47 protein-coding genes, 1 tRNA gene and 3 rRNA genes (1 of these 51 cut by a window edge) are annotated in these 52,228 nt (G+C 47.4%); 27 read left to right on the top strand and 24 right to left on the bottom strand.

The annotated features are described in order from the left end of the window. Nucleotides 1-9: 9 nt before the first annotated feature. The 6 genes from L1D44_RS04565 to L1D44_RS04540 all read left to right on the top strand — a co-directional run bounded on the left by L1D44_RS04565 (nucleotide 10) and on the right by L1D44_RS04540 (nucleotide 7,101). Nucleotides 10-1,552, top strand: a 16S ribosomal RNA gene (locus L1D44_RS04565). Nucleotides 1,553-2,087: 535 nt separating this feature from the next. After that, nucleotides 2,088-4,876: ribosomal RNA gene (locus L1D44_RS04560) — 23S ribosomal RNA — on the top strand. A gap of 375 nt (nucleotides 4,877-5,251) precedes the next feature. After that, nucleotides 5,252-5,367, top strand: a 5S ribosomal RNA gene (gene rrf, locus L1D44_RS04555). The 16S, 23S and 5S rRNA genes sit together here with 1 tRNA gene alongside, the layout of an rRNA operon. 294 nt (nucleotides 5,368-5,661) lie before the next feature. Then, a tRNA-Asp gene (locus L1D44_RS04550) sits at nucleotides 5,662-5,738 on the top strand. Between the two features lie 608 nt (nucleotides 5,739-6,346). After that, the gene (locus L1D44_RS04545; RefSeq protein ID WP_220768029.1) at nucleotides 6,347-6,601 is read left to right on the top strand and encodes a YkgJ family cysteine cluster protein; all 255 of its coding nucleotides are present in this window, start codon (nucleotides 6,347-6,349) and stop codon (nucleotides 6,599-6,601) included. Between the two features lie 50 nt (nucleotides 6,602-6,651). Then, on the top strand, nucleotides 6,652-7,101 hold the full coding sequence (locus L1D44_RS04540; protein ID WP_239889002.1) for an Rrf2 family transcriptional regulator: 450 nt from the start codon (nucleotides 6,652-6,654) through the stop codon (nucleotides 7,099-7,101). On the opposite strand, the gene L1D44_RS04535 is transcribed toward L1D44_RS04540, so the two are convergent. From L1D44_RS04535 to gpmM, 4 genes are read right to left on the bottom strand one after another with little or no spacing between them, the layout of a single operon-like run. Continuing rightward, complete coding sequence (locus L1D44_RS04535; protein ID WP_239889001.1) at nucleotides 7,087-7,842, bottom strand: divergent polysaccharide deacetylase family protein; 756 nt, start codon at nucleotides 7,840-7,842, stop codon at nucleotides 7,087-7,089. The genes L1D44_RS04540 and L1D44_RS04535 overlap by 15 nt on opposite strands. Before the next feature lie 6 nt (nucleotides 7,843-7,848). Then, nucleotides 7,849-9,054 carry a S41 family peptidase gene (locus tag L1D44_RS04530; protein ID WP_239889000.1) on the bottom strand — a complete coding sequence of 402 codons (1,206 nt, stop codon included), beginning with the start codon at nucleotides 9,052-9,054 and terminating at the stop codon, nucleotides 7,849-7,851. Nucleotides 9,055-9,088: 34 nt separating this feature from the next. Continuing rightward, on the bottom strand, nucleotides 9,089-10,222 hold the full coding sequence (locus tag L1D44_RS04525) for a peptidoglycan DD-metalloendopeptidase family protein (protein ID WP_239888999.1): 1,134 nt from the start codon (nucleotides 10,220-10,222) through the stop codon (nucleotides 9,089-9,091). A gap of 10 nt (nucleotides 10,223-10,232) precedes the next feature. Next, the gene (gpmM, locus tag L1D44_RS04520; RefSeq protein WP_239888998.1) at nucleotides 10,233-11,777 is read right to left on the bottom strand and encodes a 2,3-bisphosphoglycerate-independent phosphoglycerate mutase; all 1,545 of its coding nucleotides are present in this window, start codon (nucleotides 11,775-11,777) and stop codon (nucleotides 10,233-10,235) included. 238 nt (nucleotides 11,778-12,015) lie between these two features. On the opposite strand from gpmM, the gene L1D44_RS04515 reads away from it, so the two are divergent. The 3 genes from L1D44_RS04515 (at nucleotide 12,016) to gpsA (ending at nucleotide 14,205) form a co-directional block, all read left to right on the top strand. Next, nucleotides 12,016-12,450 (top strand): rhodanese-like domain-containing protein, encoded by a 435-nt coding sequence (locus tag L1D44_RS04515; RefSeq protein ID WP_239888997.1) that lies wholly within the window; start codon nucleotides 12,016-12,018, stop codon nucleotides 12,448-12,450. Between the two features lie 245 nt (nucleotides 12,451-12,695). Further along, nucleotides 12,696-13,181: a protein-export chaperone SecB gene (gene secB, locus L1D44_RS04510; protein ID WP_202723677.1), complete on the top strand. Its 486-nt coding sequence runs from the start codon at nucleotides 12,696-12,698 to the stop codon at nucleotides 13,179-13,181. A 4-nt stretch (nucleotides 13,182-13,185) separates the two neighbouring features. Continuing rightward, nucleotides 13,186-14,205 carry an NAD(P)H-dependent glycerol-3-phosphate dehydrogenase gene (gpsA, locus tag L1D44_RS04505; protein ID WP_239888996.1) on the top strand — a complete coding sequence of 340 codons (1,020 nt, stop codon included), beginning with the start codon at nucleotides 13,186-13,188 and terminating at the stop codon, nucleotides 14,203-14,205. 92 nt (nucleotides 14,206-14,297) lie between these two features. On the opposite strand, the gene L1D44_RS04500 is transcribed toward gpsA, so the two are convergent. Continuing rightward, complete coding sequence (locus L1D44_RS04500; RefSeq protein ID WP_239888995.1) at nucleotides 14,298-14,483, bottom strand: hypothetical protein; 186 nt, start codon at nucleotides 14,481-14,483, stop codon at nucleotides 14,298-14,300. Nucleotides 14,484-14,805: 322 nt separating this feature from the next. Between L1D44_RS04500 and L1D44_RS04495 the strand changes: the two genes are divergently transcribed. Beyond that, nucleotides 14,806-15,990 (top strand): NAD(P)/FAD-dependent oxidoreductase, encoded by a 1,185-nt coding sequence (locus L1D44_RS04495; RefSeq protein WP_239888994.1) that lies wholly within the window; start codon nucleotides 14,806-14,808, stop codon nucleotides 15,988-15,990. Between the two features lie 349 nt (nucleotides 15,991-16,339). Here the strand turns inward: L1D44_RS04495 and L1D44_RS04490 are convergent, their stop codons facing one another. Next, on the bottom strand, nucleotides 16,340-17,659 hold the full coding sequence (locus tag L1D44_RS04490) for a hypothetical protein (RefSeq protein ID WP_239888993.1): 1,320 nt from the start codon (nucleotides 17,657-17,659) through the stop codon (nucleotides 16,340-16,342). 372 nt (nucleotides 17,660-18,031) lie between these two features. Here L1D44_RS04490 and L1D44_RS04485 point away from each other — a divergent pair, with 372 nt between their 5' ends. The 3 genes from L1D44_RS04485 to L1D44_RS04475 are packed head-to-tail and all read left to right on the top strand — an operon-like array spanning nucleotide 18,032 to nucleotide 21,086. Next, nucleotides 18,032-18,982, top strand: a complete 951-nt coding sequence (locus L1D44_RS04485; RefSeq protein WP_239888992.1) for an HlyD family efflux transporter periplasmic adaptor subunit — start codon at nucleotides 18,032-18,034, stop codon at nucleotides 18,980-18,982. After that, nucleotides 18,979-19,944 carry an ABC transporter ATP-binding protein gene (locus L1D44_RS04480; RefSeq protein WP_239888991.1) on the top strand — a complete coding sequence of 322 codons (966 nt, stop codon included), beginning with the start codon at nucleotides 18,979-18,981 and terminating at the stop codon, nucleotides 19,942-19,944. The genes L1D44_RS04485 and L1D44_RS04480 overlap by 4 nt, the downstream gene beginning before the upstream one ends. Next, nucleotides 19,941-21,086, top strand: coding sequence for an ABC transporter permease (locus L1D44_RS04475; RefSeq protein ID WP_239888990.1), 1,146 nt, complete (start codon nucleotides 19,941-19,943; stop codon nucleotides 21,084-21,086). The genes L1D44_RS04480 and L1D44_RS04475 overlap by 4 nt, the downstream gene beginning before the upstream one ends. A gap of 254 nt (nucleotides 21,087-21,340) precedes the next feature. Here the strand turns inward: L1D44_RS04475 and L1D44_RS04470 are convergent, their stop codons facing one another. Then, complete coding sequence (locus L1D44_RS04470; RefSeq protein ID WP_239888989.1) at nucleotides 21,341-21,487, bottom strand: hypothetical protein; 147 nt, start codon at nucleotides 21,485-21,487, stop codon at nucleotides 21,341-21,343. A 161-nt stretch (nucleotides 21,488-21,648) separates the two neighbouring features. On the opposite strand from L1D44_RS04470, the gene L1D44_RS04465 reads away from it, so the two are divergent. Continuing rightward, a complete protein-coding gene (locus L1D44_RS04465; RefSeq protein WP_239888988.1) occupies nucleotides 21,649-22,119 on the top strand; it encodes an NlpC/P60 family protein in 471 nt (156 codons plus the stop codon). A 69-nt stretch (nucleotides 22,120-22,188) separates the two neighbouring features. Here the strand turns inward: L1D44_RS04465 and L1D44_RS04460 are convergent, their stop codons facing one another. Both L1D44_RS04460 and L1D44_RS04455 read right to left on the bottom strand, forming a co-directional pair. Beyond that, nucleotides 22,189-23,118 carry a hypothetical protein gene (locus tag L1D44_RS04460; RefSeq protein ID WP_239888987.1) on the bottom strand — a complete coding sequence of 310 codons (930 nt, stop codon included), beginning with the start codon at nucleotides 23,116-23,118 and terminating at the stop codon, nucleotides 22,189-22,191. Between the two features lie 23 nt (nucleotides 23,119-23,141). Next, on the bottom strand, nucleotides 23,142-24,419 hold the full coding sequence (locus tag L1D44_RS04455; protein ID WP_239889008.1) for a BamA/TamA family outer membrane protein: 1,278 nt from the start codon (nucleotides 24,417-24,419) through the stop codon (nucleotides 23,142-23,144). Between the two features lie 398 nt (nucleotides 24,420-24,817). On the opposite strand from L1D44_RS04455, the gene mog reads away from it, so the two are divergent. Continuing rightward, nucleotides 24,818-25,351, top strand: coding sequence for a molybdopterin adenylyltransferase (gene mog, locus L1D44_RS04450; protein WP_220768013.1), 534 nt, complete (start codon nucleotides 24,818-24,820; stop codon nucleotides 25,349-25,351). A 132-nt stretch (nucleotides 25,352-25,483) separates the two neighbouring features. Here the strand turns inward: mog and L1D44_RS04445 are convergent, their stop codons facing one another. Then, a complete protein-coding gene (locus L1D44_RS04445) occupies nucleotides 25,484-25,735 on the bottom strand; it encodes a hypothetical protein (protein ID WP_345773624.1) in 252 nt (83 codons plus the stop codon). Between the two features lie 122 nt (nucleotides 25,736-25,857). On the opposite strand from L1D44_RS04445, the gene L1D44_RS04440 reads away from it, so the two are divergent. Beyond that, on the top strand, nucleotides 25,858-26,865 hold the full coding sequence (locus tag L1D44_RS04440) for a helix-turn-helix domain-containing protein (protein WP_239888986.1): 1,008 nt from the start codon (nucleotides 25,858-25,860) through the stop codon (nucleotides 26,863-26,865). A 63-nt stretch (nucleotides 26,866-26,928) separates the two neighbouring features. Here L1D44_RS04440 and L1D44_RS04435 read toward each other — a convergent pair whose 3' ends face one another. The 5 genes from L1D44_RS04435 to L1D44_RS04415 form a co-directional block, all read right to left on the bottom strand. Further along, nucleotides 26,929-27,159: a hypothetical protein gene (locus L1D44_RS04435; RefSeq protein WP_220768011.1), complete on the bottom strand. Its 231-nt coding sequence runs from the start codon at nucleotides 27,157-27,159 to the stop codon at nucleotides 26,929-26,931. A 32-nt stretch (nucleotides 27,160-27,191) separates the two neighbouring features. Next, on the bottom strand, nucleotides 27,192-27,449 hold the full coding sequence (locus L1D44_RS04430) for a superinfection immunity protein (RefSeq protein WP_239888985.1): 258 nt from the start codon (nucleotides 27,447-27,449) through the stop codon (nucleotides 27,192-27,194). Nucleotides 27,450-27,527: 78 nt separating this feature from the next. Then, on the bottom strand, nucleotides 27,528-28,664 hold the full coding sequence (locus tag L1D44_RS04425) for an ABC transporter permease subunit (protein WP_239888984.1): 1,137 nt from the start codon (nucleotides 28,662-28,664) through the stop codon (nucleotides 27,528-27,530). A gap of 25 nt (nucleotides 28,665-28,689) precedes the next feature. Continuing rightward, nucleotides 28,690-29,424: an ATP-binding cassette domain-containing protein gene (locus L1D44_RS04420; RefSeq protein ID WP_220768009.1), complete on the bottom strand. Its 735-nt coding sequence runs from the start codon at nucleotides 29,422-29,424 to the stop codon at nucleotides 28,690-28,692. Nucleotides 29,425-29,434: 10 nt separating this feature from the next. Then, entirely contained in the window at nucleotides 29,435-31,006 is a 1,572-nt protein-coding gene (locus L1D44_RS04415; RefSeq protein ID WP_239888983.1) for an alpha/beta hydrolase, read from the bottom strand. A gap of 90 nt (nucleotides 31,007-31,096) precedes the next feature. Between L1D44_RS04415 and L1D44_RS04410 the strand changes: the two genes are divergently transcribed. The 5 genes from L1D44_RS04410 (at nucleotide 31,097) to L1D44_RS04390 (ending at nucleotide 36,401) form a co-directional block, all read left to right on the top strand. Continuing rightward, entirely contained in the window at nucleotides 31,097-31,471 is a 375-nt protein-coding gene (locus L1D44_RS04410; RefSeq protein ID WP_220768007.1) for a GntR family transcriptional regulator, read from the top strand. 46 nt (nucleotides 31,472-31,517) lie between these two features. Beyond that, nucleotides 31,518-32,360: an ABC transporter ATP-binding protein gene (locus L1D44_RS04405; protein ID WP_239888982.1), complete on the top strand. Its 843-nt coding sequence runs from the start codon at nucleotides 31,518-31,520 to the stop codon at nucleotides 32,358-32,360. After that, nucleotides 32,357-33,661, top strand: coding sequence for a hypothetical protein (locus L1D44_RS04400; RefSeq protein WP_239888981.1), 1,305 nt, complete (start codon nucleotides 32,357-32,359; stop codon nucleotides 33,659-33,661). Before L1D44_RS04405 ends, L1D44_RS04400 begins: the two co-directional genes overlap by 4 nt. A 290-nt stretch (nucleotides 33,662-33,951) precedes the next feature. After that, nucleotides 33,952-35,748: a long-chain fatty acid--CoA ligase gene (locus tag L1D44_RS04395; RefSeq protein ID WP_239888980.1), complete on the top strand. Its 1,797-nt coding sequence runs from the start codon at nucleotides 33,952-33,954 to the stop codon at nucleotides 35,746-35,748. 248 nt (nucleotides 35,749-35,996) lie between these two features. Then, nucleotides 35,997-36,401: a thioesterase family protein gene (locus L1D44_RS04390; RefSeq protein WP_239888979.1), complete on the top strand. Its 405-nt coding sequence runs from the start codon at nucleotides 35,997-35,999 to the stop codon at nucleotides 36,399-36,401. Nucleotides 36,402-36,430: 29 nt separating this feature from the next. Here L1D44_RS04390 and L1D44_RS04385 read toward each other — a convergent pair whose 3' ends face one another. The 3 genes from L1D44_RS04385 to mtnC all read right to left on the bottom strand — a co-directional run bounded on the left by L1D44_RS04385 (nucleotide 36,431) and on the right by mtnC (nucleotide 38,011). Further along, nucleotides 36,431-36,700: a GNAT family N-acetyltransferase gene (locus tag L1D44_RS04385; RefSeq protein WP_239888978.1), complete on the bottom strand. Its 270-nt coding sequence runs from the start codon at nucleotides 36,698-36,700 to the stop codon at nucleotides 36,431-36,433. A 21-nt stretch (nucleotides 36,701-36,721) separates the two neighbouring features. Continuing rightward, nucleotides 36,722-37,150: a thioesterase family protein gene (locus L1D44_RS04380; protein WP_239888977.1), complete on the bottom strand. Its 429-nt coding sequence runs from the start codon at nucleotides 37,148-37,150 to the stop codon at nucleotides 36,722-36,724. Between the two features lie 183 nt (nucleotides 37,151-37,333). After that, the gene (gene mtnC / locus L1D44_RS04375; RefSeq protein ID WP_239888976.1) at nucleotides 37,334-38,011 is read right to left on the bottom strand and encodes an acireductone synthase; all 678 of its coding nucleotides are present in this window, start codon (nucleotides 38,009-38,011) and stop codon (nucleotides 37,334-37,336) included. A 338-nt stretch (nucleotides 38,012-38,349) separates the two neighbouring features. Here mtnC and L1D44_RS04370 point away from each other — a divergent pair, with 338 nt between their 5' ends. After that, nucleotides 38,350-39,558, top strand: a complete 1,209-nt coding sequence (locus tag L1D44_RS04370; protein ID WP_239888975.1) for an alpha/beta hydrolase-fold protein — start codon at nucleotides 38,350-38,352, stop codon at nucleotides 39,556-39,558. Nucleotides 39,559-39,638: 80 nt separating this feature from the next. On the opposite strand, the gene L1D44_RS04365 is transcribed toward L1D44_RS04370, so the two are convergent. Together L1D44_RS04365 and hutI are read right to left on the bottom strand one after the other, a co-directional pair. Next, complete coding sequence (locus L1D44_RS04365; RefSeq protein WP_239888974.1) at nucleotides 39,639-40,685, bottom strand: murein transglycosylase domain-containing protein; 1,047 nt, start codon at nucleotides 40,683-40,685, stop codon at nucleotides 39,639-39,641. Between the two features lie 953 nt (nucleotides 40,686-41,638). Next, on the bottom strand, nucleotides 41,639-42,883 hold the full coding sequence (gene hutI, locus L1D44_RS04360) for an imidazolonepropionase (protein ID WP_239888973.1): 1,245 nt from the start codon (nucleotides 42,881-42,883) through the stop codon (nucleotides 41,639-41,641). A gap of 162 nt (nucleotides 42,884-43,045) precedes the next feature. Between hutI and hutC the strand changes: the two genes are divergently transcribed. From hutC to L1D44_RS04335, 5 genes are all read left to right on the top strand, one after another. Then, nucleotides 43,046-43,750: a histidine utilization repressor gene (hutC, locus tag L1D44_RS04355; RefSeq protein ID WP_239888972.1), complete on the top strand. Its 705-nt coding sequence runs from the start codon at nucleotides 43,046-43,048 to the stop codon at nucleotides 43,748-43,750. A 145-nt stretch (nucleotides 43,751-43,895) separates the two neighbouring features. Further along, nucleotides 43,896-45,560 (top strand): urocanate hydratase, encoded by a 1,665-nt coding sequence (gene hutU / locus L1D44_RS04350; RefSeq protein WP_239888971.1) that lies wholly within the window; start codon nucleotides 43,896-43,898, stop codon nucleotides 45,558-45,560. 40 nt (nucleotides 45,561-45,600) lie between these two features. Beyond that, on the top strand, nucleotides 45,601-47,133 hold the full coding sequence (gene hutH, locus L1D44_RS04345; protein ID WP_239888970.1) for a histidine ammonia-lyase: 1,533 nt from the start codon (nucleotides 45,601-45,603) through the stop codon (nucleotides 47,131-47,133). Nucleotides 47,134-47,298: 165 nt separating this feature from the next. Continuing rightward, nucleotides 47,299-47,763: a PaaI family thioesterase gene (locus L1D44_RS04340; RefSeq protein ID WP_275660392.1), complete on the top strand. Its 465-nt coding sequence runs from the start codon at nucleotides 47,299-47,301 to the stop codon at nucleotides 47,761-47,763. A 133-nt stretch (nucleotides 47,764-47,896) separates the two neighbouring features. Then, nucleotides 47,897-48,823: a LysR substrate-binding domain-containing protein gene (locus tag L1D44_RS04335; protein ID WP_239888968.1), complete on the top strand. Its 927-nt coding sequence runs from the start codon at nucleotides 47,897-47,899 to the stop codon at nucleotides 48,821-48,823. A 78-nt stretch (nucleotides 48,824-48,901) separates the two neighbouring features. On the opposite strand, the gene L1D44_RS04330 is transcribed toward L1D44_RS04335, so the two are convergent. From L1D44_RS04330 to L1D44_RS04315, 4 genes are all read right to left on the bottom strand, one after another. After that, a complete protein-coding gene (locus L1D44_RS04330) occupies nucleotides 48,902-49,288 on the bottom strand; it encodes a RidA family protein (RefSeq protein ID WP_012157354.1) in 387 nt (128 codons plus the stop codon). 72 nt (nucleotides 49,289-49,360) lie between these two features. After that, on the bottom strand, nucleotides 49,361-50,767 hold the full coding sequence (locus L1D44_RS04325; protein ID WP_239888967.1) for a Na+/H+ antiporter NhaC family protein: 1,407 nt from the start codon (nucleotides 50,765-50,767) through the stop codon (nucleotides 49,361-49,363). 115 nt (nucleotides 50,768-50,882) lie between these two features. Further along, nucleotides 50,883-51,902: a D-cysteine desulfhydrase family protein gene (locus L1D44_RS04320; RefSeq protein ID WP_239888966.1), complete on the bottom strand. Its 1,020-nt coding sequence runs from the start codon at nucleotides 51,900-51,902 to the stop codon at nucleotides 50,883-50,885. Between the two features lie 100 nt (nucleotides 51,903-52,002). Next, on the bottom strand, nucleotides 52,003-52,228 hold the 3' end of the coding sequence (locus L1D44_RS04315; protein WP_239888965.1) for a sulfite exporter TauE/SafE family protein. Its footprint extends 515 nt past the window's final position; 226 of the gene's 741 nt are visible here — the last part of the coding sequence; its start codon lies off the right edge, out of view — the gene reads right to left on this strand; its stop codon occupies nucleotides 52,003-52,005.

Raw genomic sequence — 52,228 nt, 5'->3', positions numbered from 1 at the left:
AAAAAACTTTAATTGAAGAGTTTGATCATGGCTCAGATTGAACGCTGGCGGCAGGCCTAACACATGCAAGTCGAGCGGTAACACAAGGGAGCTTGCTCCTGAGGTGACGAGCGGCGGACGGGTGAGTAATGCCTAGGTATCTGCCCAGTCGAGGGGGATAACAGTTGGAAACGACTGCTAATACCGCATACGCCCTACGGGGGAAAGGAGGGGACCTTCGGGCCTTCCGCGATTGGATGAACCTAGGTGGGATTAGCTAGTTGGTGAGGTAATGGCTCACCAAGGCGACGATCCCTAGCTGGTCTGAGAGGATGATCAGCCACACTGGAACTGAGACACGGTCCAGACTCCTACGGGAGGCAGCAGTGGGGAATATTGCACAATGGGCGAAAGCCTGATGCAGCCATGCCGCGTGTGTGAAGAAGGCCTTCGGGTTGTAAAGCACTTTCAGCGAGGAGGAAAGGTTAAGTCTTAATACGGCTTAGCTGTGACGTTACTCGCAGAAGAAGCACCGGCTAACTTCGTGCCAGCAGCCGCGGTAATACGAGGGGTGCAAGCGTTAATCGGAATTACTGGGCGTAAAGCGTACGCAGGCGGTTTGTTAAGCGAGATGTGAAAGCCCCGGGCTCAACCTGGGAACTGCATTTCGAACTGGCAAACTAGAGTCTTGTAGAGGGGGGTAGAATTTCAGGTGTAGCGGTGAAATGCGTAGAGATCTGAAGGAATACCGGTGGCGAAGGCGGCCCCCTGGACAAAGACTGACGCTCAGGTACGAAAGCGTGGGGAGCAAACAGGATTAGATACCCTGGTAGTCCACGCCGTAAACGATGTCTACTCGGAATTTGGTGTCTTGAACACTGGGTTCTCAAGCTAACGCATTAAGTAGACCGCCTGGGGAGTACGGCCGCAAGGTTAAAACTCAAATGAATTGACGGGGGCCCGCACAAGCGGTGGAGCATGTGGTTTAATTCGATGCAACGCGAAGAACCTTACCTACTCTTGACATCCTCAGAACTTTCCAGAGATGGATTGGTGCCTTCGGGAACTGAGAGACAGGTGCTGCATGGCTGTCGTCAGCTCGTGTTGTGAAATGTTGGGTTAAGTCCCGCAACGAGCGCAACCCTTATCCTTATTTGCCAGCACGTAATGGTGGGAACTTTAGGGAGACTGCCGGTGATAAACCGGAGGAAGGTGGGGACGACGTCAAGTCATCATGGCCCTTACGAGTAGGGCTACACACGTGCTACAATGGTCGGTACAGAGGGTTGCGAAGCCGCGAGGTGGAGCTAATCTCACAAAGCCGGTCGTAGTCCGGATTGGAGTCTGCAACTCGACTCCATGAAGTCGGAATCGCTAGTAATCGTAGATCAGAATGCTACGGTGAATACGTTCCCGGGCCTTGTACACACCGCCCGTCACACCATGGGAGTGGGCTGCACCAGAAGTAGATAGCTTAACCTTCGGGAGGGCGTTTACCACGGTGTGGTTCATGACTGGGGTGAAGTCGTAACAAGGTAGCCCTAGGGGAACCTGGGGCTGGATCACCTCCTTACCTATACGACTAACTTAMTAGTAATCGTAGATCAGAATGCTACGGTGAATACGTTCCCGGGCCTTGTACACACCGCCCGTCACACCATGGGAGTGGGCTGCACCAGAAGTAGATAGCTTAACCTTCGGGAGGGCGTTTACCACGGTGTGGTTCATGACTGGGGTGAAGTCGTAACAAGGTAGCCCTAGGGGAACCTGGGGCTGGATCACCTCCTTACCTATACGACTAACTTRATAGTTGTTGAGTGTTCACACAGATTGCTTGTTTGTCTCGAAAGAGGCGAGCGACACTTGTTCTGCCTTGTTGCAGTAACAATGCTCTTTAAAAATTTGGAAAGCTGATAGTAATAATCGAAAGATTATTGCGAAATTAAAAATTGAGTTCTCAAAACACTTAACATTAAGTGTCTTGGCTTACGAAAGTAAGTGAAAATTCTAATTTTGGCGAAAGTAGAAACCATTAGTTGCGATACGACTGTTTTGTCTACCCTGATAAAACAAACGGATAATCTCATAGAGACTTATTTGGGTTGTATGGTTAAGTGACTAAGCGTATATGGTGGATGCCTTGGCAGTCAGAGGCGATGAAGGACGTAGTAACTTGCGAAAAGCGTTGGCGAGCTAGTAACAAGCATTTGAGCTAACGATGTCCGAATGGGGAAACCCACTAGCATAAGCTAGTATCATTAACTGAATACATAGGTTAATGAGGCGAACCCGGGGAACTGAAACAAGCGCAGCGGCACAGGGTGATAGCCCCGTACATGAAAACTAACTTTATGTGAAAACGAGTAGGACGGGACACGTGACATCTTGTCTGAATATGGGGGGACCATCCTCCAAGGCTAAATACTCCTGACTGACCGATAGTGAACCAGTACCGTGAGGGAAAGGCGAAAAGAACCCCTGTGAGGGGAGTGAAATAGAACCTGAAACCGTATACGTACAAGCAGTGGGAGCGGTTCTTGAGACCGTGACTGCGTACCTTTTGTATAATGGGTCAGCGACTTACATTTTGTAGCGAGGTTAAGCGAATAGCGGAGCCGTAGGGAAACCGAGTGTTAACTGCGCGTTTAGTTGCAAGGTGTAGACCCGAAACCCGGTGATCTAGCCATGGGCAGGTTGAAGATTGAGTAACATCAATTGGAGGACCGAACACACGTATGTTGAAAAATGCGGTGATGACTTGTGGCTGGGGGTGAAAGGCCAATCAAACCGGGAGATATCTGGTTCTCCTCGAAAGCTATTTAGGTAGCGCCTCGAGCGAATACCATTGGGGGTAGAGCACTGTTAAGGCTAGGGGGTCATCCCGACTTACCAACCCTTTGCAAACTCCGAATACCAATGAGTACTACTCGGGAGACACACGGCGGGTGCTAACGTCCGTCGTGAAAAGGGAAACAACCCAGACCATCAGCTAAGGTCCCAAAGTTATTGCTAAGTGGGAAACGATGTGGGAAGGCTTAGACAGCTAGGATGTTGGCTTAGAAGCAGCCATCATTTAAAGAAAGCGTAATAGCTCACTAGTCGAGTCGGCCTGCGCGGAAGATTTAACGGGGCTAAGCAATACACCGAAGCTATGGGTACTAGACTTTGTCTAGTGCGGTAGAGGAGCGTTCTGTAAGCCGTTGAAGGTGAAGGGGTAACCCACACTGGAGGTATCAGAAGTGCGAATGCTGACATGAGTAACGATAAAGGGGGTGAAAAACCTCCTCGCCGAAAGACCAAGGGTTCCTGTCCAACGTTAATCGGGGCAGGGTGAGTCGACCCCTAAGGCGAGGCCGAAAGGCGTAGTCGATGGGAAACGGGTTAATATTCCCGTACTTCTGCTAACTGCGATGGAGAGACGGAGAAGGCTAGGCTAGCGCGGCGTTGGTTGTCCGCGTTTAAGGTTGTAGGCTGTACACTTAGGCAAATCCGGGTGTACTTAAGGCTGAGAGCTGATGACGAGGTCCTAAGGGACTGAAGTAGTTGATGCCATGCTTCCAGGAAAATCTTCTAAGCTTCAGGTTAGCAGGAATCGTACCCCAAACCGACACAGGTGGTCGGGTAGAGAATACCAAGGCGCTTGAGAGAACTCGGCTGAAGGAACTAGGCAAAATGGTACCGTAACTTCGGGAGAAGGTACGCTGCTGTTGGTGATGGGACTTGCTCCCTAAGCTGACGGCAGTCGCAGATACCAGGTGGCTGCAACTGTTTATCAAAAACACAGTACTGTGCAAACTCGCAAGAGGAAGTATACGGTATGACGCCTGCCCGGTGCCGGAAGGTTAATTGATTGGGTTATCTTCGGAGAAGCTCATGATCGAAGCCCCGGTAAACGGCGGCCGTAACTATAACGGTCCTAAGGTAGCGAAATTCCTTGTCGGGTAAGTTCCGACCTGCACGAATGGCGTAATGATGGCCACGCTGTCTCCAGCCGAGACTCAGTGAAGTTGAAATTGCGGTGAAGATGCCGTATACCCGCGGCTAGACGGAAAGACCCCGTGAACCTTTACTATAGCTTGGCACTGAACATTGAACCTACATGTGTAGGATAGGTGGGAGACTTTGAAGCATCGTCGCTAGATGGTGTGGAGTCGTCCTTGAAATACCACCCTTGTAGTTTTGATGTTCTAACCGCGGCCCCTGAATCGGGGTTCGGGACAGTGCCTGGTGGGTAGTTTGACTGGGGCGGTCTCCTCCCAAAGAGTAACGGAGGAGCACGAAGGTTGGCTAAGTACGGTCGGACATCGTACGGTTAGTGCAATGGCATAAGCCAGCTTAACTGCGAGACATACACGTCGAGCAGGTACGAAAGTAGGTCATAGTGATCCGGTGGTTCTGTATGGAAGGGCCATCGCTCAACGGATAAAAGGTACTCCGGGGATAACAGGCTGATACCGCCCAAGAGTTCATATCGACGGCGGTGTTTGGCACCTCGATGTCGGCTCATCACATCCTGGGGCTGAAGTCGGTCCCAAGGGTATGGCTGTTCGCCATTTAAAGTGGTACGCGAGCTGGGTTCAGAACGTCGTGAGACAGTTCGGTCCCTATCTGCCGTGGGCGTTGGATGATTGAAGGAAGCTGCTCCTAGTACGAGAGGACCGGAGTGGACGAACCGCTGGTGTTCGGGTTGTTATGCCAATAGCATTGCCCGGTAGCTACGTTCGGAATCGATAACCGCTGAAAGCATCTAAGCGGGAAGCGAGTCCTAAGATGAGTCATCCCTAGGAATTTAATTCCTCTAAAGAGCCGTTCGAGACTAGGACGTTGATAGGTCAGGTGTGTAAGCGTTGTGAGGCGTTGAGCTAACTGATACTAATGACTCGTGAGGCTTAACCATACAACCCTGATGGGTTTTGTATGAGAGACTAATGTTTCTAACGGGAAGCGAGTCCTAAGATGAGTCATCCCTAGGAATTTAATTCCTCTAAAGAGCCGTTCGAGACTAGGACGTTGATAGGTCAGGTGTGTAAGCGTTGTGAGGCGTTGAGCTAACTGATACTAATGACTCGTGAGGCTTAACCATACAACCCTGATGGGTTTTGTATGAGAGACTAATGTTTCTACTTAAAATGCTCCATGCATTTTTAAGTATTTCCTCCATCCATGGAGGTCATCCAAAATTAGAATRAAGCACTTAATGTAGTGTGAACTCAAAACTTAATTTCAATTACTTGCCAAGGCGAGTAACAGCTTTTCAAATTTACCAAATTTGTCTGGAAACCATAGAGCTGTGGTCCCACCTGAATCCATTCCGAACTCAGAAGTGAAACACAGTATCGCCGATGGTAGTGTGGGGTCTCCCCATGTGAGAGTAGGTCATTTCCAGGCGCTAAACATTGCTTTCCTCATAGAGAAAAGCGAGTCTCCTAGCCCTGACAAGCTAGCGACTTAAAAAGAATTTAGCATCATGCGTAAGCACTTTGCTAAAGGAGCGGTAGTTCAGTTGGTTAGAATACAGTGAAACACAGTATCGCCGATGGTAGTGTGGGGTCTCCCCATGTGAGAGTAGGTCATTTCCAGGCGCTAAACATTGCTTTCCTCATAGAGAAAAGCGAGTCTCCTAGCCCTGACAAGCTAGCGACTTAAAAAGAATTTAGCATCATGCGTAAGCACTTTGCTAAAGGAGCGGTAGTTCAGTTGGTTAGAATACCGGCCTGTCACGCCGGGGGTCGCGGGTTCGAGTCCCGTCCGCTCCGCCAACATTAAGATGAAAGCCTCTGCAGCAATGCAGAGGCTTTTTTCGTTTTGTAATATTTATTAATCTAGTCGTGACGTCGCGGATGAATCCGCCCCAGCTACGCTTCGCTTCGCGTTGGTAAGCTCACAGCTATCGCTGTACTCACCCACAAACATTACGATAAGCCCTGCTAGAAATAGCAGGGCTTTTTCGTATGCGTGTTTCAAAGGGAAAATCAAATCGAAATGCGTAAGCAGTTTGCTAAAGGAGCGATAGCTCAGTTGGACCGAAATTGTTCCAGACAATCTCTAGCATTTGCTCCATCCATGGAGCTTTTAGACTCTTTTAAAAAGAAAGCGGCCTGTTACGCCGGGGGCGCGGGTTCGTAAGCTTACAGCTATCGTTGTACTCACCCACAAACATTAAGAAGAAAGCCTCATCGAAAGATGAGGCTTTTTTTCGTTTTGATGGACGTTAGGTCTAGTTTTTGTAAAAAGTTCAATAGAAAGTGTATACACTGATCACGGATCAACAAACTAACTACCAGCTTGCTGTATAGTATGTGATGTTGCACAACCCTCTATGAGCTGATAGAGATATAATGTGCGTTGTACAAGTTAAGGTAAGAACATGAATTGTCGTTTAGGCTGCGGTGCTTGTTGTATTGCGCCATCTATTACCACTAGCATCCCTGGGATGCCCGATGGAAAGCCTGCTGGGGTTAGATGTATACAGCTAGATGATAACAACTTGTGTAAACTGTTCGGGCAAGCAGAACGCCCAGCTGTATGCGGTTTATTTGCGGCTACAGAGGATGTTTGTGGTAAGACTGATACTGAGGCTTTGTGGTTAATTAGCTCTCTAGAAACGGCTACCAGCGCTTGATAATACCTTTAGAGATCTCTTTATATACTTATTTTACGGATTGTTAATCAATGCAGTTAACTCGTTATACAGATTATGGTTTAAGAACGCTAATGTATTTGGCATTGCATTCTGAGCGTGAGTCGCTTTTCCGTATTTCAGAGATCACGGAAGTGTTTGATCTGTCGGCAAACCATATCTCTAAGGTTGTTCATCACTTAGGTAAACTTGGGTATTTGCAAACGATTCGTGGCAAGAGCGGCGGCTTTAGACTCGCAAAGCCTGCAGCTGAAATAAACATTGGCCAAGTCGTGCGTGCTCTAGAAAACTCTTTAGCGCCAATCGATTGTAGTAAGCCTTACTGTTTATTTACACCTGCTTGTAAGCTTAAAGGCGTATTAGGTGATGCCGTTGATGCCTATTTAGCGGTATTAGATGGTTACACCTTAGATATGATCGTGACCAACAAACAGGAGCTTAAGTCGCTGTTGCCTGATCTGTCTATCTCAATCCTGCAGTAACACCCGCTTAGCCGATATTTTTGCGTTCACGCGTTGCGGTAGCAATTGCGACGTGTGCACCAGCTCAATCTCCTCGTTTGCCAACCTGTGTAAGTTTGCTATCAGAAAGCTAATTGTTTCAGGGTAGGGGTGGGCGATCACCACGATATTACTTTTTTCATGTGCTAATGAAATGGCATGTTGAAACTGTTTCTCTAATCCAGCTTGTGAGCGGTCATTATCTAAAAATATCTCTCTTCTGAGTAACGGTATCCCGATAGTTTCAGCCATGGCGCCCGCTCGGGTGTATTTGGTGGTCATACTATCGATAAAGTAAATATTGTGTTGCTGCAGCGATTCCATTACCCAACGCATCGGATCATCTAACTGCGTAAGTAAACTGCCCATATGATTATTAGCCCCGCTGGCATAGGGCACACTGGTAATAGAGTCCTTTAGCTGTGACTTGAACTCCGCTTCTTCCATTGCATTTGTTAAGGCGCCAGGACCAATCGCTTTACCATTTAGCGCTTGCATCGGCAGATGGACCAATATTTCATTGCCTTGATGATAGGCTTCGGAAGCTAGGCTCTTACCTAAAGGGGTATGTGGCAATATTGAAAGAGTGATATTCGAAGGTAGGCTCAGCACAGCCTTATCAGATTGACGATATCCAATATCGTCAATGATGATGGCTATTTTGCTGGCGAATACACTAGCGCTCGGTAACAGTAGAAAGAGTAATAATAGGAAATAGCGCACTGGTTGTTATTTTTCAGCCTTAATCCATGCAATCGCTGAGTTGACTAGTTTGTCTTTAGCAACAGACTCACGGAGTGAATTTGTGTCGATTATAGGCATACTTTCATCTTCTGATACAGCATCAAGTTCAATTTTTATATCTGGTTCAATACCTTTTGAGTGTATGTCATTACCATTTGGGGTGGTGTATTTGGCGATGGTGAGTTTTATCGCGTTGCCATCCATCAGGGTTGGGATAAGGCTTTGTATGGTTCCCTTACCAAAGCTGGTTTGCCCAATTAATTGGGCACGGCCATTATCTTGCAATGCTGCAGCGAGGACTTCAGAGGCAGAAGCTGAGCCCTTATTGATTAATACGGTCATGGGGATATTGGTTGCCATGGTTTGTGGTGAGGCGTAATAGTCTGAATTTGCGTCGAAGAAGCGCCCTTCTGTCGCCACGATGCGGCCTTTATCTAGGAACAGATCGGCGATAGTTATAGCTTGATCCAGCAACCCGCCAGGGTTATTCCGTAAATCGAGTATGATCCCATTCAGTTCTTTGGGTTGCCAGAGAGAAAGTTGCTTCACTAGTTCTTGAGTGGAGTTTTCTTGAAAGCTAGAGAGGCGGATGTAGCCTATGTTGTTATCTAGAATCTCCGCTTCTATAGGGTTGATCGCGATAAGGCTTGGCTTGAGAGTAACGGAGTAATGAACGTCTGAGTTGGCTCTCACCATTTCAAGCTCAATCGGAAGGTTATTTAAGCTATGCTGCTTAATCTCATCGAGAATGCTCTCTAGTTTATCTGCTTTAACCCATTGCTTGTTGAGTTTGATGACGCGATCGCCAGGTTTAATGCCAGCCGCTTCTGCGGGTGACTCAGCAAAGGGCGTCACTATGGTTATTTGGTCATTATCGGTTGCAATTTCGACACCAAAACCAAAATATTCGCCATTGTTAATCTCCTGCATGCTGGCGAAGGTTTGTTTATCAAGGAAGCTTGAGTAGGGATCGAGCTTATTGAAGATGCCTTCGATAGCAGCCTCTATAAGCTCATCTTCGGTGAGTTTTTGTACGTAGTAGGTCTCAATGGTGTCGATGATATCGAGAAGCACTGGGTAGCTTAAGTGAGACTTGTATTCTTGAGTATGCTCTTGCCCAGATAGAGTAATCGATAACCCTAATGCTAATCCGGCTGCAAGACAGCAAAAGTAACGAATGCACTGTGACATATTAACCCCTTATATCTTAAAGGGGTTATGGAGTCTAACGTTTGCAATACCTTGCTGGATCGACAGCTTGCCCCTTGTGCCTTACCTCAAAGTATAGGCCAGGCTCTGTCTGTCCACCCGAACGTCCGACCAATGCGACAGGCTCGCCTTTACTCACTGAGTCACCAGCACTCTTAAGTAATGCTTGTGCATGGCCATATAGACTCATATATCCTTTACCGTGATCGACGACTAAAACCATACCAAAGCCACGTAGCCAGTCGGCATAAATAACCTTGCCGCCTGCAATTGCGTTAACATTTTGACCTTCTGCGGCTGAAATGATGACACCTTTCCATTTCACTTGCCCTGAACGCTTGCTGCCAAAGGCTGATCTTATGCGTCCGTTAGCTGGCCATTTGAGTTTGTTGCGGCTCGATAAACCCTCATATGATGGGTTATTCTTCATTGCCGTCAGCGCTTGTTCGACTACTCGTTTTAGGCTGGCCTCTTCAATTTGAAGCTGCTCTAGCTTAGCACCGCTACTGTTTAATGTTCTTTGTAACTGGGTAAGGGTATTCTGTCTCTGGGACTGTTCTTGGGTTAGCTTTTTAGCTTGCTGCTGCTGTTCAAGCACCAGTTTATTGAGTCGTCTCTGCTGTTCTTGCTGCTTAGCTTGAACTTCATCCAGCTCTTTCAGGGTGGTTTGTAACTGATTAATAGACTCCATGCGGGCTTTATTAAGATACTGGTAATAGGCCAGTAGTCGCTCGATACTGGCCGGAGACTGTTGGTTTAACAGCATCTTGGTGTAATCGTGATTACCTGCTAAATAGGCACTCGCGAGTTGATTTGAGAGAGACTTCTGTTGCGCCGTTTTTAACTTATTTAATTGGACCTGTTTGGCGTCTAGCTCGGCAATTTTTTTGTCGGTTTGTGCTAAGTCCTGTCTAGTGTGATTGACTTTTTTTGCAGCTCGAGCAATCGCTTTTTCATCATCTTTCAATAGAGAGATCAATTGCTCCCTCTGTTTATTGGTATTTTTTACAGCCGACTGCTGCTTGTTAATCTGGGCTTGAATCGATTTTAGCTCAGACTGGCGACGCTCAAGATCGGTCGCATGTACCATTAAAGGAAGTGATAGAAAGCCAGCAATAATGCTGGCTTTGATAAAAAATCGAATGTTCAATTGTTAACTCTTACTCTTTGAGTTTTATTATCGAGCGACCTGTCATCTCTGCAGGCACTTGTTGTCCCATCAAGGTTAACATAGTCGGCGCTAAATCACTTAAACGTCCGCCTTTTTCTATCTCTGCGTCACGTCCGACATAGATGAGTGGTACTAGCTCGCTAGTATGGGCAGTATGAGCTTGCCCCGTTTTCTCATCGGTCATCTGCTCGGCATTACCGTGGTCGGCTGTAATCAAGCATTCGCCTCCGACTTTCTCTAGTGCTTCAACGACTCGGCCAATACAGCTATCGACCGCTTCACAGGCTTTAACCGCAGCATCGAAGTTACCGGTATGACCTACCATGTCACCATTAGGATAATTACAGATGATCACGTCATATTCTGTAGACTCAATGGCTGCAACGAGTTTGTCGGTAAGCTCTGTTGAGCTCATCTCAGGCTGAAGGTCGTAGGTTGCCACTTTCGGAGATTGAACCAGAATGCGATCTTCGCCCTTGAATGGCTCCTCTTTGCCGCCGTTGAAGAAGAAAGTCACATGAGCATACTTTTCTGTTTCAGAGATACGTAGCTGTGTCAGATCGCGGTTCTGTAAGGTCTCGCCTAAGGTGTTCACTAAGTCGCTCGACGGATAAGCAATTGCGGCGTTAATGTCGGCGGCGTATTCGGTCAGCATTACGAAGTTGATCTTAGGTGTTACAGCTCGTTCGAAGCCATCGAAGTCGCTATCAACAAAGCTGCGGGTGATTTGGCGGGCGCGATCGGCACGGAAGTTCATGAAGATAAGTGCATCATTATCTTCAAGTTTAGCTATCTTTCCCTGTGCATCAGGAATCGCTGTGCTAGCAACAAACTCATCGTTTTCATCACGAGCGTAAGCGGCTTCGATAGCTTCAACCGCATTGGCTGCTTGGTGTAGGCTCTTACCTTCGGTGATCAGCTCGTAAGCTTGAGAGACGCGATCCCAGCGGTTATCTCGATCCATAGCGTAGTAACGGCCAATGATAGAGGCGACTTGACCCGTACCTAAGGTGTTAAATAGCGCTTCAAAATGTGCCAGTTCAGGCTTTGCGCTGCGAGGTGGTGTATCGCGACCATCTAAAAAGGCATGTAGATACACTTTTTTAGCACCACGCTTTACCGCAAGGCGGCACATGGCTTCGATATGATCTTGGTGACTGTGAACGCCACCTGGAGATAAGAGACCCATGATGTGCACCGCACCATCGGCTTTGATTGCGGCGTCTACCGCAGCAGTCAGTGCAGGATTGCTATCAAACTCTCCATCGTCGATAGACTTACTGATGCGAGTGAGTTCTTGGTAGACGATACGGCCAGAGCCAATATTGATATGTCCGACCTCAGAGTTACCCATCTGACCATCGGGTAGGCCTACATCGATACCTGAACCTGAAATTAAACTGTTTGGATATGTCGCATTTAACTGATCAAGAACGGGCGTATTGGCATGAAAAACAGCATTTTTCTGAGTGTTTTCACGGTAACCCCAGCCATCGAGGATCAGCAATGCCAACGGGCGTTTGCGTGTCGTCATGGTAGTACCTTTAAGTTTAAAAAAATAAGATTTAAATCGGAATTGGTTAAATATTACTACCAATTATGGTCGGGTATAAAGTTATTTACCCAGATTGCCGTTATCGAATTGCCTGATCGAAGCGCTTTCAAGGCTGCTCTATCTCTACAAGCGTGACTAACATTCTGTATTCTGCCTGAAGCAATGGTATACTCTGTGCCCTCATTATATTTGGCCCTAAAAATAGTAGGCAGTAACGATGCAAGAATATATGGAATTTTTTAAAGCTAACCCTATGTTAAGCGTAGCTTGGGTTGGTTTGTTTATCGGTGTTATCGTCATAACGATTAAGACAAGCGTTTCTAAAGTAAAAAATGTCAATCATCAAGAAGCGACTATGATGATCAACAAGCAAGACGCCAAAGTAGTCGATGTGCGCGGCAAAGAAGAGTTTAAGAAGGGTCATATCGTTGGCGCTATCAACGTTCCGCTAGCCGATATAAAAAATAATCAGCTTAAAACCCTTGAAAACTCAAAAGCCAGTCCCATTATAATGGTATGCAACGCTGGCATGACTTCGTCTCAAGCTGCTCAACTGATGGTTAAGCACGGTTTTGAAAACGTGAGCAACCTGAAAGGTGGTATGGGTGAATGGCAGTCAAATAACTTGCCTGTTTCAAAAAGCAAAAGATAGAAGTGAAAGATTGAAGTGTTAGTGTAGCCATTGCTTTTTTGTTGAGTAATTGATTAGAGTGTTAGCTCTCAACTTATTGTGGTTACCAGCATTGAACTGAGGGCGAGTTCCCTCCTAAAAAGCGTCTGTTGACTAAATAAATTAAAAACCGGGATAGCAAACTAGGTTTCCATACCAAGCTTGCAAAGCCCTGAGACTGGCTCTTTTGAAGTAGCCTCATTAACATTTTTTTAAGGTAGGATAGTATGTCTGAAGTAGCAAACAACGAACAACAAGGTCCACAATTCAACATTCAACGTGTTTACACAAAAGATATCTCTTTTGAAACACCAAACAGCCCAGCTGTTTTCCAGAAAGAGTGGAACCCAGAAGTTAAGCTTGATCTAGATACTCGCAGCAACAAACTATCTGATGACGTATATGAAGTTGTACTGTCTTTGACTGTTACAGCTAAAAACGGTGAAGAAACTGCTTTCCTATGTGAAGTTCAGCAAGCGGGTATCTTCGCTATCGCTGGTCTAACTGAACAGCAGCTAGCTCACTCTCTAGGTGCATACTGCCCTAACGTTCTTTTCCCATATGCTCGCGAAGCAATTGGCAGCCTAGTAAGCCGTGGTACTTTCCCACAACTAAACCTAGCGCCAGTTAACTTTGACGCATTATTTGCTCAGTATGTTCAACAGCGTCAAGCTGCAGCAGCTGAAGCTCCAGCAGAAGAAGCTAACGCTTAATAGCATGAAAAACACTGCCGACATTACGGTACTGGGGGCGGGCTCTTACGGGACCGCCCTTGCCATTTCTTTAGCAAGCAATGGCCACAGAACCATGCTTTGGGGCCACGAACCCGAGCACATAGAAAACCTGATAAACGACAAGTCTAACGAAGCGTTTTTACCGGGTATTCCATTACCAGACCTATTAATTCCAGAGGCTGACTTAGCGACGGCATTAGCTGCATCTAACAATGTGCTAGTAGTTGTGCCTAGTCATGTTTTTGGTTTAGTGCTGAACCAAGCCAAACCGCTGCTGCGTAAAGACTCTCGTATTGTTTGGGCGACCAAAGGCCTAGAGCCTGAGACTGGCCGTTTAATACAAGATGTTGCTCGCGAAGTGTTAGGCGATGAGTATCCACTAGCCGTATTATCGGGGCCGACGTTTGCTAAAGAGCTTGCTGCTGGCATGCCGACAGCGATTTCGATAGCGGGTACCGACCCACTGTTCACTAAAGACCTAGTCGAATTACTGCATAGCCCTAAGCGTTTGCGCGTTTATGCTAACGATGACTTTATTGGTCTGCAGCTTGGCGGCGCAGTTAAAAACGTTATCGCGATTGGCGCAGGTCTGTCTGACGGTATCGGTTTTGGTGCCAATGCGCGTACCGCACTGATCACTCGCGGCCTCGTTGAGCTGACTCGACTTGGTGAAGCATTAGGTGCTCAAGGTTCAACCTTTATGGGCATGGCGGGTCTTGGTGACTTGGTACTGACTTGTACCGATAACCAATCACGCAATCGTCGCTTCGGTTTAGCATTGGGCAAAGGCTCAGATGTTGAAACCGCGCAAGATGAGATTGGTCAAGTGGTTGAAGGGTATCGCAACACTAAAGAGGTCTACACGCTGGCTAAGCGTTTAGGCGTCGAGATGCCAATCACCGAACAGGTTTATCAAGTCTTGTATAAAGGCAAGTCACCAGTTGATGCAGCGAAAGAGCTACTCAGCCGTGAGCAAAAGTCTGAGACATCGTCGGCAGAGTAGTTTTTAACTATTAGACAGAGCAACTTATTGAGTTGATTGAAAACCGAAGCCTAGCTTCGGTTTTTTGTTTTCACGACCGTAATACAGGTCAGTTATTCCTTTCTTTGTGCCTGAATAAGCTCCTCTAACGCAGTAGCCAAGAATAGCCCCCAAAACATGATTGTCCCTAAGAGCAAGAACAGACCATTGCTATGGCCAAGCGAGATACTCAGAACGGCAAGCATATTCACCCCAATAGCTGTACGTTTTAAATAGGTAAATTGTTGGCTTACTTTCATAAAAACCCTTATTAATAAGCAATCTATCCATGAAAAATCGTTAGTCATTCTTACATTATCAAATGCGGACTTATTGAATAAGGGGGGGGGGGGACAAAGTGAAACATGAGCTATCAAGGCAGTTGGCAGCTTAACTCATGGCAAAAGCACTTTTTGTCGAAGCTGGCATAAATACTTCCCTGTATAATTACCACTTCTTGCCATCCATGGCGAAGTTGGGATAAATACTTCCATGTATAAATAACAGTGCTAAAATAGCGCCCCTTTTATGCTCAAAACTTACCCTAGTTTTGAGGCTAGTTACGTTTTTAGGAGTTATCGAGTGAAACATCATGACGTCATCATTATTGGTGCAGGAGCCGCTGGGTTGATGTGCGCAGCGACTGCGGGTTACCGTGGCCGTGATGTATTGGTGCTTGATAACGCTAAACAAGCGGGGCGTAAGATCCTGATCAGTGGTGGCGGCCGTTGTAATTTCACTAATCAAAAGGTCGAGCCGAATAACTTTATCTGTAGCAATGGCCATTTTGTAAAGTCAGCACTGGCACGTTACCGCTCCAGTGACTTTATCGAACTGGTTGAGCGTCATGGTATCGAATATCATGAACGTGACCACGGTCAGCTGTTCTGCAATGACTCCGCCAAAGAGATCGTCACCATGTTGCTTACCGAGTGTGAGTGGGCGGGAGTGCAGATTAAGCTACGCACTGAAATCAGTGATATAAGCAAAAACTCCGATGGTCTGTTTGAAGTCAAAACTGACAAAGAACATTACTCTTGTGAGTCATTAGTTATCGCCACAGGTGGCTTATCTATGCCAAAGCTAGGTGCATCGCCTTACGGATACCATATTGCGCAGCAGTTTGGTTTAAAGGTGCTGTCGACCCATGCAGGGCTTGTACCTTTTACTTGGCATAGTGAGCAAAAGCAGCGCTTCGAACCGCTGTCGGGGATCGCCGTTCCGAGCACGATTACCGCCAAAGATGGCACTCAGTTTAGTGAGGCATTGCTATTCACTCATAGAGGGTTATCGGGCCCCGCTATTTTACAGATCTCCAATTATTGGAACCCTGGCGAGGCGATTAGTATCAACCTGCTACCGGGTGAAGATGTGCGCGCTAAAATCCAGCAAGCACTTGAAGCCAGCCCTAAGCAGAGCCTGCGTAATGCGCTGTCACAATGGTTGCCTAAGCGTTTAGTCGAAGTGCTATTTGACGAGATGTTGCTCAATAAGGCTCTAAACCAACTAGTACATGCCGAACGTGAGCAACTCGCTGTGGATCTTGAGTCGTGGACATTAGTGATGAACGGCACCGAAGGTTACCGCACTGCTGAAGTCACCTTAGGTGGTGTCGACACCGATGAATTATCGTCTAAGACCATGGAAGCTAAATCTGTTCCAGGCTTATTTTTTGCCGGCGAAGTGATGGATGTCAGTGGTTGGCTTGGCGGCTTTAACTTTCAGTGGGCATGGAGCTCTGGTGTGGCTGCCGGACAAGCTGTATAGGTATATCGATAGCAAAAAGAGCACTTAGGTGCTCTTTTTGCTATCTGCAGTCGCTTAAAGATGGAATCAATAACAGCGAGTACCAGACTTGGTTAGTCGCAAATTAGGCGTACCTTGAGTACTGATTCTTATAAACAGCGCGTTTGCTACACGTAATTAAGGATGGCTATTGTGTGGATCCTGATAATGATTTCTCTGCTGTTTTCGCTTGGTGCATGTGATAGCAGTTCAAAGCATGTGGCGCTGAGAAGCTTAGAGTGAAATAAGTCAGGCATTGGAGCTGAAGTAGTATTGATAATGCAACAAGGCGGCTAAACCGCCTTGTTGTTTTATTTAAACTAACTTTTATTTAAGGTCGGGTGAAGAAGAGGGTTTCATCGACTTTATTATCACCATTCTCATCTACACCTAAGCTTAAAACGTCATCGCTAACCGATAAGAATAGCCCCAGTGTTGGATCAAGTGTGAAATCTGTCAGCCCTGCATCACCGTTTGCATCAAAGGTGATATCTACAGAAACTTTATTGCTAGCAGAATCAATACTGTACTCGCCCCATTCCATACCCGACTTTTCATCTTGGTCACTGAAATCCACTTCTGCGTGGACATAAGTTCCATCGTCATAGAATACAAACATAAGCAGATCGTTTTCATCTGACTCGCCATCGATATTTCTTATTAACCAAGGCCCTAGTTCTGCGGTGGTTGCTAAGGCTGTAAAGGTTAGAACTTCATCAATGTTGCCGTCAGCATCTTCATCGACATCTAATATCAAATTGCCATTAACTAACTTGGCGAATAACTGTGGGTCTCCCGTTTCTACCCCAAAGTCATTGAGTCCGACACTACCGTTTTTATCGAAGTTCTGCGTGGTAAAAACACGGTTATCGTTATCACGTTGATAAGTTCCCCATTCCATACCTGACTCTTCAGTTGAGTCATCACTATCGACTTCAAATAATACGTAGGTGCCGTCATTAAAAAAGGTGATACTGAGCAGGTCGTTTTCATCGACACTTGCCAGCCAACTGCCAACAATTCCGACTTGAATATTGTTTTTTGTTAACTCATCGGTCAGGTGCGAAAGCGCCGCTTCTTCAGAAATTAGCTCCGAAACGCTGGTATCTTGTCCACCATTTGCAACTGTTGACAGCACTGCGCTGCTTGCTGCGAATTCGCTAACGGCTAAATCAAAGTTGACAGGTTCAGCGCTGTCTATTGCGGTTTGAGTTATCGTGATGCCATTACTTGGGTTACTATCTTGATCTAAGGTTTGTAGTAGTCTAGCCATGTTGACGACAGAATCTGTTGTCACGTCCTCTGTGTTAGCAATATCAAGTGGCGTGACTATACCCGACGCTTCAGTGGCTGGAAACTCTAAGTCGCCGATATGAAAAGTAACGGTCTCTCCCTCAATATAATCATATCTACCTTCAGTATCCGTTATTCCTTCAAGGGTTTGGGTACGATAACCGATGCCAATTACAGGACTATCAAGGAACAGACCTGATATTGGGGTAGGGGCCACGACTGTTGGGGGCTCTTGTGGCACAGGTGCATTGTCCTCGTCATCACCGCTACAGGCCGTTAGGGTGTAGGTGAGTAATAGTGTTGGAAGCAGTGAGAAATATTGATGTTTATTGGCTGCTCTAAGTGGATTTTTACGCATGTTAAGCTCCATGTTATTTGTTTCCTTGTTTATCGATTTATTTGCTTATAACTCATTTTTTTAGCTAAATTTTTGCTCCGTTTAAAACCGTTGAATGTCTAAGAACAAAATAAACACAAAGAAGCGTTAACAGCTGTGAATTGTTATTAATTCTATTTATTTCAACAATTCAAAGGATTTCAAAAAAATTCAAAATATTCTTAAACCCGCAGGGAAATAGTCAATGACTTAACTATTATTTATACCTATCAGTATGAGAGGTTGGTCTACTCCGAACTGCGCAACTTTTGGTGAGCGATTCGCCCTTTATACTGAATAATATTAAGAGTATGGTGAGTGAAGAAAACGTAGGCTTGCTACCAGTAATTAAGGATGGTTATTGTGCGCATACTGATAATTATATCTCTGCTGTTATCGCTTAGTGCATGTGATAGCGGTTCAAAGCATGTGGCGCTGGGAAGCTTAGAGCGCCAGCGTATTGCACTGACGGCAACCACTAACGAAGTCGTGGTCGCCTTGCCTGTAGCACAGGGGAGTATGGTCACGAAAGGCACAGTGCTGGTGCAACTCGATGATACCCAGCAAAGAGCACATGTTGCTAAGGCGTTAGCCGATGTGGCTCAAGCCACGGCTAATTATGAAAAGTTACTCAAGGGGGCTCGCGAAGAGGAGATAGCCTCTGCCAGAGCAACGGTCGCCGGAGCCCAAGCTCGGTTGCAAGAAAGCGAAGCCAATTACCGTCGAATCGCCAGCATGGCTAAGGACAATCTTGCCAGTAAAGCCGATCTCGACCGAGCCTTAGCTAGCCGTGATGCCGACAATGCTAGCCTTGAGAGCGCTCAGGAAAACCTACGTGAATTAGTGAGCGGTTCCCGTGAAGAGGATATTCGTTTTGCCTTGGCAAACCTGCAGGCTAGCGAGGCTGTGTTATTAGGCGAGCAGAAGAAGCTCGATGACTTAACCATTCGCGCTACTCGCGATGGCATTCTCGATAACTTGCCCTGGAACTTAGGTGAACGCGTGACTCAAGGAAGCCCGCTGGCGGTGGTGCTGGCGGGTAAGGCACCTTTTGCGCGGGTTTATGTGCCTGAGCCATATAGAGTGAGGATAAGCATTGGTGATGCGCTCTTAGTGCACGTGGATGGTATCGACAAGCCCATCGAAGGCAAGGTCAGTTGGATAGCCAATGAGCCTGCTTTCACGCCCTATTATGCGCTAAATCAAGAGGAGCGCTCGCGACTGATGTATCTCGCCGAAGTGCAACTTCCCGACAGCTCGGCTTCATTGCCCAGTGGCGTACCCGCTCAGGTAGAGATGCCATGACTTCATCGGTCATCAAAAACCGCCAGTCGGTCCCCCTGAATAATCAACCGGTCATTAAAACTAAGGCTCTATGCCGAGACTTTGGTAGTTTAAAGGCAATTCAGGAGCTCGACTTTGAGGTTGAGAAGGGCCAAATCTATGGTTTTTTAGGCCCCAATGGTTGCGGTAAGACCACGGCGATTCGCATGTTAACTGGCCTATTGCTGCCGACTTCCGGTGAGATAGAAGTATTAGGGCTCACCTTGCCAAGAGATGCCGAAAAGCTACGCCTTAAAATCGGCTACATGACGCAAAAGTTTTCCCTATATGACGACTTAACGGTTAAAGAAAACCTGAAGTTTATTGCCAAAATCTACGGTTTGTCTCGCAAAGAGCAAACTGCGCGCATAGAAGAGTTGCTGCATACCTACGGATTAGACCAAAAGGCCGATCAGCTTGCCGGTAGTATGAGTGGTGGTCAGAAGCAACGCCTAGGCTTGGCGGCTGCGACCATGCATAAGCCTGAATTACTGTTTTTAGATGAGCCAACTTCGGCTGTGGACCCTGAGAATCGCCGCGATTTTTGGGAGAAATTATTCGATCTGTGTGAACAGGGCACCACCATCTTAGTGTCGACTCACTATATGGATGAGGCGGAGCGCTGCCATAAGCTAGCAATATTAGAGGCTGGGGTTAAGCGCGCAGATGGCTCGCCCGATGAGCTGATGCAAAACATGGGAGCGCAGGTGGTTGAGGTCGAATCTACAAACTTAAGACGCCTTAAGCAAGAGTTACTGGCGCTTCCGGAGGTGATTAGCGCCGCACAGCTAGGCTCTAGATTACGGGTCTTAGTCAAAAGTCATTGCAGTGATCCAGTTGGTTTTTTAAGTGAAAAGCAATCCTTGCCGCTGGATGGGTTAACACTGGTGAGGCCGAGCCTTGAGGATGTATTCGTCACTTGTACGGGGAAGGGGCGTCAATGAAAACGCTTTATCGGTTACAGGCGATTGTGGTTAAGGAGCTGACTCAGCTTAAACGCGACCGAATGACCTTTGGTATGGTGATAATGATCCCGTTGATCCAGCTGATGTTATTTGGCTTTGCGATTAACACCAATATTCGAGATATCCCAGTCGGTGTGGTGGATCAGAGTCAAACGGGCCTGAGTCGAGTGTTAATCCAAACTGTAAGAGCGACTCAGGTGGTGGAGTTTACCGAGCATTTCGTTGATATCGAAACGGCCCATGCTGCGATAGTCAGAGGTGAAGTGCGCGCGGTGTTAGTGATCCCCAAAGATGTCAGTCAGCGTTTAGTGCGCCACAAAACGGTGGGGCTAGGTACGCCGCCCTCCAGCGATGAGGAGACCAGCCGTCCAGTGGCACAGTGGATTGTGGATGGCTCAGATACCATGGTGGCTGCAGCCATCAAAGGCCTGCGCGCCATGCCATTAACTGAGCTACTTGGAATGCCAGCTAATCGAACCACACCCACCTTTGAGGTGGCGTTATTTTATAACCCTGAGCAGCGTACGGCGGTGAATATCGTACCTGGGCTGGTGGGGGTTATTCTCACCATGACCATGATTATGTTCACTTCGGCGGCGATTGTGCGTGAACGTGAGCGCGGTAACTTAGAGATGCTGATCACCACCCCGATCCGCTCTATTGAGCTGATGTTAGGCAAGATCATCCCCTACATGTTTATTGGTATTGTGCAGGTTAGCATCATTCTTGGTTTGGGATACAGCGTCTTTAATGTGCCGATAAACGGCAGTCTATTGCAGCTGGCTGGGGCGACCTTGCTGTTTATTATGGCGAGCTTAACCTTAGGCTTAGTGATCTCGACTATAGCTAAAAGTCAGCTACAGTCGATGCAGATGACTATTTTCGTGCTGCTGCCTTCCATATTGTTATCGGGATTTATGTTTCCCTATGAAGGCATGCCACTCGAGGCGCAATACATTGCCGAGGCGCTGCCTGCGACTCATTTTATGCGGCTGATCCGTGGTGTCGTGCTGCGAGATGTTGAAATTATCGATATGACCTATGACGTGACTTGGTTGGCGGTATTTACGGTGATCGGGCTGGTTGTGGCATCTATGCGCTTTAAAAAGAATTTAGGCTAGCTAAGTTAATAGCAGATGCTGCTTCATCATTCGCTAGCGTTAATAATGAATAACTAGTCGTAGCAGGCCACTGTTAAAACGCTTGATTAAAAACTTGTTACTTTAAGGTCGTTGCTTAAAGGGGCTAGATTTTAGAAAGATATCGGTGTGGCGTTAATAAACTCGCTCCAAGTTGAGAGGTCGTGCTGATAAAAAAATAAGCCGCGCCAATGGGGAGAGCATTAGTCGCGGCTGAATATTTATATCATCAGCCACTAGTTATAACCTCGGATGTAGCTAGGCGTTTCATCCTCTCGTTCTTCCGCCTGAGCATGTTTCTCTTTAAGCTCAGACTCATTATCGGGGACTTTACATAGAGCGAAGTCGCTCTGGTTATAGACATTAAAAAAGTAGTTTTCCATATAAGCATTCCATTGATTAGCTAGTCTGTTTAATTATGTATAGTTTAAAAAATAGCTTTGATCGCATAATGGGAAAATTTATTTACTGTTTGCTGTTATTTAATCTTATTTTTAGCTCTGAGCGGTAAGTTTTAAATATACGTTTTAATATTTGGGTGAAAATGAGAGTCCTCATCGTTTTAATTTTTGTCACGCTATTAAGTGCCTGCTCTAGCGCGCCATCTCAGAGCCTTTCCTCGGGGAAAAGTCCTTCTTTATCGAATACGTCAGAGACAAAAAATCAGTTATTACAGATGCACCGTGAATGGAAGGGGGCGCCTTATCGCTTAGGCGGTATGAGTAAAAAGGGGATAGATTGCTCAGGATTTGTGTTGCTGACCTTTCAAAGCCGCTTTGGTCGGCAACTACCTAGAACCACGGCGCAGCAAAGAGAGTTGGGCAAGAGTGTCAGTAAGAGTCAGTTACGCGCCGGTGATCTGGTGTTTTTCAAAACTGGCTGGAGCACTCGCCATGTGGGAATTTATATCTCAGACTCGCAATTCTTGCATGCCTCGACTAGCCAAGGGGTAATGATCTCTAGTTTGAATAATAGCTATTGGAAGCAAAAATACTGGTTATCGAGAAGGCTGTAATATAATGGGTATAACGGCCTCAAGGTGCGAGCATTAGCTTGCACCCTGAGACTGTATCAATAGTCGCTGTTAGAAACGGCGCCCCACAGAGAGTAGCAGCTGATCCCAGTTTAAGAAGCCGTATTCGAGAAACACGTTCCATTCATTCTTAGGGCCGAAATCATACACCATACTCACTGACATATTGTGGCTCTCAGAGCTAACTAGGTGGACGTCATAGTCGATGGCAATCCCGCCAGGTCTTCCGAGTAGTGGAATGTTGAAGTCATAACTACCCCCAATTTTCTGATTGATCATCTGGTAGTTATAACCGACTAAGAATGCCAGCTTGTCACCACCGATATCGTATCTTTGCCCCATACGGATTGAGCCGATATAGGTTTGAATTGTGCTATCGGTGGTGGTTGTCCATGAATTAGTAAATGCAGCCACACCGGTAAAAATAAATGGGTGCATACCGGGGATCACCTCTGCTTGGCCTGCAAGCACCGCACCTAGGCCTAGGTTATACGCCGTGTACTCGATAGGAATAGGCAGCACCATGTCGATACCGCCATTGCCTAACCCTTGAGCATTGCTTAGATCCGCAAGGATATCTTTATGGCCCTTGGTGTAGCCTGCAAGGCCATAGACGTTAAGGAAGGGCAGTACCCAAGCATCGGCTCTTAGCTGAATACTTTCATCTTCTCCGGTAATGATCACGTCATCGGCGGGGATCACCACATTGGCGTTAAGGTTGTTTAACCAGCCACTGCCCGATAGGCCAAGGTTGAAGTTGTCTTTGGCATCGTAAGCAACCGACTGCTTGTTGTAGTAAATATTAAAACCGACAGGAATAGGTAACTCGTAGCCAAGCTCGCGTGCCTTATCACCCCAAATGGGCAGGTGGCTCCAGTGAGCAGGTTGTTTGCGTTCGATGTCTGTCGTATCGCTATTGTTGGCCCACACATTAGAGGTGAAGGCGCTAAGTAGCATCACAATAACAAGATGTTTGTTCATTTATCTCGATCTCTGATTTAAATTTAAAAAGCTTCGGTAAAAGTGAGGTAGAAACCGCTGTCGCCGTCACTAAAGCCAAGATCGACGCGCACGTTCATCCTAGGTTGTAACTCGTAGCGGTAGCCTAGGCCGTAGCTGTATAGCAGTGTTTGGTAAAGCTCTGTGTCTGTGCCCGCAATCGAGCCGATACCAGCCCACACGGTTGCCCCGTGTGCCGATAATTCGCCGTTGTCACGCAAGAAGGTATGGCGATATTCTAAGGTGTGCTCAATCGCTTCATTGTCACGGTAGCGCCCTTGATAGAGGCCGCGCAGCGATGACTGGCCGCCAAGGGTTGGCAGATCATAATAAGGGACTTCGCCTTCACTCCACTGATAAGCGTTATAGAAGGCCAGCACCTTACCCAATGCTAAAGTTACGTAATAGCGATGGTCGACAAGGGCTTTTTGGTAGCGGTTATCGCTACCAAAGCTTGGGTTATAGTTGATGTACACGAAGTTCAGGTACTGCCCCTGCCAAGCGTTAACCGTGACATCGCGACTGTCGTAATTGATGGAGAAGCCTAAGCCCACTGACAGCGGCTTATCTTTGAATGCCTGAAAGTTCTCGTCCTCAATCGCCGTCGGTGGCAGGCTGGTTTGGTCAGGTTTGAAGTAGTTTAGCCGCAGTGCCGGACCAAAATAGAAACCGTAGTCGCTCTTAAAGTCTAAGTTGGCGTGATAAGTCAGCGAGGTCTTATTCAGTAAGGTGTCGTCAGATGCCGGCTGCTTTTTACCCGCGTCATAACCCACACCCCAGAAGTTTTCACTCTGATCGGCTAATACAAACAAGCCGCTATAGCGGATATCATCGTTATCAAAAAATAGATTCTGCCTCGAGCGCAGGCTGTAACCCACATCGCCCTCGCCTTTATTGACGATGCCAAACAGAGACACGCTTGAACGTTGCAATTCAGCTTGCTCACGCTCGGTTTTAAAGGAATACAGGCCGCCGAGAGCCATCATCAGACCGTTTTCGGGTGTGAACGCTGGGCCACCTAGAATATCGAACATGGCTAGGCCATTTTTGTCGATATGGTTGCGCTTGGCGTACTCAAGATCCGTGATTGCTTTACTTAGCTCATCACAGGCTTGCTCTGTGCTGCAGTCGTCTTCTTGGTTGTCGAGAGTATCGATAGCATCATCATAAGCTTGGCTACGCTCTTCGGCTTGCTGTTGGCTGCTGAAGAATGGCTGTTCGCTACTCTTTGTCGGCAAAGTTTGCTGGATTTGCTCGGCATAGAGAAGGTGAGAAAAAAGCATAGTTGCTAACGCTAAACTAACGCGCAATAAGCCCTGAGTGCTGTTCAAAGATTGTCCCTCGACATGGTATGAATTCGGCTGAATTCGAGTAGGCGCAAGAGTACGGTAGAATTTGTCGAAAACAAGTGTTGCCACAGGCTGGGATATCAAAAATAGTGCGAGCTATATCTCGTTTGCGGTAAATGTATTCAATTGTGGCTGTATTTTGAGCAGAAGAGGCCTGTTGACCAGTGAATAACCAATAAATCATTGGGGGCTATTTTTATATTTAATGCCAGATTTATTGGGTCTAATTCGTTAACTTTGTGCTACTTTAACGCCACACTATAGAGACGCTAACGTTCACGATAAACTTTCAAATAAGCAGTTTATCCATGAGCAGATTGAAGGAATAGACAATGAGCAAAGCTAGAATCGGTATTGTGACAGTAAGTGATAGAGCCAGTGCGGGTATTTATGAAGATATCTCAGGCAAGGCGATTATCGATGTACTGAATGAATACCTGACGTCTGAGTGGGAGCCTATCTATGAGGTGATCCCTGATGAGCAGGATGTGATTTCTGCAACCTTGATTAAGATGGCCGATGAGCAAAACTGTAGCCTTATCGTGACCACTGGTGGCACTGGCCCAGCTAAGCGTGACGTGACGCCAGAAGCGACTGAAGCGGTATGCGATCGTATGATGCCAGGTTTTGGCGAGCTGATGCGCGCCGAATCGTTGAAGTTTGTACCAACGGCCATTCTGTCGCGCCAAACTGCGGGCCTACGTGGCGACTCACTCATCGTTAACCTACCAGGCAAGCCAAAGTCTATTCGTGAGTGTCTTGATGCTGTGTTCCCTGCGATCCCTTACTGTATTGACCTAATGGACGGCCCATTCCTAGAATGCGACGAGTCGGTTATCAAACCATTCAGACCTAAGGCTAAGTAAGTCTTTTGGATTGATAGAATACGTTTTTACTAACAGATGTATTCTCAATTTAAGCCCGGCATTTGCTGGGCTTTTTCATAAAGCTTGTAAAGCTTTAAGTGAGTGCACATGTGACCCTATTTAGTTGTTTGTTCAGCCACCTTTGCGGGCAATCAGGTGAGCACTGTAGCCAGTTAATAGCAGTAGGCTAGGGATAGCGATAAAGTGGGCAAACAACTGCGGCTCTATGTGGAAATTGAGCCACAATAACAAGCCCCAGCATGGAAGCAAATAGCTCAGGCTTAATAGTTTATAGCGCGCTCTAATGCAGAGGGCCTTACCTTTGCTGCGGCGAGATTTCTGCTCTATATCCATACTCATGCTGTTATTCATATTCATGCCCATAGCTGGACTCCTATACCTAAACCTTCAATAACCGTCAGTATAAAAACTAGACAAACGGCTTTTAAGTGTCATTATTGACAAAATAAAGGTGATAAGTGACAGGCGGAAAAGGGCGGTTAATTATGAAGCGAATCGCAGTTCTAGCGGCCGATAACGCCGTGGCTGGTGGTATTCTTAGTTTTATGGATGTATTTAGCTTCAGTAATACTTACTGGAAAGAGACTCATCCCGATGCCGATGAGGCGCTATTTGAGTGTGCGATTATTTCGCCTCATGGTGAGCCAATCAACAGCGACCATAATATCCAGCTTCCAGTTATCGCTCATGAAGAGGCCGAGCATTACCTTAGTCATGCAGATGTCGTAGTCGTTGCCTCGGCTACCATTACTAATCGCAAACAATTTAATACCTACCTAGATGACTTTAAGCCACATATAGCAAGCTTGCGCCAATTTGCTAGTACGGGTAAACCGATAGCGGCCTATTGTTCGGGTACCTTAATGCTAGCGGCAACAGGGTTACTCGACCATAAGAAAGCCACCAGCGTGTGGTGGTTAGCCGAATTGTTTAGGCGTAGCTTTCCTCTGGTTAACCTGTGTAGTGAGCATGTGGTCATGAACGACGGTCAGTACTATACGGCTGGGGCTACTAGCGCTAACCTGAGTTTGGCGTTGCAATTAGTGCAGAAACTTGCGGGAGAACAGATTGCGATGCAGATGGCCAAGGTGCTGCTTATCGATCCGAATCGTACCTCACAACAAGCCTTTATGACCTTAGATGCTGAGCCACGGCACAAGGATGAGCTGGTGGCTCGCATTCAAGACTGGATGCAATTTCACCTAAATAGCAGTCTACAGTTAGATGATATTGCCGACAAATTTGCCCTAGGTAAGCGCACCTTGATCCGCCGCTTTAAGAAGGCAATTAATGAAACGCCTGCCAGTTATATACAGCGGCTTAGGGTCGATGAGGCTAAGCGATTACTAGAAACGACGGAACTGGCGATAGAGCAGATAGTTGAGCAGGTCGGCTATGAGGATGTGAGTTCATTTAGAAAGTTGTTCATTCAAACCACGAGCTTGTCGCCGCGGGCTTATCGGCAAAAATTTAATACCCATGACTGCTGTTAATGTTTTCTGCGTTAGTTGCCGAAGTCATTAATCTATGGGTAAAAACAGCCTCTTTACTGTGGCTTACAGTGCGTTGATCTTAGATTTTAAATCATAACTGCTATCAGTCACGATTTTTTCAAGCACTTCCACCCGCTGCTCTAAATGACGATTTTGCTTACGCAGCAGTTCAAGCTCGTTGTTAGTGAGCTCTGAGCTAGTGATCTTTCGCGACTTAAGGTAGTGCTTAAACGCCTCTCCTGCGGTAGCAATTGCAACGATTGCGACAATTAATACAATCATGGGGATATCCATAGTGGTACTCCTTATTCAGTTATCTATGTCTTTTAGCTTTGAGCGTTAGCTCGACTCGCATACTTATTGACGGCCTTACCTGTGATAGCCCAAACCATCACGCCACCCCACGCAATCAGTGAAAAACCAGCAGGGATACAGGCGAGGAAAATCAGTTTGAAGTGTTTGCGATTAAACACTAGTGCCAACATGGCAGGTAGAAACCAGATAACCACTACCGCTACGGCAAGCATTGCCATAAAAGCATAGTTATCACTTGCTAAGATTTTATCGATAAATTCCATTTCCATATTCCTAATCCTTTAAAGGGTTATCAAATGAATGGCGTTATCGAGGGAGTATTTCCCCCCCGATAGCCCATTCTCTTTTTACAGGCCAAACACGATCTTTTCGCTCTTCAGTGATTTTTGCATGCCGACGGCAAGTCCCAGTGCGATGGCGAGGGTAAATGCCGATGAAACGGCTAACTGCATCATGGGGAGTTCGCGACCCTTAATAAACTCAATCAAGGCTTGAAGTTGTCCCGATACTGGCAACCACTGAATGGTTTCTGGCGCGATGTTATAGCTGGCGGCCATGGCTAACATCATAGGCACCATCAACACGATAGTGATGTATGACTGGGCCTCCTTAAAGCTCTTGGCCATAAAGGAGACGAACAGCTGCAAACAGGCGGCCATAATCGCCACTGGCGCACCGACAATCAGCATCATCAGCATAAAGTTAGTGTTAACGCTGACGGCAAACCCAAGCTCCTGCCAAGGGACAAAGGCATAGGCGAATTTGGACACTATGAGTGTCAGCACCAGTCCCACCATGGCAAAAATGGTGACCGCAATAATTTTAGCGATAACAATTTCCCAGGTAGAAACCGGATGGCTTAACAGTAGCGCCAGTGAATTACGCTCGCGCTCACCGGCACTGGTATCGATGGCCAAGTTCATGCCTGAGATAAACACCGCGTAGATCATGGTCATGGTTGCTAAGCCCAAGATCATGCCCGCCTTAGAATCTGGTGTGGCCTTATCTTCGACATTGAGCTTAATCGGTTGCATCACTCGCGGGTCGATACCGCGAGCGATTAGGCGCAGGCTGCCCATCTCACCACTGTATTCCTGCAGGCTCTTTTCGAGGCGACGAATAGAGATCTGTAGCTTCTCATCTGAGGCATCGGCAATCACGGTGACTTCGGCGCTAAGACCCTTTGCCATATTGGCGGCGTAGTCATCGCTGATCACTAACTGAATGTCTTTTGTGTCTTCACCATCGCCTTGGGATATGCCGCGGCTAGAGAGAAACTTCACCAGATCTGGTGCGCCTTTGGCGTTATCTATCTCAATATTGAGATCTTCAGGGCTGGTTAGCTGACCGATTAGCAGAAAGAACATGCCGCACATCAGTAGTGGTGCGCCGACCGCGTAGTAGAGGCCCGCCATTACCGAGCGTTTATCACGAGCGGCGTCGATCAGCTCTTTGCGGATCATAGAAATTATTTTATTACTCATTTTGAAATCCTTTTAACGCCACGTATTAGGCTGCAATGCCTTCGTCGGTACCAATTAATTGGATAAAGGCATCTTCGAGGGAGGCCTTACCCGTCTGCTGACAGAGTGCGTCTGGGCTACCTACCGCAACTACTCGGCCCTCGGCCATTACGATCACCTGATCACACAGAGCGGCAACCTCTTGCATCACATGGCTAGAGAACAGCACACAGTGGCCCTGACTCTTTAGATCTCGCAAGATGTCTCGTAGGACGCGGGTGCTCATTACATCAAGGCCACGGGTAGGCTCATCGAGAATGATATTGGTGGGCTGGTGGACAATCGCCTGCGCCAGCGCCGTCTTCATTCTTTGTCCCTGTGAGAAGCCTTTACACTGTCTATCGGCGATATCGGCGAGATGCAGTTTGTCGATCACCTTACTGGTCGCCAGCTTCGCTTCTTTGCGGGATAGACCATTTAACTCGGCGAAGTAGCTGATGTACTCCCGCGGCGTTAGGCGCTCGTATAGTCCGAATGGGTCGGGAAACAAGCCTAACTGCTGCTTGGCGGCAACGGGGGATTTGGCGATATCGATACCATCGATCTCGGCTATACCATTATCGGGCTTAAGCAGGCCAAACACAGTGCGTAAGCAGGTGGTCTTGCCTGCGCCATTGGGGCCGAGCAGACCGGTGATCTGGCCATCGAGGGCTGAAAAACTTAAATCGTTCAGCGCCTGCACATCTCCGATGCGTTTCGATAAATTTGATACTTGTATCATGGCTGTGTCCTTACTTGTTCAGGGCTGTCTGTTCGTCTAATTTTCCGGGAGCATCGCTTGGAATCGCTTCAACTGTGCTGGCGTTAAGATAGAAGTTACGGCGAATGTCCTCATTGAGGCACTTGGCATCCAGTTCGGCTACCGACCCTTGCTCTACCAGCTGTGCGATTAAATCATTCCCGCAGGACTGATACGCCACCCCATGAGTCGCATAGGGGGCGACAAAGTGTTTGGCATTGCTGAGCTTTTCCATGGCCAATTCGCCCCAGCTTGGTGGGGTGGCAGGATCAAGCTCGCCTGATAGCAAGAGTGTCGGGATATCGCTGCTAATCGGCTTGCTAAAGCTGGCATCGACCGCAGGCATGTTCCACACTGCGCAGGACTCGGCAAAGGTTTTCAGCATCTCTTTGCCAAAGTAGCTCTCGCTGGTTTTCGCGCGAAGTTCGGGTGTCAGCCGCTGCCAATCTTCACCACACACCACTGAGGCATGCATCCCCATGGCGATACCTGCGTTGTCGATCCCCATTGCATAGAGGCCCGTAATAGGTTGATAGTTGCCCTTGGCGGCTTGGTGAATTGCATGGGGCATAAGCGAGCGCGTACTTGGAGAATACAGCGCCATGCGTAGTGCACCCTTAAACTTGCTGCGGGTCAGAGTCAGTTGGGTCATTTCACCGGTAAGCGGGTCGGGCACTTGGCTAATCTTTGGCCCTTGAGTCAGCTCGGCATCGACCTTTTCTAGATCGGATCTAAGCTGTGGAAACTGACCATGGCAAAGGCGGTTATTGGCGCAATCTTCAATGAGTAGGTCGAAGGCACGGGCGATAGCATTACCTATGGCTAGCACGCTCTGCTGCATCGGAATCACGCCATCTAAGGTGACGGTTGCTAGGCTTTGCGGATAGTGACGCATATAGAGCTGCGCCATACGTGTGCCATAGGATACACCGTAAAGGTGTAGCTTCTGGTAGCCTAAATGCTGTCTTACCGCCTCGAAATCTTTAAGGGCGCTGAGGCTGCCGTATTGGGTGACGTCTGCATCGAGTGTGTCGAGGCATTTTTGAGTCTCCAACTGGGTATCAAAATCACTTTCGTTAACCGCCAGCGCACTGTCGAAACCATCACCGATACACTGTAATTGGTTTGATTGGCCTGTACCTCGCTGGTCGATAAGAATCACATCTTGGGTTTGGCGAACTTTAGAGAGCATGCGATCGAAGCCTTGAGCGTTCTCGATAGCCGACTGTCCTGGGCCGCCCGCAATTGCCAGTAGGGCTTCAACTTTGTCGCTAGGCTTAATCGCTGGCATCACCACATAGTGGATCTCAATCTGCTTGCCGTCTGGCTTTGCATAATTTTCAGGAACCAAGATTAAGCCACACTGCATCTGCTCCGATAGACCGTCGACATAACAGGCTTGCTGATTGTTGGGTTTAGCGTGAGTTGGATTGGCTGAAGTGTCTGCTTGAGCAGAAGGAATGAGTAGCCCTGCGCCGAGTAAGAACGCCGTGGCTAGCGGTTTTTTACGCCATAGCGCAGGGACCACTCGAGCGCGTAATTGAGAGTACATTCCATGAAGCATGATACTGATTCCTTATTGCAATTTAGCGTATCTATGTTAACTTTGTACTGTATCGGTGTATCAATGTATTAATACAGTAACCAAAGGCTAATGTTAGAACAACTAAATGTCAACCCCAGTAGTGGTGAACCCATATATCGGCAATTGAGCGAGCAGATAGTGCGCTTGATTGTGGGCGGTCAGCTGCAGAGTGAGCAGGTCTTGCCGTCTGTACGTCAAATGGCCGAACACCTTACCGTTAACCCCATGACGGTATCCCGTGCGATTCAGCAACTTGTCGAGCAAGGCTGGTTGGAGCGTCGCCGTGGTCAGCCCACTCGTGTGGCTCAAAGAGAGCAAAATGAAGCCAATAACAGCGATAAACTCATCTTTCCTCAAGTTGATGCACTCATTAAGCAAGCGCAGCAGTTGGGGATAGAGCTAGAAGGATTACAAACCTTGCTGGGAGAACGCTGGCAAAAATAGCACCGAGCTATATAAATGATTTAGCAGGACTTAAGGACTATTTTCGATGGAAATGAAGCAAACGCCGACTTTAGCATTTAAGCAGGTAAATAAAGACTTCGACGGACAGAGTGCCTTGAAGTCATTGAGCTTAAAGCTCTATCCAGGCATGGTCGTTGGACTACTTGGGCAAAATGGCGCGGGTAAGTCGACCTTGATGCGTTGTGCATTAGGGATTATGGAACCTTGCTCAGGCGAGGTAAGCGTCCTAGGAGCCTCAGTAGCAGAGCTCAGCTCTGAGCTAAAAATGCAAATTGGCTATGTTCCACAGCAGCCTTTTGGCTACGAAGGTTTTAGTGTGGCAAAAGCACTCGATCTACACCGCAGCTTCTATCCCGATTGGGATATGGCATTAGAGGCCGAGTGGCTCAAACGCTTCGATCTCGATCCTAAACAGCAAGTTCAGCGCCTGTCTGTGGGGCAACGCCAATCCTTGGCCTTGATTATGGCCATGTCTTATCGCCCTAAACTACTTATCTTAGATGAACCTGTCGCTAGTTTAGACCCGATTGCACGACGCAAATTTATGGCCGATCTGTTTGAACTTGCTATCGAATCTGGCTCTTGTGTGCTGTTTTCCTCCCATATCACCTCCGATCTCGAGCGCGTCGCCAGCCATCTCGCATTGATTAAAAGAGGCGAACTGGTGCTGTTTAAAGAGATCGATGAGCTGCGTGAACAGGTAAAGCTGTTGAGTCTTGAGGATAAAGCGGAGCTGCCTGCAGAACTGACGGTGTTGAATCGCCGAGGTAGCAAGGTGCTGGTGGATAACTATCAACACAGTTTTGAAGGGCTACTAACTGCTGACACCCTTAACCTTGAGCAACTATTTATGGAGTTGCACTCATGAACTGGGCGTTGATCCGCTCAGGAAGGTGGTTAAAGGGATGGACGCGTTTATGGTTGTTTGATTTAGGCTGTGCCAGTTTTCTTGGGGTCGCGATGCTCGGGCTAGTCATGGCGTTGGGGTTACCGCTTTTATTGCCCGATAACGCAGAGCGCAAAGTTGATACGCTAATCCTATTGATGAATATGTTCGTCGCCTCGGCTTGTGTGGCGATTGCTTGGCAGCTGAACCGTTTATCGGCAACCGAGTGGGCAACATTAGTCCCTCAATATCGGCAGAGTGTGTTACTGCAGGCCTTGAGCTTATTGCTGATCACTATTATTACCGCGGTAGGTTTTTTGTTGGCCCACGATGCGTTAGATAAAACAGCGGAGTTGCTGCTGACCTTGCTATTCAGTTTCGGCTTTCTCTATTTGAGTCTGACAACGAGTAATGCTTTTTACCTATCGTTTTTACTCTATATCTCGCTACCTATGTATCCCTATTTGGTTGGCTTATTACCCCAAGGAGCTAGCTTTCTACTACTGTTTGCGGTCTTAGTCTTAGCGGTAATCCTGTGGCAAAAACTGATGAGGTTAGGCTGGAATAGTAGGGCGCGTAGCGTTTATTTAAATGGACTCGAGATGGGCTGGTTCTGGTTGCCGTCACCACAATCGTTTAAGTTATTGAACAGACTCGAACGTAGCCTGCACCCGGCTAACTATTTTATCGGCCCGGTATTTAGCATCATGTTGTTTGCCATGCCGTTATTTACCCTGAGCTTAGCCCTCATCGCTCACTATATGGGTTACCAAGTGCCTGTATTGAGTTTGCTGGTGCAGTTTAACTGTATCTTGTGTGGCATGCTGCACTGGAGCCGTATTCAGCGTTGGCGCGCGGTTGAGAGCCTATTCGTTCTGCCAGGGTTTGATGGTAAGCAGGGGATGATAGAAGCGTTTATGAAGGCGCAGTATCGCCTGTTGGCCATATTAACCATAAGCATGGTGATCACAGCTAGCCTAGTTAGCCTGCTCAATCCTGCCATTAACCTCTCTATCTGGTTACATATCGTATTAACCACGCTGTTCGGTTGTGGGCTAACCCTTGGCTTGGGATCCATGTGCCGCACGTCGCTGCAGATCTCAGGGTTGATCTTCCTCATTGGCATATTGTCTGGCTGGGTATCGGCGGGATTAGCCAGTGTTGAAAGCGGTGAACAAGTCTGGCACATGGTGAGATGGGATCTGCTATTTACACTGCTCTCTTTTGTGATGCTTTGGTTTGCGAAGCGGCGCTTATGGCGAGGAGATCTGCTGCGCCTATAGCAGAAAAACTGCAATTATTAGCGTAAACGCCGGCAGGTGGTTAAAGTTTAATCTTTATTTTGTCGCAGAAATCGCAGGAAATACGTACACATGTTAATAAAGTATTTCTGTTTTAATTAAGATACTTAGCTTCAGAGAGTTCTTGTTAAATAAAGGCTGTTCCCTAATCAGAGCAGTCTTTTTTTGTGTCTGAGTTAACAGAAATAGAGCAAAAACTCTTAGTGTTTAGAGTATCTTCGAGTAAACTTGCGTCAAAGCGGAACACTTGTAAGCTAAAAGGTAGCTATTTTATGTCGCTCGAGCAATATCACGTAGTACGATTAATACAGCAACAGAGCCAAGCACTTGGCGATGCGACTGCACTCGAAGGCTTCGAAACTGCAGCGCCTTGGCATCAAGTGAGTTGGACTCAATTTGACACCATTACCTCAAAAATTGCACGAGTGTTGATTCAGTTTGGTATTGAGTCACAAGACCGCGCAATCATTTTGTCACAGAACTGTCCGCAGTGGACCTGTGCCGATTTAGGCCTATTGAAGGCTAAAGCCGTTGTGGTGCCTATCTATCCAACTAGCACAATTGAACAAGCTGCTTACATAGTTAACGATGCTGAAGCAAAGTTGATCTTCGTTGGTGATAAAGAGCAATACACGATGGCGTGTGAGCTCGTCGCCCAGTGTGACAGCCTGACGCGTATCGTAGTATTCGACAAGTCTGTTGAACTGCAAGATCTAGAAAACCACTTTTATCTAGACGAGCTGTTAGCGCGTGAAATCGATAGTGCGGCAGATTCTGAGCTTGAGAAGCGCTTAAACGATAAGAATCTTGACGATCTGCTTACGCTTATCTACACCTCAGGCACCACAGGTGATCCTAAAGGTGTAATGTTAGATTATCGCAACATTGCCTCTATGGTGCGTCAGCACGACAACTTCTTACCCTTCACGCCGGGTGATGTATCATTGGCATTCTTGCCTTTGAGTCACGTATTTGAGCGTGGTTGGAGCTTCTACGTTTTATCTCGTGGCGGCCATAACGTTTACCTGTCTAATCCAATGGCGGTTAAAGAGGCAATTGTTCAGGTTCGTCCTCACACGCTGTGTGTTGTGCCTCGCTTCCTAGAGAAGGTGTATAGTGCAGTACAAGACAAGGTGATCAAGGCGCCAGAGATGCGCCAAAAGATGTTTACCTGGGCGATGTCCGTGGGCCACAAGCAGTCTGAAGTGGGTCAAGGTCGTCATAAGGCGTCTTTAGGCCTAAGCTTGCAGTGGAAATTAGCCGACAAGCTGGTTTTTAGTAAGTTAAAGCAGGTTCTAGGTGGACGCCTTAAGTTTATGCCTTGTGGTGGCGCAGCACTCGATCCAAACGTCAGTGCGTTCTTCCAAAGTATCGACGTGCCTGTACTGTGTGGTTACGGCATGACTGAAACTACGGCGACTGCGACCTGTAACACCTTAGCTAACCGTGTACCTGGCTCTAATGGTCAGGCAATCCCAGAAGTGGAGATCAAGTTAGGTAAAGACAACGAAATTATGGTTCGCGGCGATACCGTGATGCGCGGTTATTTCAACCGTCCAGAAGAAACGGCTGCAACCTTCGAAGATGGTTGGTTGAAGACTGGCGATGCTGGCCGTATCGATGAAAATGGTAACCTGTTCATTACCGACCGTATTAAAGAGCTGATGAAGACCTCAAACGGTAAGTATATCGCGCCGCAACGTGTCGAAGGTAAAGTGGGTTGTTGCCCGTTCATCGAGCAGGTAGCGATTATTGCCGATGCGCGAAATTATGTGACCGCTTTGATTGTGCCAGCTTTCGAATCATTAGAAGCTTGGGCAAAAGAGAAGGGCGTACACTACGAAACACAGCTGGATCTATTGCGTCACACTCACGTAGTAGAGCATTTTGAGCAACGTCTTAAGACCTTGCAAAGCGAGCTGGCAGGCTTTGAGAAGATTAAGAAGTTTACCTTGTTACCGGATGCGTTCTCGATGGAAGCGGGTCTAATTACCCCGACGATGAAGTTGCGTCGTAAGGTGATCTACAACAAGTACGCTCGTGAAATCGATAAGATGTACAGCCGCTAAGCGAGCTGCAAATCGATATTATAAAGGCACGCATTAGCGTGCCTTTTTTGTTTTTCTGCCTTAAACCACCTTTTTCATAAGGTGGATTCTTTACTTACTGGAATTTCCATCATCTCTGGCGGTCAGAAAAGCTATGCCAGCAGCGTTAGTATCGATTGTATTGTAGCTCTTCTAAGCCTGCTATTTATCGGTACAATGGTGCCGATAAAACTCCCATAACGAAAGTAATAACAATAAGGAAGTCTAGCGTGCAAGAGACTGCATTTAGCTTAACCCTACAGCCACGATTTTGTGAAACCGATGCCCTAGGTCATATCAATAATACGGTGATCCCAGTATGGTTCGAAGCGGCCCGTGAGCCGATTTTCAAGATTTTTAACCCCACACAAGATCTCTCTAAGTGGAACCTGATTGTGGCGGGTTTCACCATCGCCTTTAATGCCCCAACCTATTTCGCCAGCGATATCACGGTCAAGACTTGGGTGAGTCGTATCGGTAATAGTAGCTTTGAGTTAACCCAAAGCTGCTGGCAGAACGGCAAGAAGACCGCCGAAGCGCAGACGACTATGGTGCATTACGATTACGCTACCGAAAAGAGTCAGCCATTGAGCGAGAGTATTCGTGAGCAACTGGCAATGCTTACAGGTGAATAACCAGCATTCTATCGTATGAGCTGCTAGCTTTAGTTTAAAAACTTCTGCACATACCAGCAGCTCGCTTCAATTCCAAAGCCCTCAGTTTTTGCCCATTTGAGGCCATGACGGACTAACTTTTCTGCTAAGCCTTTTCCCCAAAGCTTGGGTGGTACATAGGTGTTATTAAAGTTACAGCGCCGATTCGATGAGGTCGCGCCAGCCTGTTCGTCATAAAGCTCATAGGCCAGAACGGCTTGAGTACCATCCAGATTAATCACAAAGCGGCATTCATCGCTTAGATGAATCACTTCATTCATAAACCTCCCCTCCATTGTTACTTAGGCTTGCTCATAGGTTTTTAGTGCGTCGATTAACTCCGGCGTTAGCTTGGCTTTTTGCCCTGTTTTAAAGTTAAACATGACCACTTGCGACGAGCCTAAAGTGGTGACAGCCTGCTGAGTTTGGCTATAAACACTGTAATGCATCATAAACCGATCATCTTTAATATCACTAATGCTGACGCCTACCGTTAAGGTGTCCGGAAAGGTAACGGGGCGCTTATAGCGCGCTTGGTTTTCGCTTATAACAGGCCCAACAGCCGTAGTCTGCAGCTCGCCGAGTAAGTTAATCTGATTGAAAAAATCGATACGGGCGGTTTCAAAGTAGCGAAAATAAACCACATTGTTGACATGTTGTAGGGCATCCATTTCACCCCAAGCCACGACTATTTGGGTATTGATGGGGTATTGCTCGAGAAACTTGTCCATAATGATCTCTACTTATTTGATGTGGTTATTTAAACGAGTGTTTAACTTTTGCTCAGCATAACAGCATGCCCTAGCTGCAACAAGTGAGAGTACTATGGTAAGGAGGTTGCTATGTCTATTGTAGCGGGCAATGGATACAAAAAAGGCATTCAAATGAATGCCTTTTTTACCGTCTGCAGCAGCTTAAATACTTAATTCTGCGAAGCTGCTGATGGTCTTAAAGTCGCCTGTACGCTGGTTGTCATCACGAACCATCTGTACCACGTTTAAGCCAGCCTCACTGGCCGCTTTCAACTCTTCTAGCACGTCAGAAACGAATAGGATCTGCTTAGGGCTTAGGCTGATGGTGTTGACGATATTGCAGTAAGCCTGCTTGAAAAGCTTGTTGCCCGTGCGAGTATCAAAGTGGCCATTAAACTTATCGTTTAAATCGCCTGCATCACTGTGACTAAACAACAGCTTTTGCGCCTCTACTGAACCCGAAGAGAAGCTATAAACGCGTAAGCCTTGTTGCTTGTAGCCATCTAGCGCTTCGATAAAGTCAGGGAAGATATGCCCCTTAAACTCACCGTTGGCGTAACCCTGCTTCCAGATCAAACCTTGAATGGTTTTCAGTGGCGTGGCTTTACGATCTTCTTTAATCCACTGCAGTAAAATTTCGGTGACACGAGCAAGGCTGGCATCAGGCTCAAGTGCGATATCTTGCACATCGCAAATACAGTTCTCTACGAGTACATTATGTTGATTTTCTTCAAGAAAAGCGGGTAAGGCCTTAGCTGAGTAAGGAAAGAGAATATCCTCAATAAAGTTAAGGTCGGTAGTCGTACCGGCTGTATCAACGACGATGGCTCTGATACCCATAATGTTTAGTTACTCCGCAATGTGTATAACATGTAGTCGAGATCGGTTTATTGCTCAGATCCTAAGCTGAATTGGCTGCTTTGGCTAGTCTAATCGCGCTAGTGTTCGTACTAAATTTTCAGTTTTATCATTTTTGTGATGCTTTGGCCTCGATAATAACTCGTTGATTAACTGCAGTACCTAGTTAAAGGCAGCGTTGATCGCCTATAAAGTTGTTCTATTTATACTCAGCTGTTAAGTTCATCACTCACTTAACTAATCGATGCCTATATCTAGGGACATATCTAGGGGCATCGATTGGCTCAAGGGTTAAAAGGATAACGTTCAGGGAGAGACAGATGATTAGAATACTCGTGATGGCTTGCTTGCTCTTAAGTGTGAACTTAGGCTTGGCTAGCGGTTATGCCAACGCAAAAGAGACCGATAAGCTCGATGCCAAAACAGATGCTAAGGCAAATGTCATGGGCTTAACGTTAGAGTCATTAATCGTCACCTCAGATTCGATAGCGCCTGCTGAGTTTAAGGTGACACTGCCAGCCAGTTACGGCAAAAAACCAAATAAACAATATGTGGTGCTTGTAGGGTTACACCCGAGAAGCCAAGCCTTGCTGGCAGGTATGCATGACTGGATGAGCCATAACGGTGAATGGCCCTGGTTAGAGACCATTATTGTCACAGCGCCAGATGGCCACCAAGGTTTAGGTGAACTAAAAACCTTGGCCATTGAACAGCAGGGCAATCAAAAGCTGCTAGATTATTTTGAACAAGATCTGCTGCCTGCCATCGATAAAAAGTATCGCACTAATGGCTTTCGCATCTTAAACGGTTTTGTGGGAGATGCAGGCCTCGGGCTGTATACCCTGATTAATCGCCCCAGCCTGTTCAACGCTTACTTTGTGGCAAGCCCTGTACTCAGCAAAGATTTTGCTTATGTCATAAAAGACGCCCCCAAAAAGCTTGCTGCGATGCAGGGCAAACAGCGATTCTTGTTTATGAGTACCAGTGACAGCGGCTATGAGCAACGCCAACTCGCATCGTTTGCACAGATGGCAACCATAATCCAAGTCCACGCCAACGAGACGCTGGACTATCGAATTAAGCGTTTTGACGGTAGCTACTATATGACCCAACCCGTGCTTGCTACGGCTTACGCTATCGAAGCGCTGTTTGATGATTACCATCAGGTGTTAGCGGCAGACTCGGAGGTTTCAAAGCAAGGCCCAGAGGCGATTTTGGCCCATTATCAGTTTTTATCTGAGCAAAAATATGGTTTTAAAGTGCCAGCGACCAGCTCATTGCTAAAGCTAGGCGATACCTACCTTGAAACCGAGCTCGCCAAGGCGGTTGAAGTCTATAAGGTGGCGATCGGTGACGATCCACAAGCGTATATCGCTTATGACGCAGTTGCAGACGCTTATGCAAAAATGGGTGAAATTGAGTTGGCTATTAAGTATCAAGCCCTAGCCTTGGATATTACCGATCATCCTTTTTATCAAAACAAGTACACTAACAAGTTGGCCAAGTATAAGCAGCAGAGCAAGCTTTAACGGTTCACTTTGCTAGCTCTTAGAATTTAGTGACAGAAACGATAGCCTTGCGGCTATCGTTTTTTGTTTTTTAAGTGCTATTACAGGTATTTCTTCTGTCGACTACTGACCTTTTTCAAGTAGTTACGCGTCTCTTCTCGGTTGTGACGATGAGTCAAAAACCAATAAAACTCACTGACCGTCATCTTATTAATGCGCGCTAAAGCCTTGGTACGATTACCTCGTGGGTCTAGGCTCTTCCATAGATTCCCTGCGCCGCCGTTATAGCTTGAGATCACCGCGTATTCACGTTTCTTAGGGTGGCTGATCCCCTTAAGATAGCGGCTCGAAAGGATCTTTAGATAGCCAGTGCCTACTTCGATATTCTTAGCAGGATCATAAAGGTAGGCCGATGACGGCGTATGCTTATAGCCTTGAATTAAGCTGAAATAATCGCGGCCTGCGGTATTGGCTTTAATCTGCATTAAACCAAGGGCATTAGAGCGTGAACGTGCCAGTGGATTGAATGAGCTTTCGGTCTCGATAATCGCCATGATCAAATCGGTGCTAATGCCGTGTTTACGGCTAGCGGTGCGGGCGTAGTTGATATACTTATTACCCGCAATGGTGGTGTGCTCTTTCACCATGTGGATCGCCACTTGAAAGCGCGAATTCACTCGCTTGCTCTTGTTAACTAAGTAATCGGCGTAGCGGGATGCTCGCCATTCAAACTCAATGGCTTTGCCGTCTTTATCGAGCACTTGCCCCCAAAAGAACGGCTTCTTCTTTTTGCTGATTAAGCCAAAGTCCTCAGCGGTTTGTGCGTCGATAACTGTAGGATCTATCTGAGTTAATAATACCTGCACCACCGCCTCTTTAAGCTGCGCTTTAGTGCGGGTTTCCACCAAGATCAAACCCCGTTTAAAGTCGACGTAGGTAGAGGCTTGCTCGGTTTCTTTATACACCAAAACCGATGGCACAATCGGCCGTGAGTAGGAGTCTTGCCCCTGATATTCGAGTAGCAATGCCGCTACATCGGCATCGTAGTCGTTTAAGTCTAATGCACTACTAGCATTAGCGAAGCTTGCGAGTGTTATCGCAATGACGCTGCAGAAAATGACAACGAGTTGGCAGAGGTATTTAGACATTTATCAGAGGGTTAGGTTTGGTATGTTTTGATTATACCTTGATTGGCTATGTGCCACATAGTTGAGTTTTTTGGTTAGACCTTGTCTAACAACTAGTTGTTATCTGGCTACGCCTGACTTAATGCAATCAAGCTCCGCTTGATAAAGGTCGTGAGCTTCCAGCTCACACTCGGGCAAAAGGGGGGACAACAGCTTCCCCTCTTTTGCCCGAGCCGCCCCGACGAAGTTACATGCATTAGATACTGGCCTCATACTTATTCGAAATAGTCTAACGCTTCCGATGGGGCATCCTGTCCCGCGAAAGCTATGCCCACATCCGTGTGGGCATTACGACTATTTCTTCAACGTACTTCGGCAACTTCGATGGGGAATCGGTGTTTCCTGTGGCTTTTATGTCGATGTTGCTCTTTCTTTTTCTATAGTAAATACGCAAGCTAAAAGTTTGTGCTTTTCTAACCCAGTGTAGATGCGGCTTAGGCCTTTGATGGCATGGATGCCATCGTAGAGCTTACAAGGATGTACTTGCAGCGTGCCTAAGAAGCGTCTACACATGCGCTGACCGCAGGTCATTGGCTGCATTCGGTGCTGAAAGACACATGAAAGGTAATTAGATACACGTTAGAAACAGTTAAGCTGCCTTGCTTAAAGGGACGTACTGGCAACGATATCCATATCTAAGGGCCAGTTCAGCATCCATGCTTCTCGTTCGTAGCTCAAAGCTTCGCTTTACTTACCGTGCCTAAGAAGCGTCTGCACATACGCCGACCGCAGGTCATTGGCTGCATCGGTGCAGAAAGACACATCTAAGGTAATTAGATACAAAACCCAGCCCAGCACCTGCTGAAAGCAATTGGAACCACGGCTGCCGGAAGCTACTCCGAAGTTCCAAACACAATAAAAACAAACAGAAACACCAAAACGATGAACATGCCTCATCGCTCAGGCATTCCCAGCTATTGGTGTACTAAGTGACCGTTTTTCACCACATCCACACACGAGGCCACACCATAGGTGTAGGCCAGCTCCGCTGGAGTGCTGATATTCCACATGCAGAAATCGGCGGTCTTATCGACTTCTAATACACCCACATGCTCATCGATGCCTAAGGCTTTGGCCGCATTGCGGGTCATGCCTGCTAACGCTTCTTCGGGAGTTAAACGCAGTAAGGTACAGGCCATGTTGAGCATCAATAGGCTTGAGCAAAGTGGTGATGAACCGGGGTTGTAGTCGCTGGCAACCACCATAGGGACTCGGTATTTGCGTAGCAAATCGATAGGAGGATGTTGGGTTTCTCGCAGGAAGTAAAATGCACCGGGGAGCAAGGTCGCACAGGTGCCGCTTTCGCTCAGGGCTTTTACGCCCTCTTCATCTAGGTATTCGATGTGATCAACTGACTTGGCGCCAAGCTTTGCAGCCATGGCGGAGCCGCCCATGTTAGAGAGCTGCTCGGCATGCAGCTTGATGTCGAGTCCGGCATCTTTTGCGGCGGTAAGCACGCGCTCGGTTTGTTCAAGATTGAAGGCAATGTTTTCACAAAACACATCCACGGCATCGGCAAGGTTCTCTGTAATCACCTTGGGTAACATCTCGTTGATTACTAAGTCGACGTAAGCATCGCTCCTTTCTGTACTACCGGGAGAGTCTTTATACTCTGGTGGGATGGCATGGGCGCCTAAGAAGGTGGTTTTAACATCGACATGGTGATGCTTACCTAGCTCGCGGGCAACCCGCAAAATCTTCAGCTCGGTTTCGATATCGAGACCGTAACCCGATTTTATCTCTACTGTAGTCACGCCCTCTTTGGCTAGCGCGTTTAGGCGCTGGCGACCGAGTTCAAACAGCTCGGCTTCATCGGCTTCGCGGCAGGCGTTGACGGTTGAGATGATACCGCCGCCGCTGCGGGCGATCTCTTCATAACTGGCCCCCTTTAGACGCAGTTCAAATTCATTGGCACGGTTACCGGCAAACACTAAATGGGTGTGGGCATCAATCAGACCTGGGGTGATCCAAGCGCCTTTGCCTTTGTAAATCGGCGTCGCGAAAACATCAAATTCTGGTAGGTCGCTACGTTTGCCTATCCAGGCAATTTTGCCGTCTTGAACCGCGAGAGCCGCATCGGTGATCGCTCCGTAAGGTTCTGAAATGTTTGGCGACATTGTAGCGATGTTGATATCTATCCAGACTTGATCCCACGACATGATGCAGTTCTCTTTTTGGTTGTTTTTGCGTTAATCGAATACTAACACTAAAAATAATTTGTGAGCTAGCTTGTATTTACTTGTATATACAAGCTAGGATTGTAGCCGAGTTTTTAAGCATGTAAATAGCGAGCTGCAAGTTCAACAGCAACAGGATAGTTAATGGCAACGCCAAAGTTTGAAGAGATTAAGCAATATATTTTAGCGCAAATTGAGTCTGGCGAATGGGCTGAAGACAGTCGTGTGCCTTCTGAAAATCAATTAGCCGAGTTGTTTAATTGCAGCCGTATGACGGCGCGCCGCGCGTTAACTGAGTTAACAGAATCGGGTGTATTAGAGCGCTCTCAAGGCTTAGGCACCTTTGTTGCGGGTCTTAAGAGTCAGTCTTCGATGATGGCGATCCGTAATATTGCCGATGAGATAAAAGACCGTGGTCATGGTTATAGCGTGCAACAAGTGCTGCTTACCGCAACGAGGGCGACAGGCGCTATCGCGATTGCACTGGGGCTTGAAGAGGGGAGCCCGGTGTACCAGTCCGTATTGGTGCATTGTGAGCAGGGCACGCCGCTGCAAATAGAGGAGCGCTTCGTTAATCCTAAGCTAGTGCCAGATTATTTAGCCCAAGACTTCACCCTGCAGACACCCCATGAATACCTGTCGATGGTGGCGCCGCTGACAGAAGCCAAGCACACCATCGAGGCCAAAATGGCTGATGTGGCGCAGTTGGCGCTATTAGACATTGCCGCCACCGAGCCCTGTTTACAGATCACCCGTCGTACTTGGTCACGCCAAGGCGTGGTGAGTTTTGCGCGCTTAGTGCACCCAGGAAGTCGATTTAGATTAGGTGGCCACCTGACTTTTAGTTAAGGCATTTGGTCATTGAGCCACCGGGTTTAAATCATAGAAATTTAACCCCGTTGGCTAAAGCTCCACAAGCAAAGTAGTAACTATAAAAGGCTTAACAATAAGCCGATAAGAAAACATAAAAAACAAATTGAACGAGGTAGTACCGATGGATAAGAGACACGATCCAAGCCGCCGCATTATTGCGCCGACAGGCAGTGAGCTGAGTTGTAAGAGTTGGTTGACTGAAGCGCCGATGCGTATGTTGATGAACAACCTGCACCCTGATGTGGCTGAGCGTCCTGAAGATCTGGTGGTTTACGGTGGTATCGGCCGTGCAGCCCGTGACTGGGAGTGTTACGACAAAATCGTTGAAGTGCTGCAACGCCTCGAAGATGACGAAACCTTATTAGTGCAGTCGGGCAAGCCAGTGGGCGTATTTAAAACCCACAACAATGCACCGCGAGTGATCATCGCAAACTCAAACCTAGTACCTCATTGGGCGAACTGGGAACACTTTAACGAGTTAGATAAGAAAGGTTTGGCCATGTACGGCCAGATGACGGCGGGTTCTTGGATCTACATCGGCTCCCAAGGCATCGTGCAGGGGACTTACGAGACCTTTGTTGCTATGGCAAAGCAGCATTTTAATGGCGACTCAAGTGGTAAGTGGATCTTAACCGGTGGTCTAGGTGGTATGGGCGGCGCGCAGCCGCTAGCTGGCACCATGGCGGGTTACTCGGTACTGACCTGTGAAGTGGACGAGACTCGCATCGATTTCCGCCTGCGTACCCGTTATGTCGACAAAAAAGCTAAGACACTTGATGAAGCCTTGGCGATGATCGATGAAGCCAATAAGAGTGGCAAGCCTGTTTCGGTTGGTCTGTTAGCTAACGCGGCAGACGTATTTGCCGAGCTGGTCGAGCGCGGCATTACTCCTGATGTGGTGACCGACCAAACTTCTGCCCACGACCCGCTAAACGGTTACCTGCCACAGGGCTGGACGCTCGAGTATGCCGCCGAGATGCGTAAGAAAGATGAAGCGGCAGTAGTGAAAGCCGCTAAGCAATCGATGGCGGTACAAGTGAAGGCGATGCTCGCGCTGCAAGCTGCTGGCGCGGCAACCACTGATTATGGTAATAACATCCGTCAGATGGCATTTGAAGAGGGCGTTGAAAACGCATTCGACTTCCCAGGTTTTGTGCCAGCCTATGTTCGTCCACTATTCTGTGAAGGTATCGGTCCATTCCGCTGGGCAGCGCTTTCTGGCGATCCTGAAGATATCTATAAGACAGACGCTAAAGTCAAAGAGCTTATTCCTGACAACCCGCACCTGCATAACTGGTTGGATATGGCGCGTGAGCGTATCGCCTTCCAAGGTTTGCCATCGCGTATCTGTTGGGTGGGACTGAAAGACCGTGCCCGCTTGGCGCTAGCCTTTAACGAAATGGTTAAAAATGGCCAGCTTTCAGCACCTGTGGTCATCGGTCGTGACCACTTAGACTCTGGCTCTGTTGCTAGCCCTAACCGCGAAACCGAGTCTATGCTCGATGGCTCAGATGCGGTATCGGATTGGCCACTAATGAACGCACTATTGAATACGGCGAGTGGCGCAACTTGGGTGTCGCTACACCACGGTGGCGGCGTCGGCATGGGCTTTAGTCAACACTCTGGTGTGGTGATTGTTGCCGATGGCACCGATGACGCGGCAGCGCGCTTAGGCCGCGTACTGTGGAATGACCCGGCAACGGGCGTAATGCGTCATGCTGACGCGGGTTACGATATCGCGAAGAACTGTGCAAAAGAGCAGGGTCTAGACCTGCCAATGCTATAAGCCGCTCATATCGAGCAGTATAAGAATAAGAGGCATTAACATGAGTCATTTAGTATTAACTCCGGGTACGTTAACCTTAGCGCAAATCCGCGACATCAGCCGTGGCAAGGTGACATTAGAGCTAGCCGAAAGTGCTATCGCCGATATCAATACCAGCGCAGGTTTAGTGCAGCAGGTATTGGATGAAGGCCGCACGGTTTACGGTATCAACACAGGTTTTGGTTTGTTGGCCAATACCAAGATTGCCGCCGATGATCTACAACTGCTGCAACGCTCAATCGTGCTGTCGCACGCTGCAGGCACGGGCCAATACATGCAAGACGCCACTGTGCGTTTGATGATGGTATTGAAGATCAACTCCCTAAGCCGAGGTTTCTCAGGCATTCGCTTAGAGGTAATTAACTTCCTTATCGCCTTGGTTAACGCGGGGGTTTACCCATGCGTACCAGAGAAGGGTTCTGTCGGTGCATCGGGCGATTTAGCGCCGCTATCACACATGTGTTTGCCGCTACTTGGCGAAGGTGAGATGAGCTATCAAGGCGAAATTATCTCGGCGGCAGAAGGCTTGGAAATCGCAGGCCTTAAGCCAATTGAGCTAGCAGCAAAAGAGGGCTTAGCGCTGCTTAACGGTACGCAAGCATCGACCGCTCTAGCACTCGAAGGCCTGTTTAACGCTGAAGATTTGTTTGCGGCAAGCTCTGTTATCGGCGCTATGAGCGTGGAAGCGGCAATGGGCAGCCGAAGCCCGTTTGATCCACGCATTCACGCGGCGCGTGGCCAGAAAGGCCAGATCGACTCGGCGGCTGTGTTCCGTCACTTGCTCGGTGATGAGTCTGAGATCAGCCTCGACCACGTTAACTGTGAAAAGGTGCAAGATCCCTATTCACTACGCTGTCAGCCACAGGTATTGGGCGCGTGTTTGACTCAAATTCGCCATGCGGCTGAGGTGCTCGAAACTGAAGCGAACGGCGTGACCGATAACCCATTGGTGTTCCAAGATACCGGCGACATTATCTCGGGCGGTAACTTCCACGCAGAACCTGTTGCTATGGCGGCAGATAACCTAGCGATTGCCATTGCAGAACTTGGCTCGATTGCCGAGCGCCGTATCGCGCTGCTTATCGACTCAAACCTGTCTAAGCTACCGCCATTCTTGGTGGAAAACGGCGGGGTAAACTCAGGCTTTATGATTGCTCAGGTAACCGCTGCGGCATTGGCGTCTGAGAACAAAACCTACGCCCATCCGGCATCGGTAGATAGTTTACCAACATCGGCTAACCAAGAAGATCACGTGTCTATGGCGACCTTCGCGGCGCGCCGTCTGCGTGATATGTCTGAAAACACTCGCGGTGTGTTGGCGGTTGAGCTATTAGCTGCGGCGCAGGGCTTAGATTTCCGCGCGCCATTGCAGCCTAGCAAGGCCGTGGCACAGGCAAAAGCCGAGCTACGTGAGCTGGTGGCCTACTACGACAAAGACCGCTTCTTCGGTCCAGACATCGAAGCGGCAACAGACTTACTGCTTACGGCGAGTTACAACGCTTACCTGCCTGCAGAGATCTTGCCAAGTCTGTAATCGTTTATATTGTGATAAAGGGGCCTAAGGCCCCTTTTTATTGACTTAGATACTGGCCGCGATAAACGACATGGCCTTTAGTCGTAAGTCCAATGTCCATCTTGTTGCGATACTTTATCCGTATTAGCGTAGATCTAGGATTAGCGTAATCAACAAGGTGTGGTAATGCGGGCATTTCAAGATTTGTATTCCGAAGAGCTGAGTCATTGTTATGGCTGCGGCAAGAATAACCCCCATGGTCATCAATTAAAAAGTTATTGGGATGATGATGAAACCATTGCGATTTTTACTCCAAAATCCTTTCATACAGCGATCCCCGGTTTTGTTTATGGCGGCCTAATCGCCTCTCTTATCGATTGTCACGGTACCGGTAGTGCAAGTGCGGCTGCTGGGCGGGCTTTTGCTGATGGAGAGGCTAAGTTACCACGCTTTGTCACTGCCGCTCTGCATATCGATTATCTAGCGCCGACGCCGATGGGAGTCGAGCTTGAACTGCGCGGCGTCATTAATGAGGTTAAGCCTAAAAAGGTGGTACTGAGTGTTGAGCTGTTAGCACTGGGCCAGCTTTGTGCGAAAGGGCATATGGTGGCAGTTAAGATGCCCGACACTATGTTATCTAACTTCGCATAGCCCTGTATCTGTATAGCAGAATTACCTATTTTAGAGATAGAGCTTATTGATTCTGGGAGCAAATGCTCGGTTGTACTATTGGCTTTTCGATACTATCGCCTGACTATAGCTTGTATCTCATTAGGTGAAGTCATTGCTTGCAGATTCGAAAATTAAGATCCGCCAAATTGAAGCGTTTCGCTGTTTTATGTTGTCGGGTACGGTAACCGGGGCTGCTGAGCTCATGTATATCTCTCAACCCGCGGTGAGTCGACTGCTATCCGAACTCGAGTATCGAGTGGGTTTTCCACTTTTTGTTCGTACACATAACAAGTTAGAGGCAACGCCGGAGGCAAAGTTATTCTATAAGGATGTTAACCGAGTCTTTATTGGTATGAACAGTTTAGCCTCTTCTGCAGATGCTATAGCGCGTAACAATCAGGGGCGGTTGCGGATAGGAGTCATGCCTATCTGCTCTAACAGTTTTATGCCCGATGTGATTGCGGCGTTTTTAAGCCTGCACCCTAATGTGTCTATCGAGCTAGAGTCGGCATCGAGAATTCAGCTATTGGAGATGGTACGTAGCCACAGAATCGATATTGCGATAACCACGAACGTCGATGCGGATGAAGAGGAGTTTGATTGCCGATTCCTACGCAGGCACAGGGCGGTAGTTTTGCTGCAAGAGGGGCATCCATTGGCACAGAAAAGCTCACTTTCACCGATCGATTTGAAACATGAACGCTTTATGACCTTGGCCTATGGTAGTCCTTTTCGAACTCGGGTCGAAGACGCGTTTCTTAAGCAGAGCGTAAAGCGCAATATTATTCTCGAAGCGAGAGAGCAGAGCACACTGTTTCAATTAGTGAAGAAGGGTGTCGGCATCGCTATCTTAGATCCATTCGTGCTTCATTCGGGATCCGATGGCATAGTGAGCCGTCCTTTTGAGCCTGTGACGGAGTGGGAATATCATGTGGTCCAGGCTAAAGGCATACAGACCCCTAGGATGGTAAATGCTTTCCTAGATATCTTATTTGAGTACTTTGAAAGCCCTGCACTGAATAAAGAGCCTGACAGCTAGCTCGACAGTAATTGGAAAACAGCCAAAAAAATACCGCAGCAAGCTGCGGTATTTTCTTAGGGAGATAGGTCGTGCTGATTAGCTTCTTACTGCAATCGCTTCAATTTCGATTAGCGCATCTTTTGGAAGACGGGCAACTTCAACACAAGAGCGTGCAGGGTAAGCAGCGCCTAAGTTATCGAAGAAGTTTTGGTAAACTTCGTTAACGATTGGGAAGCTGTTTAGATCTTTTACGAATACAGTCATCTTGAATACGTTAGCCATAGTCAGACCTGCAGACTCTACGATAGCCTGAACGTTCTTTAGTGACTGTAGTGCCTGCTCAGCAACATCGGCAGACATCTCGCCAGTCGCAGGGTCGATTGGTAGCTGGCCTGAGGTAAAGATCATGCTGCCAAGGTCAACACCTTGAACATAAGGGCCGATAGCTGCAGGTGCTGATTCAGTGTTAAGTGCTTTAGTCATTTCTATTTCCTATTTTTTACTTGTGGCGGACCGCGCCGCCACAGTTATTCGTTTGTTGTTATAAATTGTTTATTAGGCTGGCTGTACTTGCGCTTGAGGCTGATTACCGTAGCGTTTCCACCCCGTGATGATAGAGAACATCATCACACCCAGTAAGGCCCAAGGATAAGGTGCCATAAAGCTAATCGATGCACTTGGAACTGCTAAGCCAGAAGAGATGGCAGAGGTTTCAATCGCCGAGTACCAAACCATCACCGCAAGACACCAAGGCATCATGTAGAAGATTGAACAAACCGAGGCACTCATCAGGTTGGCACGACGCTCTGGGGTAATATTGTTCTTCTCACCTAGCGGCTTAACCAATGTTGGGCCAACGAGTAACTGAGATGGTGCGTTTGAACTCACTAATAGTGACGACACTGATGTTGAGTAGAACATCAATAGTTCAGTGCTACGGGTGCTATTTGAAACGCGATCGGTGATGAATGACAGTATGTCATCCATGATGCCGCTATTCATGAAGATCTTAATAACCCCAAGGATCAGGATGACGAAGACTACTGCGCCAGTCACACCGGCAATTGCATCTTCGATGATGCCATTCGATACACCGCGCTCAGATGGCACAGTAAATAGATCAGACATAGAGAAAGCGCCAATGCCCAGACCAACAACGGCAGCAACCAAGATGCCATAGCTTAGGGCTTCTAACAGGTGACGGCCCTTAAGTGCGAAGAAAACCACTGCCGCGACAGATAGCAACATCAATAAGCTTTCTGGACGAGCGCTCTCTCCATTTTGAGTAGCAGCTTCGACTAGACCATCACCCTGACCGAAGAATACTAAGGCAACCAGTGCCATAGCGCCGGCAGTGAGTGACAGTGGCATACGTTGGCGAACCGTGGCACCGAAGTCGGCTCCCTGTGTGGTACAGCCTACGATGGTTGTATCTGAAATTGGTGCGACGTTATCGCCAAATACTGCGCCAGATAGCAGTGCAAGTGCAACAAAAGCTGGGTCTGCGCCTAGGTAAACACCAGCAGGGAACAAAATTGGTGCTAGGGCTAAGTTAGCGCCGTTTGAAGAGCCTGTGCCCATGGCAAAAATCGCGGTAGACATGAAGACTATGATAAGGAACATGCTGCCTTGAATACCGGTAGACATACCAAACCATAGGATGCCGTCGACTAAGCCGCCAGCCTTCATCAAGGAACCAAGTACTGCTGCGAAGATCCAGGCTGTGATCACCACAACACCGGTTTTATCTGCAATACCGTCTAAAATCGATTGAAAATAATCACGTTTACTCTTAACCAGGAACATACCCAAAATGATGGCGATAAACCCAGGAGCCCAAGCGGCTTTAGGGCCACCAACGCCGTTAAAGGTAAGCAGTAGCATTAGACCGACCATGGTCAACAGTGGAACCATTCCACCGATTTTTCCAATATGAAACTCAAGCTTAGTTGACTGAGACATAATTGATTCTACCTATCCCTTCGTCATCGCTACAGGATTAGCCTGATGGGACGAGGAATAAAAAGTTTGGCCAAAATGCCTGAGGGGCCCTCAGGCATGTTTTATTATTTAGTTTTTACTTATTGGCAATCAGTTCTGGGTATCCGAATAGGGCTGGTGTACCACCTGTATGTAAAAATACGACGTTCTGCTCTTTAGTGAATTGACCGTCGCGGATCATGCCGATCATGCCGGCCATGCTCTTCGCTGTGTAGGTAGGGTCTAATAATATCCCTTCTTCATGACCTAAAATCTCGATTGCTTCATGAACTTCAGTCGTCAATTGGCCATATCCTGGGCCTAGCACCCAATCTTCACACTTAACAAGGTCGTGAGTAACCTTATTCTCATCTACACCAAGTAGTTGCAGTACTTTGCGAGTCTTCACTAATACACGTTCAAACTGCGCCACTTTGTCGCGGCGAACACAGAAACCGTATACAGGGATATCGCTATTTAGGGCGATTAAGCCCGCTAAAACACCAGCGTGAGTGTTAGCCGAACCTGTTGGTAGTACGATGGCATCGATCTTCATGCCAGTCGCTTGTGCTTGAAGCAATAACTCTTCAACACAGTCAACATAACCGAGAGCGCCCCATGGTGTCTTACCGACAGCACCTAATGGAATAACGAACGGCTTATAGCCTTCAGCCGCTAGCTCGTCGGCTCTGTCGTACATCACCTGATCGGCACCGTTTTCGTCTTCACCCACTGGGTAAGTGTGAAGTTTTGCGCCCATAAGTTTGTCTAGGAATGGGTTGCCGCTGTTTTCATATTCAGGCAGTCTGCCATCAACGCGGTGCTCTAGCTGTACTTCAACATGCCAGCCCATCTTACGTGCTGCTGCAACTGTCATACGTACGTGGTTAGATTGAACCGCACCCGTAGTCAGTAGCGCGTTACAACCATCAGCCTGTGCCTTACCCACATAAAACTCTAATTGACGAGCCTTGTTGCCACCCATGGCTAAACCTGTCGCATCGTCACGTTTAATCCATAATTTAGGGCCATCGAATTTTTTAGTCATATTAGCCATAAATTCGAAAGGAGTTGGTGTGTGAGCCAATTTAGCTTTTGGATATTTATCAGTAAGCATGTTCGATTCCTTTGATATTAATTTTATTGTTTTATCAATATATGTAAGAGAATTAATTTTGTTGTTTGTTTTTAATTGTTATTAACGTAAAGCTATTGCTTTATATGTTTATTAAGATGTTTATTCCGCTGCCAAATAAAACGACTAGGGTGATCTTTTTAAATAAGTTCGGGTTAATGAACTTAGCAATATAATCTCCAAAGAATGCGCCAATAAAGGTTGCAGGAATTAGCATCATGGATGTTTTAAGTGTTTGCGTTTCAATTCCAACAACAGAAGCCTGTAGGCCTAAAGCCACTATGTAAGATAAGGTGGAGCAAGTGATT

The organism is Shewanella sp. Isolate13 (assembly GCF_022398325.1).
In the GTDB taxonomy this organism is placed as follows: Bacteria; Pseudomonadota; Gammaproteobacteria; order Enterobacterales; family Shewanellaceae; genus Shewanella.
The sequence above is the reverse complement of the archived record's forward strand: the minus strand, read 5'-3'. Positions and strand labels throughout refer to the sequence as shown.

Excerpts from the sequence above, each read along its gene's own strand:
- L1D44_RS04545 (WP_220768029.1), top strand. The coding sequence starts at position 6,347 with ATGAATTGTCGTTTAGGCTGCGGTGCTTGTTGTATTGCGCCATCTATT.
- L1D44_RS04540 (WP_239889002.1), top strand. The coding sequence starts at position 6,652 with ATGCAGTTAACTCGTTATACAGATTATGGTTTAAGAACGCTAATGTAT.
- L1D44_RS04530 (WP_239889000.1), bottom strand. The coding sequence starts at position 9,054 with ATGTCACAGTGCATTCGTTACTTTTGCTGTCTTGCAGCCGGATTAGCA.
- gpmM (WP_239888998.1), bottom strand. The coding sequence starts at position 11,777 with ATGACGACACGCAAACGCCCGTTGGCATTGCTGATCCTCGATGGCTGG.
- L1D44_RS04515 (WP_239888997.1), top strand. The coding sequence starts at position 12,016 with ATGCAAGAATATATGGAATTTTTTAAAGCTAACCCTATGTTAAGCGTA.
- secB (WP_202723677.1), top strand. The coding sequence starts at position 12,696 with ATGTCTGAAGTAGCAAACAACGAACAACAAGGTCCACAATTCAACATT.
- gpsA (WP_239888996.1), top strand. The coding sequence starts at position 13,186 with ATGAAAAACACTGCCGACATTACGGTACTGGGGGCGGGCTCTTACGGG.
- L1D44_RS04500 (WP_239888995.1), bottom strand. The coding sequence starts at position 14,483 with ATGAAAGTAAGCCAACAATTTACCTATTTAAAACGTACAGCTATTGGG.
- L1D44_RS04490 (WP_239888993.1), bottom strand. The coding sequence starts at position 17,659 with ATGCGTAAAAATCCACTTAGAGCAGCCAATAAACATCAATATTTCTCA.
- L1D44_RS04485 (WP_239888992.1), top strand. The coding sequence starts at position 18,032 with ATGGTTATTGTGCGCATACTGATAATTATATCTCTGCTGTTATCGCTT.
- L1D44_RS04480 (WP_239888991.1), top strand. The coding sequence starts at position 18,979 with ATGACTTCATCGGTCATCAAAAACCGCCAGTCGGTCCCCCTGAATAAT.
- L1D44_RS04475 (WP_239888990.1), top strand. The coding sequence starts at position 19,941 with ATGAAAACGCTTTATCGGTTACAGGCGATTGTGGTTAAGGAGCTGACT.
- L1D44_RS04470 (WP_239888989.1), bottom strand. The coding sequence starts at position 21,487 with ATGGAAAACTACTTTTTTAATGTCTATAACCAGAGCGACTTCGCTCTA.
- L1D44_RS04465 (WP_239888988.1), top strand. The coding sequence starts at position 21,649 with ATGAGAGTCCTCATCGTTTTAATTTTTGTCACGCTATTAAGTGCCTGC.
- L1D44_RS04460 (WP_239888987.1), bottom strand. The coding sequence starts at position 23,118 with ATGAACAAACATCTTGTTATTGTGATGCTACTTAGCGCCTTCACCTCT.
- L1D44_RS04455 (WP_239889008.1), bottom strand. The coding sequence starts at position 24,419 with ATGCTTTTTTCTCACCTTCTCTATGCCGAGCAAATCCAGCAAACTTTG.
- mog (WP_220768013.1), top strand. The coding sequence starts at position 24,818 with ATGAGCAAAGCTAGAATCGGTATTGTGACAGTAAGTGATAGAGCCAGT.
- L1D44_RS04445 (WP_345773624.1), bottom strand. The coding sequence starts at position 25,735 with ATGGGCATGAATATGAATAACAGCATGAGTATGGATATAGAGCAGAAA.
- L1D44_RS04440 (WP_239888986.1), top strand. The coding sequence starts at position 25,858 with ATGAAGCGAATCGCAGTTCTAGCGGCCGATAACGCCGTGGCTGGTGGT.
- L1D44_RS04435 (WP_220768011.1), bottom strand. The coding sequence starts at position 27,159 with ATGGATATCCCCATGATTGTATTAATTGTCGCAATCGTTGCAATTGCT.
- L1D44_RS04430 (WP_239888985.1), bottom strand. The coding sequence starts at position 27,449 with ATGGAAATGGAATTTATCGATAAAATCTTAGCAAGTGATAACTATGCT.
- L1D44_RS04425 (WP_239888984.1), bottom strand. The coding sequence starts at position 28,664 with ATGAGTAATAAAATAATTTCTATGATCCGCAAAGAGCTGATCGACGCC.
- L1D44_RS04420 (WP_220768009.1), bottom strand. The coding sequence starts at position 29,424 with ATGATACAAGTATCAAATTTATCGAAACGCATCGGAGATGTGCAGGCG.
- L1D44_RS04415 (WP_239888983.1), bottom strand. The coding sequence starts at position 31,006 with ATGCTTCATGGAATGTACTCTCAATTACGCGCTCGAGTGGTCCCTGCG.
- L1D44_RS04410 (WP_220768007.1), top strand. The coding sequence starts at position 31,097 with ATGTTAGAACAACTAAATGTCAACCCCAGTAGTGGTGAACCCATATAT.
- L1D44_RS04405 (WP_239888982.1), top strand. The coding sequence starts at position 31,518 with ATGGAAATGAAGCAAACGCCGACTTTAGCATTTAAGCAGGTAAATAAA.
- L1D44_RS04400 (WP_239888981.1), top strand. The coding sequence starts at position 32,357 with ATGAACTGGGCGTTGATCCGCTCAGGAAGGTGGTTAAAGGGATGGACG.
- L1D44_RS04395 (WP_239888980.1), top strand. The coding sequence starts at position 33,952 with ATGTCGCTCGAGCAATATCACGTAGTACGATTAATACAGCAACAGAGC.
- L1D44_RS04385 (WP_239888978.1), bottom strand. The coding sequence starts at position 36,700 with ATGAATGAAGTGATTCATCTAAGCGATGAATGCCGCTTTGTGATTAAT.
- L1D44_RS04380 (WP_239888977.1), bottom strand. The coding sequence starts at position 37,150 with ATGGACAAGTTTCTCGAGCAATACCCCATCAATACCCAAATAGTCGTG.
- mtnC (WP_239888976.1), bottom strand. The coding sequence starts at position 38,011 with ATGGGTATCAGAGCCATCGTCGTTGATACAGCCGGTACGACTACCGAC.
- L1D44_RS04370 (WP_239888975.1), top strand. The coding sequence starts at position 38,350 with ATGATTAGAATACTCGTGATGGCTTGCTTGCTCTTAAGTGTGAACTTA.
- L1D44_RS04365 (WP_239888974.1), bottom strand. The coding sequence starts at position 40,685 with ATGTCTAAATACCTCTGCCAACTCGTTGTCATTTTCTGCAGCGTCATT.
- hutI (WP_239888973.1), bottom strand. The coding sequence starts at position 42,883 with ATGTCGTGGGATCAAGTCTGGATAGATATCAACATCGCTACAATGTCG.
- hutC (WP_239888972.1), top strand. The coding sequence starts at position 43,046 with ATGGCAACGCCAAAGTTTGAAGAGATTAAGCAATATATTTTAGCGCAA.
- hutU (WP_239888971.1), top strand. The coding sequence starts at position 43,896 with ATGGATAAGAGACACGATCCAAGCCGCCGCATTATTGCGCCGACAGGC.
- hutH (WP_239888970.1), top strand. The coding sequence starts at position 45,601 with ATGAGTCATTTAGTATTAACTCCGGGTACGTTAACCTTAGCGCAAATC.
- L1D44_RS04340 (WP_275660392.1), top strand. The coding sequence starts at position 47,299 with ATGCGGGCATTTCAAGATTTGTATTCCGAAGAGCTGAGTCATTGTTAT.
- L1D44_RS04330 (WP_012157354.1), bottom strand. The coding sequence starts at position 49,288 with ATGACTAAAGCACTTAACACTGAATCAGCACCTGCAGCTATCGGCCCT.
- L1D44_RS04325 (WP_239888967.1), bottom strand. The coding sequence starts at position 50,767 with ATGTCTCAGTCAACTAAGCTTGAGTTTCATATTGGAAAAATCGGTGGA.
- L1D44_RS04320 (WP_239888966.1), bottom strand. The coding sequence starts at position 51,902 with ATGCTTACTGATAAATATCCAAAAGCTAAATTGGCTCACACACCAACT.